Source organism: Arsenicicoccus sp. UBA6765 (assembly GCF_002453335.1).
Taxonomy (GTDB): domain Bacteria; phylum Actinomycetota; class Actinomycetes; order Actinomycetales; family Dermatophilaceae; genus Arsenicicoccus; species Arsenicicoccus bolidensis.
Map to the genome: position 1 here is coordinate 1 of NZ_DKGR01000041.1, position 57147 is coordinate 57147.

Annotated in this window: 49 protein-coding genes and 1 pseudogene; 36 read left to right on the forward strand and 14 right to left on the reverse strand. The window is 72.3% G+C overall.

Going from position 1 to position 57147, the window contains the following annotated elements; all coding sequences use genetic code 11:
- Positions 1-741: 741 nt before the first annotated feature.
- Positions 742-2496: a DUF2075 domain-containing protein gene (locus B4K29_RS11055; protein WP_286967306.1), complete on the reverse strand. Its 1755-nt coding sequence runs from the start codon at positions 2494-2496 to the stop codon at positions 742-744.
- Positions 2497-2588: 92 nt separating this feature from the next.
- On the opposite strand from B4K29_RS11055, the gene B4K29_RS11060 reads away from it, so the two are divergent.
- From B4K29_RS11060 to B4K29_RS11070, 3 genes are all read left to right on the forward strand, one after another.
- A complete protein-coding gene (locus tag B4K29_RS11060) occupies positions 2589-2927 on the forward strand; it encodes a nucleotide pyrophosphohydrolase (RefSeq protein ID WP_286967307.1) in 339 nt (112 codons plus the stop codon).
- Between the two features lie 87 nt (positions 2928-3014).
- Entirely contained in the window at positions 3015-3200 is a 186-nt protein-coding gene (locus tag B4K29_RS11065) for a hypothetical protein (protein WP_286967309.1), read from the forward strand.
- Positions 3201-3292: 92 nt separating this feature from the next.
- Complete coding sequence (locus B4K29_RS11070; RefSeq protein ID WP_286967310.1) at positions 3293-4636, forward strand: M20/M25/M40 family metallo-hydrolase; 1344 nt, start codon at positions 3293-3295, stop codon at positions 4634-4636.
- A 71-nt stretch (positions 4637-4707) separates the two neighbouring features.
- On the opposite strand, the gene B4K29_RS11075 is transcribed toward B4K29_RS11070, so the two are convergent.
- Entirely contained in the window at positions 4708-4893 is a 186-nt protein-coding gene (locus B4K29_RS11075) for a DUF5703 family protein (protein ID WP_239263838.1), read from the reverse strand.
- A 125-nt stretch (positions 4894-5018) separates the two neighbouring features.
- Between B4K29_RS11075 and B4K29_RS11080 the strand changes: the two genes are divergently transcribed.
- The gene (locus B4K29_RS11080; protein ID WP_286967312.1) at positions 5019-5360 is read left to right on the forward strand and encodes a primosomal protein; all 342 of its coding nucleotides are present in this window, start codon (positions 5019-5021) and stop codon (positions 5358-5360) included.
- Between the two features lie 187 nt (positions 5361-5547).
- Positions 5548-6405 carry an undecaprenyl-diphosphate phosphatase gene (locus tag B4K29_RS11085; RefSeq protein ID WP_286967313.1) on the forward strand — a complete coding sequence of 286 codons (858 nt, stop codon included), beginning with the start codon at positions 5548-5550 and terminating at the stop codon, positions 6403-6405.
- 225 nt (positions 6406-6630) lie between these two features.
- On the opposite strand, the gene corA is transcribed toward B4K29_RS11085, so the two are convergent.
- Positions 6631-7635 carry a magnesium/cobalt transporter CorA gene (corA, locus tag B4K29_RS11090; RefSeq protein ID WP_286967415.1) on the reverse strand — a complete coding sequence of 335 codons (1005 nt, stop codon included), beginning with the start codon at positions 7633-7635 and terminating at the stop codon, positions 6631-6633.
- Between the two features lie 63 nt (positions 7636-7698).
- On the opposite strand from corA, the gene B4K29_RS11095 reads away from it, so the two are divergent.
- From B4K29_RS11095 to B4K29_RS11115, 5 genes are all read left to right on the forward strand, one after another.
- On the forward strand, positions 7699-8427 hold the full coding sequence (locus B4K29_RS11095) for an MSMEG_4193 family putative phosphomutase (RefSeq protein WP_286959393.1): 729 nt from the start codon (positions 7699-7701) through the stop codon (positions 8425-8427).
- Between the two features lie 9 nt (positions 8428-8436).
- On the forward strand, positions 8437-8994 hold the full coding sequence (locus tag B4K29_RS11100) for a DUF3090 domain-containing protein (protein WP_286959394.1): 558 nt from the start codon (positions 8437-8439) through the stop codon (positions 8992-8994).
- 1 nt (position 8995) lies between these two features.
- A complete protein-coding gene (locus B4K29_RS11105; RefSeq protein ID WP_286967314.1) occupies positions 8996-9859 on the forward strand; it encodes an SCO1664 family protein in 864 nt (287 codons plus the stop codon).
- Positions 9860-9972: 113 nt separating this feature from the next.
- Entirely contained in the window at positions 9973-11232 is a 1260-nt protein-coding gene (mshC, locus tag B4K29_RS11110) for a cysteine--1-D-myo-inosityl 2-amino-2-deoxy-alpha-D-glucopyranoside ligase (RefSeq protein WP_286967316.1), read from the forward strand.
- A 204-nt stretch (positions 11233-11436) separates the two neighbouring features.
- Complete coding sequence (locus B4K29_RS11115; protein WP_286967318.1) at positions 11437-11898, forward strand: DUF2087 domain-containing protein; 462 nt, start codon at positions 11437-11439, stop codon at positions 11896-11898.
- Between the two features lie 518 nt (positions 11899-12416).
- Here the strand turns inward: B4K29_RS11115 and B4K29_RS11120 are convergent.
- Positions 12417-13319: a PAC2 family protein gene (locus B4K29_RS11120; RefSeq protein WP_286967319.1), complete on the reverse strand. Its 903-nt coding sequence runs from the start codon at positions 13317-13319 to the stop codon at positions 12417-12419.
- A 137-nt stretch (positions 13320-13456) separates the two neighbouring features.
- Here B4K29_RS11120 and metH point away from each other — a divergent pair, with 137 nt between their 5' ends.
- Together metH and B4K29_RS11130 are read left to right on the forward strand one after the other, a co-directional pair.
- Positions 13457-17020, forward strand: a complete 3564-nt coding sequence (gene metH, locus B4K29_RS11125; protein WP_286967320.1) for a methionine synthase — start codon at positions 13457-13459, stop codon at positions 17018-17020.
- An 85-nt stretch (positions 17021-17105) separates the two neighbouring features.
- Positions 17106-17768 carry an HAD family hydrolase gene (locus B4K29_RS11130; RefSeq protein WP_286967321.1) on the forward strand — a complete coding sequence of 221 codons (663 nt, stop codon included), beginning with the start codon at positions 17106-17108 and terminating at the stop codon, positions 17766-17768.
- A 708-nt stretch (positions 17769-18476) separates the two neighbouring features.
- Here B4K29_RS11130 and B4K29_RS11135 read toward each other — a convergent pair.
- Positions 18477-19781, reverse strand: coding sequence for a peptide synthetase (locus tag B4K29_RS11135; protein ID WP_286967322.1), 1305 nt, complete (start codon positions 19779-19781; stop codon positions 18477-18479).
- 233 nt (positions 19782-20014) lie between these two features.
- Between B4K29_RS11135 and B4K29_RS11140 the strand changes: the two genes are divergently transcribed.
- On the forward strand, positions 20015-20824 hold the full coding sequence (locus B4K29_RS11140) for an alpha/beta fold hydrolase (RefSeq protein ID WP_029212368.1): 810 nt from the start codon (positions 20015-20017) through the stop codon (positions 20822-20824).
- Here the strand turns inward: B4K29_RS11140 and B4K29_RS11145 are convergent.
- Together B4K29_RS11145 and B4K29_RS11150 are read right to left on the reverse strand one after the other, a co-directional pair.
- Positions 20799-21623: a hypothetical protein gene (locus B4K29_RS11145; RefSeq protein ID WP_029212369.1), complete on the reverse strand. Its 825-nt coding sequence runs from the start codon at positions 21621-21623 to the stop codon at positions 20799-20801. The two genes, B4K29_RS11140 and B4K29_RS11145, sit on opposite strands and share 26 nt — an antisense overlap.
- A 15-nt stretch (positions 21624-21638) precedes the next feature.
- Positions 21639-22511: a RecB family exonuclease gene (locus tag B4K29_RS11150; RefSeq protein WP_286959412.1), complete on the reverse strand. Its 873-nt coding sequence runs from the start codon at positions 22509-22511 to the stop codon at positions 21639-21641.
- 57 nt (positions 22512-22568) lie between these two features.
- On the opposite strand from B4K29_RS11150, the gene B4K29_RS11155 reads away from it, so the two are divergent.
- From B4K29_RS11155 to B4K29_RS11175, 5 genes are all read left to right on the forward strand, one after another.
- Entirely contained in the window at positions 22569-23756 is a 1188-nt protein-coding gene (locus B4K29_RS11155; protein WP_286967323.1) for a M50 family metallopeptidase, read from the forward strand.
- A gap of 103 nt (positions 23757-23859) precedes the next feature.
- On the forward strand, positions 23860-25011 hold the full coding sequence (locus tag B4K29_RS11160; RefSeq protein WP_286967325.1) for a tRNA (adenine-N1)-methyltransferase: 1152 nt from the start codon (positions 23860-23862) through the stop codon (positions 25009-25011).
- The gene (gene arc, locus B4K29_RS11165; protein ID WP_019284898.1) at positions 25008-26642 is read left to right on the forward strand and encodes a proteasome ATPase; all 1635 of its coding nucleotides are present in this window, start codon (positions 25008-25010) and stop codon (positions 26640-26642) included. The genes B4K29_RS11160 and arc overlap by 4 nt, the downstream gene beginning before the upstream one ends.
- 104 nt (positions 26643-26746) lie before the next feature.
- Positions 26747-26977: a FitA-like ribbon-helix-helix domain-containing protein gene (locus B4K29_RS11170; RefSeq protein ID WP_019284899.1), complete on the forward strand. Its 231-nt coding sequence runs from the start codon at positions 26747-26749 to the stop codon at positions 26975-26977.
- A gap of 16 nt (positions 26978-26993) precedes the next feature.
- The gene (locus B4K29_RS11175; RefSeq protein ID WP_286955959.1) at positions 26994-27365 is read left to right on the forward strand and encodes a type II toxin-antitoxin system VapC family toxin; all 372 of its coding nucleotides are present in this window, start codon (positions 26994-26996) and stop codon (positions 27363-27365) included.
- 199 nt (positions 27366-27564) lie between these two features.
- On the opposite strand, the gene B4K29_RS11180 is transcribed toward B4K29_RS11175, so the two are convergent.
- From B4K29_RS11180 to B4K29_RS11190, 3 genes are all read right to left on the reverse strand, one after another.
- Positions 27565-27924 (reverse strand): DUF3054 domain-containing protein, encoded by a 360-nt coding sequence (locus B4K29_RS11180; RefSeq protein ID WP_286955958.1) that lies wholly within the window; start codon positions 27922-27924, stop codon positions 27565-27567.
- A gap of 65 nt (positions 27925-27989) precedes the next feature.
- Positions 27990-28199: a hypothetical protein gene (locus B4K29_RS11185; RefSeq protein ID WP_286955956.1), complete on the reverse strand. Its 210-nt coding sequence runs from the start codon at positions 28197-28199 to the stop codon at positions 27990-27992.
- A 114-nt stretch (positions 28200-28313) separates the two neighbouring features.
- Positions 28314-29660, reverse strand: a complete 1347-nt coding sequence (locus B4K29_RS11190; RefSeq protein WP_286967326.1) for a M20/M25/M40 family metallo-hydrolase — start codon at positions 29658-29660, stop codon at positions 28314-28316.
- Positions 29661-29784: 124 nt separating this feature from the next.
- On the opposite strand from B4K29_RS11190, the gene B4K29_RS11195 reads away from it, so the two are divergent.
- From B4K29_RS11195 to B4K29_RS11210, 4 genes are all read left to right on the forward strand, one after another.
- Positions 29785-31833, forward strand: a complete 2049-nt coding sequence (locus B4K29_RS11195; protein ID WP_286967328.1) for an MFS transporter — start codon at positions 29785-29787, stop codon at positions 31831-31833.
- A 12-nt stretch (positions 31834-31845) separates the two neighbouring features.
- Complete coding sequence (locus B4K29_RS11200; protein WP_286967329.1) at positions 31846-32400, forward strand: TetR/AcrR family transcriptional regulator; 555 nt, start codon at positions 31846-31848, stop codon at positions 32398-32400.
- 10 nt (positions 32401-32410) lie between these two features.
- Positions 32411-33919, forward strand: a complete 1509-nt coding sequence (gene dop / locus B4K29_RS11205) for a depupylase/deamidase Dop (protein WP_286967330.1) — start codon at positions 32411-32413, stop codon at positions 33917-33919.
- A 70-nt stretch (positions 33920-33989) separates the two neighbouring features.
- On the forward strand, positions 33990-34184 hold the full coding sequence (locus B4K29_RS11210) for a ubiquitin-like protein Pup (RefSeq protein WP_019284907.1): 195 nt from the start codon (positions 33990-33992) through the stop codon (positions 34182-34184).
- A 25-nt stretch (positions 34185-34209) separates the two neighbouring features.
- Here B4K29_RS11210 and B4K29_RS11215 read toward each other — a convergent pair whose 3' ends face one another.
- The gene (locus B4K29_RS11215) at positions 34210-35307 is read right to left on the reverse strand and encodes an asparaginase (protein WP_286967331.1); all 1098 of its coding nucleotides are present in this window, start codon (positions 35305-35307) and stop codon (positions 34210-34212) included.
- Between the two features lie 7 nt (positions 35308-35314).
- Positions 35315-36370 (reverse strand): DUF917 domain-containing protein, encoded by a 1056-nt coding sequence (locus B4K29_RS11220; protein WP_313666762.1) that lies wholly within the window; start codon positions 36368-36370, stop codon positions 35315-35317.
- Here B4K29_RS11220 and B4K29_RS11225 point away from each other — a divergent pair.
- From B4K29_RS11225 to B4K29_RS11255, 8 genes and pseudogenes are all read left to right on the forward strand, one after another.
- The gene (locus tag B4K29_RS11225) at positions 36350-36544 is read left to right on the forward strand and encodes a helix-turn-helix domain-containing protein (protein WP_376786855.1); all 195 of its coding nucleotides are present in this window, start codon (positions 36350-36352) and stop codon (positions 36542-36544) included. The two genes, B4K29_RS11220 and B4K29_RS11225, sit on opposite strands and share 21 nt — an antisense overlap.
- A gap of 205 nt (positions 36545-36749) precedes the next feature.
- Positions 36750-37013 (forward strand): annotated as a pseudogene (locus B4K29_RS18460) (hypothetical protein); the annotation flags it as partial.
- A complete protein-coding gene (locus tag B4K29_RS11230; protein WP_349680248.1) occupies positions 36896-38506 on the forward strand; it encodes a diadenylate cyclase in 1611 nt (536 codons plus the stop codon). The pseudogene B4K29_RS18460 and the gene B4K29_RS11230, both read left to right, overlap by 118 nt.
- 98 nt (positions 38507-38604) lie before the next feature.
- Entirely contained in the window at positions 38605-38799 is a 195-nt protein-coding gene (locus B4K29_RS11235; RefSeq protein WP_029212384.1) for a hypothetical protein, read from the forward strand.
- Positions 38796-39032, forward strand: coding sequence for a hypothetical protein (locus B4K29_RS11240; RefSeq protein ID WP_286955942.1), 237 nt, complete (start codon positions 38796-38798; stop codon positions 39030-39032). Before B4K29_RS11235 ends, B4K29_RS11240 begins: the two co-directional genes overlap by 4 nt.
- Positions 39033-39091: 59 nt before the next feature.
- Complete coding sequence (pafA, locus tag B4K29_RS11245) at positions 39092-40495, forward strand: Pup--protein ligase (protein ID WP_029212386.1); 1404 nt, start codon at positions 39092-39094, stop codon at positions 40493-40495.
- A 94-nt stretch (positions 40496-40589) separates the two neighbouring features.
- Positions 40590-41609, forward strand: a complete 1020-nt coding sequence (locus tag B4K29_RS11250; RefSeq protein ID WP_286967337.1) for an FKBP-type peptidyl-prolyl cis-trans isomerase — start codon at positions 40590-40592, stop codon at positions 41607-41609.
- A gap of 51 nt (positions 41610-41660) precedes the next feature.
- On the forward strand, positions 41661-42047 hold the full coding sequence (locus B4K29_RS11255) for an FKBP-type peptidyl-prolyl cis-trans isomerase (protein ID WP_029212388.1): 387 nt from the start codon (positions 41661-41663) through the stop codon (positions 42045-42047).
- Positions 42048-42143: 96 nt separating this feature from the next.
- On the opposite strand, the gene B4K29_RS11260 is transcribed toward B4K29_RS11255, so the two are convergent.
- The gene (locus B4K29_RS11260) at positions 42144-47741 is read right to left on the reverse strand and encodes a carboxyl transferase domain-containing protein (RefSeq protein WP_286967338.1); all 5598 of its coding nucleotides are present in this window, start codon (positions 47739-47741) and stop codon (positions 42144-42146) included.
- Positions 47742-47814: 73 nt separating this feature from the next.
- A complete protein-coding gene (locus B4K29_RS11265) occupies positions 47815-48933 on the reverse strand; it encodes a DUF3866 family protein (protein ID WP_286967340.1) in 1119 nt (372 codons plus the stop codon).
- Between the two features lie 43 nt (positions 48934-48976).
- On the opposite strand from B4K29_RS11265, the gene B4K29_RS11270 reads away from it, so the two are divergent.
- The 6 genes from B4K29_RS11270 (at position 48977) to B4K29_RS11295 (ending at position 56514) form a co-directional block, all read left to right on the forward strand.
- On the forward strand, positions 48977-50008 hold the full coding sequence (locus B4K29_RS11270; protein ID WP_029212391.1) for a helix-turn-helix transcriptional regulator: 1032 nt from the start codon (positions 48977-48979) through the stop codon (positions 50006-50008).
- Entirely contained in the window at positions 50005-51030 is a 1026-nt protein-coding gene (locus B4K29_RS11275) for a helix-turn-helix transcriptional regulator (protein ID WP_205621890.1), read from the forward strand. Before B4K29_RS11270 ends, B4K29_RS11275 begins: the two co-directional genes overlap by 4 nt.
- 158 nt (positions 51031-51188) lie before the next feature.
- Positions 51189-51644, forward strand: coding sequence for a Sec-independent protein translocase subunit TatA (gene tatA, locus B4K29_RS11280; protein WP_286967342.1), 456 nt, complete (start codon positions 51189-51191; stop codon positions 51642-51644).
- A 20-nt stretch (positions 51645-51664) separates the two neighbouring features.
- A complete protein-coding gene (tatC, locus tag B4K29_RS11285) occupies positions 51665-52495 on the forward strand; it encodes a twin-arginine translocase subunit TatC (protein ID WP_240483997.1) in 831 nt (276 codons plus the stop codon).
- 54 nt (positions 52496-52549) lie between these two features.
- The gene (locus tag B4K29_RS11290; RefSeq protein WP_029212395.1) at positions 52550-55429 is read left to right on the forward strand and encodes a DEAD/DEAH box helicase; all 2880 of its coding nucleotides are present in this window, start codon (positions 52550-52552) and stop codon (positions 55427-55429) included.
- Positions 55430-55635: 206 nt separating this feature from the next.
- Positions 55636-56514 (forward strand): DUF3152 domain-containing protein, encoded by an 879-nt coding sequence (locus B4K29_RS11295; RefSeq protein WP_156911423.1) that lies wholly within the window; start codon positions 55636-55638, stop codon positions 56512-56514.
- The last annotated feature ends 633 nt before the right edge of the window (positions 56515-57147 follow it).

A 57147-nucleotide genomic window follows, 5' to 3' on the forward strand; every position in this document is an offset into this window, starting at 1 on the left:
CCACACTCAGGTCGGAAGAGCCTGTTAAGTGCAATAGCTCTACTGGCAGGTGCGCTTTGGTGTGGTCTGGCTATGTGGATATGCGCTCTTTTGCGGAGGTTGGTGATCCGATTCCTGCCCTTTGATCGCCCCATGCAGAAGTGGGGCAAAGTTGCTCGTGCTCTCAGTCCTGCGAGTTTGAATGAAATGGCGGGCCTTCAGCGGCGCTTCGAGGACACGCGCGAGTATGGAGATTTGCCGGATGCCGACAGAGCGATTGCATTCCGGTCACTCTTGAATGACACGTTTTCAAGCCCGGAGTCATGCGGCGCTGATGCGGGTAGTGGATCGGAGGTTCAGGAGCGGATGACTGATCTCCGAGCGACGGCCGGCGTGGCGATTTGGGTGCCAGTACTACTTTATGGAGTAGCGCTCAATCTCGACCCGCACTATATGGAAGGACTGCAGGGGGTTCTATTCTGGGGGGCCATATTTTCTGCGGTGATGCTGGCTTGTGGCGTAGTCACGGAATGTCGCCGGGCAACGAACGTACTATTGCGCGCTTGTCCCGACGCGACACTCATTGCACACGCAAGATGGGCGCTAGATGCGAGCCGCAGTCCCTCTGAGCACAGGTTAGCGGATAACGAAACACTTTAGTGCTTTACGCGTTCGAGGTCGGTGAGTCTAAGCCGAGTCACGTATACAGTGGCCGCATATTGGGCAATTCTGCCTGAGCCTCCTCGTTCGGCGCAGGCGCAGTCAATGGCGCTGGGCCGCCAGCAGTGCCTCGCGCAGCTCCGGGTCGACGGCATACAGGTAGAGCCCCCGGACACCGCGGGTGAGCAGAACGTTGAGCTCGTTGCGCAGCAAATCCTCGGCCACGGTTGCTTTAGAGCCGTCGGCGAGGGTGCGCCGCTGGGTGGCGCTGCGGTTGGCGCTGGCTGACGGGTCAAAGACGATGCGTCCGTCGCGATAGGTCACGGACGGTCCGATGATGACGCCGGCGTAGTCCAGGTCGAAGCCCTGGACGGTGAACGTGGACCCGATCTCGTCGATCGACCGAGGCCGCTCGGCCCACGACCGTCCCCGAAGGTCGCGTCGTTCAGCCGCGCTGTAGTCCAGCTGGAGGTTCCACGGCACGCGGAAGGTATCGATGACGACGTCCCACGTCCTCCCGTCGACCCGACGCTTCTCGACGAACTCCCAGTCGAAGGTCGCCGTGAGGCGAGACAGCCCATGGCCGTCGTCCTCGGCCTTCTTCCGGATCGCGGCGTACAGCTCATGGGGATCGTCGAAGACCTTGACGTCGTAGTTGGGGTCCTGGGGGATGTCGGACACCTGCCGCAGGTCCACGAGGTCCCGCACCCAGCGATAGGTCGCCTCCGAGGACGTCATACGCATCTGCTCGTCGAGCTCGATGACTTGGGAAGCGCTGTCGCGGAGCTGACGGAGCTGGTCGGGCTCCCAGTACTGGTTGGTGGCGACCATCTGCTGCGGGTCGAAGATCGCCACGACGACCCGGGCTCGGCTGCGTAGGTCGACGAGCTGGTTGGCCCCGCGATAGGACTGCTTGCCCTGCGTCCAGAGCAGGTGGGCCTCGTCGACGAGGACCACGTCGACCGGCTTCGCATCCTCGTCCCGGCTGTTGATGAACCTCGTCGGCTTGCTCACCCGGTCGCCAGCGCGCCGCGACAAGCCAAGCTTGAGCGCGATCTGCTCGTAGACGGTGAGCTGCTGGTCGTGGTTGACCAGCAACCAGGCGTCGAGGTTCTCCAAGCCCGCCATCACGTCGCGGGCCACGTCCTCCATGAAGAGGTCGTAGAACAGACTGCTGAGAAGGACCGTCTTGCCGGTGCCAGCAGATCCCTCGACGAGGATCAGCTGTCCTACGGCCTCGGAGGCGCGAGCCTCCACGATCGCATCGTGGATTCGTGCCTTCGCCGCGAGCTGCTGCGGGGTGAGCTTGTGGAAGGGCGAGGCCTTGAACAGCGCCGACTCGCGCACGATCTTCTCGGTGGGGAACAGGAAGTCGTCATGCCGACGCAGCTGGTTCCAGGTGTCGCGGAACGCCGCGTCGAGCAGATCCCGGGAGTAGTAGTCGTTCTGGGGATTGTGCTTCCGGTTGTGCAGCCGCACTACGGCGTCGGAGCCGTTGAGCCAGTGCATGAGACGGTTCTCCACGTCGAGTGTCATCGACTTGCTGAAGTGCTGGTGCCCGATCACATACATCTCGGCGTCCGTGGCCTTCGCGAGATCCGCCCAGTCCTCCCGGACAAGGATGTCGGCGCGCAGGTGCTGCACGGTCCGGCTGCGGATGTCCGAGGTCTCCCCGACGTACACCTCGTAACGTCCGGCGCCATCGCCCTTGTGCACGACGTAGACGGTCGGGAAGTCCAGCAGGTGTCGCGCCAGACGACGCTCCTCGTCGGTGCCCGCCCGCTGCAGCTCCTCGACCAGGTCGGTGAGGGCGCTCTCGTGGAAGGGGATGCGCCTCACGAACGCCTTACCTGCCACGGGGCCTCCGGATCCTCTGCGATGTCGGGAGCGCCAGCCTACGAGGTGGCCCCACGTGCTGTGGGGCGCAGCGCCGTGACAGGCTCAACCGTATGACGTCCAACGCCACCCTCTCGGACCTCGCCGCCCGCGCCGCCGCCTTCACCGCGGAGCGCGACTGGGCGCAGTTCCACGACCCCAAGTCGTTGATCCTGGCGCTGACCGGGGAGGTGGGCGAGCTGGCGGAGCTGTTCCAGTGGGCTGACCCGTCGGGTGAGGGCGTCTCCGCGTCCAGGGCGGGGGAGGAGATGGCGGACGTGCTGATCTACCTCCTGCACCTCGCCAACGCCCTCGACATCGACCTGGGCGCTGCCGTCACGGCCAAGATGGACGCGAACGAGGCGCGCTTCGCGGTGACGGACGTCAGGGGCACCGCACCTCGCAAGGCCTGACGCGGCGGCCTCGCAAGAGCCGAGGGGTCTGTCGGTGGTAGCGGCTAGCGTCGACCACGTAGCGAGAAGAACGATGGGGGGGCCGTCATGGGAGACGCGATCGTCGAAGAACTCACGCGCGAACAGGCGACGCAACAACTGCAGGACATCCAGGCCAAGCTCGGGCCGATCGGCGACGCCCTCGCCCGGTCCAAAGCGGGTCTCCTCACCACACAGGAGGAGGACCTGCTGCGGTGGGCCGAGTCGCTGCTCTGGCTCCTGGCCGGCCAGTGAAGACCGTGGACGGGAGGTGAGCGCCGGGCCTGAGGCCGTTGGTCTTGGCGGTGGCCGGGGGTGCGTCATACGGGAGAGATAGGGTCGGGGGCATGACCGACTCGAGCGCCCAGACGACCGTGACGGACCCGACGCAGGAGGTCGAGCGCATCTGCCGCGATCTCATCCGGATCGACTCCTCCAACTATGGGGACGGGTCGGGGCCGGGGGAGCGGGCGTGCGCCGAGTACGTCATGGAGCAGCTGACCGAGGTGGGGCTGGACCCCTTCTATGCCGAGTCCGAGGACAGGCGGGCCAACGTGTCGGTGCGCGTCGAGGGGACGGACTCCTCGCGGCCGGCGCTGATCCTGCACGGCCACCTCGACGTGGTGCCTGCCGACGCGAACGACTGGTCGGTGGACCCGTTCAGCGCCGAGGTCAAGGACGGCTGCATCTGGGGACGCGGCGCCGTCGACATGAAGGACATGGACGCCATGATCCTGGCCAACCTGCGCCACCTCGCCCGGACCGGCACCAAGCCGCCGCGCGACGTGGTCTTCACCTTCTTCGCCGACGAGGAGGCCGGCGGCGTCAAGGGGTCCAGCTGGATGGTCGACCACCACCCCGAGCTGTTCGAGGGCGCCAGCGAGGCGATCAGCGAGGTCGGCGGCTACTCCGTCACCATCCCGCGCAAGGACACGGGGGAGCAGGTGCGCGCCTACCTGCTGCAGACGGCCGAGAAGGGGATCGCCTGGCTGCGGCTCACCGCCCGCGGCCGCGCCGGCCACGGCTCGGTCCCCAACGACGACAACGCGATCGTGCACCTCGCCCAGGCGATCGAGCGCATCAACGCCCACAAGTGGCCGCGCACCTACATCGCCAGCGTCCGTGAGCTCCTCGACGGGCTCTCGTCCGTGACGGGGACCGGCTACACCGACGAGGACGCCAGCGAGCTGCTCGAGCACATCGGCGGCGCACGGGGATTCGTGCTCGGCACGCTGCAGGACACGAGCAGCTTCACCATGCTCGACAGCGGCTACAAGCACAACGTCATCCCGCAGACCGCCTCCGCGACCCTCGACTGCCGCTTCCTGCCCGGCCACGAGGAGGAGCTCATGGACACCGTCCGGGCCCTCGCCGGGGACCGGGTCGAGGTGTCGATCCACCACCGCGACACCGCGCTCGAGGCGCCGTTCTCCGGCGACCTCGTCGATCGGATGCGCGACGCCCTGCAGGCCGAGGACCCGGGCTCGCTGATCCTGCCCTACTGCCTGTCCGGCGGCACCGACAACAAGGCGCTGTCCCGCCTCGGGATCACGGGCTACGGGTTCGCCCCGCTGCGGCTGCCCGCCGAGCTCGACTTCGTCGGGATGTTCCACGGCATCGACGAGCGGATCCCGGTCGACTCGCTGGAGTTCGGGACGCGCGTGCTGCAGCGCCTCCTCGCGACCTGCTGAGCCGTATGCCGAGCAGCCCCCGCCCGGATCACGGCGACCCGCGCGACGGGCGGGGGCGGCGGCATACGGGCTCAGGCGGTGCGAGACACCCGGATGACGCGCCGCCGGATCTCGGCCCGCCGCACGCCTCCCCAGTAGAGCGACATCCTGGTCAGCTCCCAGTGGCCGTACTCCGCCTCGTCGGTCAACGCCTGCCGGATCTCGCCGCGGCTGGCGTCCCGACGGAAGGTCACGGTGCGGTACTCGTACTCCGGCATACGGCTCGGCTCCCTCCACGTCCATCAGGCCCGATCCTGGCTCCGACCAGGCCCGCAGCACCACCATGCCATGAACCCCCAGGTGCCATGGCCCCCGTCCGTGCCGACGGGGTAACGTCTGTCCCATGAGCACCGAGCCGCGCGCCGCCCTCGCCACCTTCATCTCCGCGATCGAACGTCACTTCGAGGCTGCGGCCTCGCGCCGTGGCGACGACGACCCCGCCGTGGTCAACGCCTACCAGGAGCTCGCCGACGCGTTCGAGGCCTACGACGAGGCCCTCGACGACGCCTTCGGCGAGGTCACGCCGCTCGGCATCTACACCGACGACGACGATGACGACGACGAGGACGGCCCCTACGTCGGTCTCGACGACGAGGAGTACGAGGACGACGACGACGATGACGAGGACGACGATGACGAGGACGACGAGGAGGAGGACGGCGACGATCGCCGCCCCCGCCGCTGAGGGCTTCTCGCCATACCGGCCGGTCGCCCACCACCGCACCGGCCACCCGCGCGCCTGACGACGCCGAGATCCACCCGGATCTCGGCGTTGTCAGCGTTCGTGGAGCCGAGACCCGTCACAATGGTCGACGGCGCCCATCGCGCGGCTCGTCGTCAGCCCCCACCTCACCACTGCGAAAGCGAACTACGTGTCTGCCCTGAGCTATCTGGACTCGATCATCCTCGGCATCGTCGAGGGCGTCACCGAGTACCTCCCCGTCTCCTCGACCGGCCACCTCACCATCGCCGAGAAGATGCTCGGACTCCCGATCGACGACCCGGCGATCACGTCGTTCACCGCCGTCATCCAGCTCGGGGCGATCCTCGCGACGCTCATCTACTTCTGGGACAAGATCAAGACGATGTTCCTCGCCTGGGTCGCCGGGCTGCGCGACCCCAAGGCCCGCGAGCACGAGAACTACTCGCTCGCCTGGGCCGTCATCGTCGGGTCGATCCCCGTGGTCGTCGCCGCCCTGCTCTTCAAGGACCTGATCAAGGGGCCGCTGCGCAGCCTGTGGGTCGTCGCCGGCGCGCTGGTCCTATGGAGCATCGTGATCTGGGCGGGGGAGCGCTATCACGCGCGGCTCGTCGCCGCCGGCCAGGACCGCCCCGAGGGCAGCCGCGTCGCCGTGAAGGACGGGGTGATCATCGGCCTCATGCAGTGCTTCTCGCTGGTCCCCGGCGTGTCGCGCTCCGGCACCACGATCACCGCCGGCCTGTTCCGCGGCCTCGACCGCGTCACCGCCACCGAGCTCTCCTTCTTCATGGCCATCCCCGCGCTCGTCGGCGCCGGCCTCTACGAGCTCAAGGACGTCAACACCTCCGTCGTCGGCCTCGGCCAGCTCGCGGTCGGCACGATCGTGTCCTTCATCGTCGCCTACGCCTCGATCGCGTGGCTGCTGAAGTTCGTCAAGAACAACAGCCTGATGTTCTTCGTGTCGTGGCGCGTGCTCGTCGGCGCGGCCGTGCTGGTCGCCCTCGCCGCCGGCTGGATGTCCGCCACCTGATCGCCGGGCCTCACGTCGTATGCCGGAAGCCGGTCACCTCACGACGAGGTGGCCGGCTTCCGGCATACGGCCTGGGCCCAGGTGCGGGCACGGTCCGCGCTCCGAGCGCGAAGGTGCAGCCAGACCGCAGTTTTGCCACGTGCGGGGGCCCCAGCGGCTGAAAGGTGCAGCCAGACCGCAGTTTTGCCACGTCGGGCGTGGAGGACCTCAGAGAGCGGGGGTGGGTCAGAGCCAGCCGGAGCGTTTGAACAGGCGGTAGAGGAAGGTGCAGCCGGCGACCATGAGCGCCATGACCACGAAGTAGCCGTAGTAGAACTCGCTGCCGCCGACATTGACGCTGGCCTTGAGCTCGGGCATGTACTCGAAGTTCTGGCCGTAGATGCCGGCGATCATCGTGGGGAGGACGCCCATCGCGGCCCACGCGGAGATCTTGCGCATGTCCTCGTTCTGCTTGACGCCGATCTGCGCGAGGTGCGCGTTGAGCACATCGGTGAGCAGCCGGTCGTAGGACTCGACGTGGTCGTTGACCTTGAGCAGGTGGTCCAGGACATCGGCGAAGAACGGGCGAGCCGCCTTGTGCACCACGGGGACCGACCGGTCCTTGGCGAGGCGGCGGACCGGCTCGGCGAGGGGGACGGAGGCGCGCTTGAACTCCAGCACCTCGCGCTTGAGCTCATAGATCTCGGAGGCGTAGTCGCCCTTGGTGCCGCCGAAGATGTTGCGCTCGATGCGGTCGAGGTCGTCCTCGAGCTCGGAATCGATCAGCACGTAGTTGTCGACGATGGAGTCGAGCACGGAGTAGAGGACCGACGCGGGGCCGTGCGCGAGCTGGTGGGGCGCGAGCTCGAGGCGGGCGCGGACGCCGGCGAGGGGGTTGGCGTCGCCGTTGCGGACGGTGAGGGCGAACTTGTCGCCGACGAAGAGCATGACCTCACCGGTCTCGACGTCGCTCGTGCGCTCCACGTAGCGCAGCGTCTTGACCACCATGAAGATCGTGTCGTCGTAGATGTCGAGCTTGGCGCGCTGCTCGCCGGTCAGGGCGTCCTCGACGGCGAGGGGGTGCAGGCCGAGCTCGTCGTTGACGAGGGCGAACTCCTCGTCGGTCGGGTCCTTGAGCCCGATCCACAGGAATCCGTCGTCGGCGCGGTCCCGCAGCGCGGCGAGCTCCTCGCTCAGATCCCCGCAGGGCATGCGGCGGCCGTGGCGGTAGAGAGCTTGGTCGACGATCACAACCAGCAAGCGTACGTCCTGGCGGGCGCGGCGCGCGGCGGGGGCGCGTGGCACAGTGGTGCGGTGCCCACGCTGCTGCTCGTCCGCCACGGACGCACCGACGCCAACGCGACCGGCCTGCTCGCCGGGTGGACCGAGGGGGTGGGGCTCGACGAGCAGGGACGGACCCAGGCCCGCGACCTCGCGACCCGCATCGCCGGGCTGCCCGTCCGGCTCGCGGCCGTCAGCCCGCTGCAGCGCTGCCAGGAGACCGCCGACGAGCTGTATGCCGCCGCGCAGGCGCACGACACCGGCTGGGGCGAGGCGCGCCGGGTGACCGTGGACGCGATCGGGGAGTGCCACTACGGCGCCTGGACCGGGCGCCCGCTGTCCGAGCTCGCCCAGGAAGACCTGTGGCGCACGGTGCAGGACCACCCGTCGCGGGCGCGCTTCCCCGCGTCGCCGGACCACGCGAGCGAGTCGATCGCCGACCTGCAGCACCGCGCCGTCGCGGCGGTCCGCGACCTGGACCGGCTCGTCGAGGCGGAGCACGGCCCCGACGCCCTGTGGCTGCTCGTCAGCCACGGCGACGTGATCAAGGCGATCCTGGCCGACGCCGCGGGCTCGCACCTCGACCTCTTCCAGCGCTTCGTGGTGGGGCCGGCGTCACTGTCGGTGATCCGCTACACGGAGCCGCGGCCTTTCGTCATACGGATCAACGACGGAGGCAACGACCTCTCGGGCCTGGCCCCCGCCCGGCCAAAGGACGAGACACCGCGCGGTGACGCGGCCGTGGGGGGCGGAACGGCTTAGGGTCAGGACATGCCGCAGCAGATCTTCGACCCGCCCGAGAGGTTCGTCTCCGGGACCGTCGGGCCGCCCGGGCAGCGCACGTTCTTCCTCCAGGCCGCGGGGAGCGGGCGGCTCACGAGCATGTCCCTGGAGAAGCAGCAGGTCGAGGTCCTCGCCGACCGCTGCAACGACCTGCTCGACGTGCACGCCCCCCTCACCGGCTCGGACGCCGCCGCCGCGCGCCTGGTCGACAACGAACCGCTGGGCACCCCCATCGAGGACGAGTTCCGCGTGCAGAGCATCGGGCTCGCGTATGACGACCGCCGCGACGTCGTGATCATCGACTGCTCCGACGGCGACCTGGAGGAGCAGCCCGACCCCGAGGACGTGGCTGCGCTGGGTCTCGAGGGCGCCGTGCCGACAGATCCGCAGGTCGTGCGCGTCGTCCTGACGCCGGCGGAGGCGCGTGCCTTCGCCCGGCGCTCGTTGGCGCTGGTGGCGGCGGGGCGCGCGCCGTGCCCCTTCTGCGGCGAGCCGCTCGACCCCGAGGGGCACATCTGTCCGCGCGCCAACGGCTACAAGCGGTGACGTGACCCCCGACGACGTCCCCGCCGAGCTGATGCTGCCCAACCCGGTGGTCGACCCCACGGACCGGCCTGCTGTCGAGGCGATGCTCGGCCGGCTGGCGGGGGAGGAGCTGCGCCTGGTCGGGCAGCTCGTGGAGGCGTCGAACGGCGTGTTCCTCGGGGTCCTGGGCGGCGACGAGCCCGTCCGCGTGATCTACAAGCCGACGCGCGGCGAACGGCCGCTGCACGACTTCCCGCCCGCGACGCTGGCGCAGCGCGAGACGGCGGCGTTCCTGGTGTCGCACGAGGGCGGGTATGCCGTCGTGCCGCCCACCGTCCTGCGCGAGGGGCCGCTCGGTCCCGGGTCGGTGCAGCTGTGGATCGACCACAACGAGGCCGCCGCTCCGATGGTCGACCTGGTGGCGCCCGACGCGATCGAGGAAGGCGTGATCCCGGTGTTCACGGGGGAGACCCCCACCGGCGAGCAGGTGGTCGTCGTCCACCGCGACACAGAGGCGGCGGCCCGGTTCGCGGCATACGACTGCGTGGTCAACAACGCCGACCGCAAGGGCTCCCACGTCCTGGTCGACCCGACCGGCCGCGAGTGGGGGATCGACCACGGGATCACCCTGCACGCCGAGCCCAAGCTGCGGACCGTGCTGTGGGGGTGGGTCGGGGACCCGCTGCCGGCGCCGGAGGTCGCGCGCCTGGCGCTGCTGGAGTCGCTGCTGGGCGATCCCGGGTCCGCGCTGGTGCAGGGGCTGGTGGGGCTGCTGAGCTCGGACGAGATCGAGGCCCTGACGGCGCGCGTGTCGGCGCTGCTGGCCGCCGGGACCTATCCGGAGCCGGACCCCGGCCACTACCCGATCCCCTGGCCCCCGCTCTGACCCGCCGCGGGTAGAGGCATCAGCCGCGCTTCGTTCCCCAGGCTGATGATCCCGCCGGGGGTAGGTCCTGGACGTGGACGGGGGTTGTCCGTGACCGCCGCTAGGCTCTGCGCGTGAAGTCCTGGCCCGCCCCCGCCGTCCCGTCCGTCCCCGGCAGCCCGCTGCCCGTGCGCATCCACGACACCGCGCGCGGCGAGGTCGTCGAGCTGTCACCCGGCCCGACGGCCCGCATCTACTGCTGCGGCATCACGCCCTACGACGCGACCCACATGGGGCACGCGGCGACCTACGTGACCTTCGACCTGCTCGGTCGCGCGCTGCGCCAGGCCGGTCACGAGGTGCACTACACGCAGAACATCACCGACGTCGACGACCCGCTGCTCGAGCGCGCCGCCCGCGACGGCGTCGACTGGACTGCCTTGGCCACCAAGGAGATCCAGCTCTTTCGCGACGACATGACCGCGCTGCGGGTGCTCCCGCCGGACCACTACGTCGGCGTCGTCGAGTCGGTCGAGGCGATCGCCGACCAGGTGGCCCAGCTCGTGCGGGCGGGCGCCGCCTATCCCGTGCCGGTGCCGGACGACGAGCACGACCTGGTGGCTGAGGGTGCCAAGGACTACTACCTGGACCTCGCGCAGCAGCCGACCTTCGGCGAGGTGTCGGGGTGGACCCGCGAGCAGATGCTGGACGTGTATGCCGACCGCGGCGGCGACCCCGACCGGGCCGGCAAGCGCGACCCCCTCGACCCGCTGCTGTGGCGCGCGGAGCGGCGCGGCGAGCCCGCCTGGGCCGGAGGCATCCTCGGCTGCGGCCGCCCGGGCTGGCACATCGAGTGCACGACGATCGCCCTCGACACCCTCGGCATGCGCTTCGACGTGCAGGGCGGCGGCACCGACCTGATCTTTCCCCACCACGAGATGTCCGCGGTGCAGGCCGTCGGGCTGACGGGGGAGCCCGAGTTCGCCACGGCCTACCTCCACCAGGCGATGGTCGGTCTCGACGGCGCCAAGATGAGCAAGTCCAAGGGCAACCTCGTGCTCGTGTCCCGGCTCCGCGAGAGCGGCGTCGACCCGATGGCCGTGCGGCTCGTGCTGCTCGACCAGCACTACCGCACCGACTGGGACTGGACCGACGACCTGCTGGCCCGCGCCCAGGACCGCCTCGACCGCTGGCGCGCCGCCGTGGCGCGAGCGGGTGCTCCGGCTGCGGGCGAGGTCGTCGCCCAGGTCCGCGCCGCCCTGTGCCAGGATCTCGACACCCCGGCCGCGCTGCGGGCCGTCGACGCCTGGGCCGCCGCGAGCGGGACGGATGCGGGAGCCGGTGGCGAGGTCGCGGCTGCGCTCGACGCGCTGCTCGGCGTCGACGTGCGCTGACCCCGCACAGCGGGTTGACGGTCGGCATACGGGTTGGGCAGGCTGGGCCCCAGCGGCGTCGCCCGACGCCCAGCCCGCGCATCGGTCCCCAGCCCGTGCAGCACCGGGCCAAGGGGAGCAGATCCTCGGGCGAGCATCCACCACATCGTCGGCGACCCCGCTGCGCTCGTGGGCTGGGGGCACGCGCAGCGTCGAGGACCCACGATGACCCAGGACGCAGACCTCAAGACCGTCATCCGCGCGCGCATGGAGCGCACCGGTGAGACCTACACCGCGGCGCAGGCGGCCGTGCTCGCCCTCCCGCCCCCCGAGGTGACCCGCGCCGTCGACGAGATCGCCCGGCTGGTGCGGCCGTTCGTCGACGGGGAGCGGATCGTGTCGATCCCCGTCAAGAGGCGCCGGCGGGTGGCCGTGCTGCTGCACCTGCTCAGCCGGTTCGAGATCGGGCGGTCGTATGCCGAGAGCGAGGTCACCGCGATCCTCGGCGCGGCGCACGAGGACCACGCCTGGCTGCGGCGCGAGCTGGTGAACTACCGCTACCTGCACCGGGACTCGGGGATCTATCGGGTCACGACGACCGTGCCCGAGCGCGACGCCACCGAGGCGCAGGAGATCCCGGTGGACGAGGCGGCGTTCCTGCGCAGCCTGCGCACCCACCGCGGGTAGGTGCAGGCGCCGGGGTCGCAGGCGGCGAAGCTGCGTCCAGCCAGCACCTTCAGCACGCCACGCGGGCCTGCACGTGACAAAGCTGCATCGAGCCAGCACCTTCAGCACGCCACGCGGCCTGCACGTGACAAAGCTGCGTCCAGCCAGCACCTTCAGCACGCCACGCGGCCTGCACGTGACAAAGCTGCGTCCAGCCAGCACCTTCGCCACGTGAGGGAGGCCTCGTGGTCGGGACGCTCGGCGCGGCGACGGCGACCACGCCTGCCGCGGGCCGCCTCCGGCATACGGCCACGCTCACCCCGCGCCATTGGTCACCAATGACGTTTTGGATCGTTCCAAAGGGGTGCGATCCGAACATTGGTGACCAATGGCGCCAGCAGGGCGCGCGAGCGGGTGCGCGAGCGGGTGCGCGAGCGGGTGCGCGAGCGGGGTGAACGAAGGCCGGTCGATGCCTTTACCGGGGGCGGATGCATCAGCCTGACGGACTAACCCGGGTCGATGTGACTACCTGAGGTAGGTCAGTGGCCGAGGTCCTTGCCGGGCGGGCCGCCGGGGCCGGGGCCAGGGCCAGGGCCGGGGCCGTCGGAGTCGCGGCGGCGCAGGAACTTCTCGAACTCGCGCGCGATCGCCTCGCCGCTCGCCTCCGGCAGCTCGGCCGTGTCCTGCGCCTCCTCGAGGGACGAGATGTACTCCGCGACGTCCTCGTCGCCCGACGCCAGCTCGTCGACGCCGTGCTGCCAGGCCACCGCGTCCTCGGGGAAGTCGCCCCGCGGGATCGTGATGTCCAGCAGCTCCTCGAGGCGTCCGAGCAGTGCCAGCGAGGCCTTGGGGGAGGGCGCCGACCCGGCGTAGTGCGGGATCGCGGCCCACGCGCTGACCGCCGGCATACCGATCTGCTCGGCCGCCAGCGCGATCACCCCGACGATCCCGGTCGGGCCCTCGTAGCTCGACGGCACGATGTCGAAGCGGTGCGCGAGCTCGGGGCTCTCGGACGAGACGTCGGTGCCGATCGGGCGGGTGTGGGGGATGGGCGCGAGGTAGGCGCCGAGCGTGATCAGCAGCTCCACGCCCGCCTGCTCGGCCAGGTCCAGCAGCTCCTCGGTGAACGCGCGCCACCGCACGGACGGCTCGATGCCCTCCACGAGGAGCACGTCGCGGTCCTCGCCGTGCAGCGTCGCGTGCAGGATCCGCGTGGTCGGCCAGGTCACGAGCCGCTCGCCGCCCTGGCTGACGACGCGCGGGCGGGTCACCTGGAAGTCGTAGTACTCCTCCGGGTCGATCGCCGCGACGGGCTCGGCGTTCCAGGCCTCGGACAGGTGGGACACGAGGTCGGTGGCGGCCTCGCCGGCGTCGTTCCACCCCTCGAAGGCGGCGATCATGACCGGTCGACGCAGGGGCGGAAGGTCGTCGAACTGGATCACGCGCACTCCTCGTGGGCTGACGGCTGGGTTGACGGCTGGGCGAACGGCTGGGCTGACGCACCCCGGACGCGTCCACGCCAGGGCTTCGACCCAGCCTAGACTTCGGCAGGTCCCCGACTGCAAAGGCAGGCCCACCCGTGAGCGCACGCTCGGACGAGCTCCGCACCGCACTGACCCGACGAGTCCTGGTCGCCGACGGCGCCATGGGCACGATGCTCCAGGCGGCCGACCCGAGCATGGACGACTTCCAGGGACACGAGGGCTGCAACGAGATCCTCAACGTGACCCGCCCCGACGTCGTCCGCTCGGTGCACGACGCCTACTTCGAGGCCGGCTCGGACCTCGTCGAGACCAACACCTTCGGCGCCAACCACGCCAACCTCGGCGAGTACGACATCGTCGACCGCATCTACGAGCTGGCCCGCGCGGGCGCCGAGATCGCCCGCCAGTCCGCCGACCACTGGTCGACGCCGGACAAGCCCCGCTATGTCATCGGCTCGATGGGCCCCGGCACCAAGCTGCCCTCCCTCGGGCACATCGACTACGCCACCCTGCGGGACGCGTATGCCGAGAACGCCCGCGGCCTCATCGACGGCGGCGCCGACGCGCTGCTGGTCGAGACCGTGCAGGACCTGCTGCAGGCCAAGGCCGCGGTGGTGGGCGCCAAGCGCGCGCTGACGGCGGCCGGCGAGACGCTGCCCGTCATCGTGCAGGTCACGGTCGAGACGACGGGCACGATGCTGCTCGGCTCCGAGATCGGCGCGGCGCTGACCGCCCTCGAGGCGCTCGGCATCGACGCGATCGGGCTCAACTGCGCGACCGGCCCCGCCGAGATGAGCGAGCACCTGCGGGTCCTGTCGCAGCAGTCGCGCATCCCGGTGACCTGCATGCCCAACGCCGGTCTGCCGCAGCTGGGCAAGGACGGCGCCACCTACCCGCTGCAGCCGGACGAGCTGGCCGCCGCCCACCGCACCTTCACCCAGGACTACGGCGTCGCCCTGGTCGGTGGCTGCTGCGGCACGACCCCCGAGCACCTGCGCGCCGTCGTCGAGGCGGTCGGCGGCCAGCCGATCGGCGAGCGCAACCCGACCCCCGAGCCCGGCGTCGCCTCGCTCTACGCCCCCGTCCCGTTCCGCCAGGACGCGTCCTTCCTGTCCATCGGCGAGCGCACCAACGCCAACGGCTCCAAGGCCTTCCGCGAGGCGATGCTGGCCGAGAAGTGGGACGACTGCGTCGAGATCGCCCGCGCCCAGACCCGCGACGGCGCCCACCTGCTGGACGTCTGCGTCGACTACGTCGGCCGCGACGGTGCCGCGGACATGTCCGAGGTCGTGGCCCGGTTCGCCACCGCGAGCACCCTGCCGCTGGTGCTGGACTCGACCGAGCCCGCCGTCATCCAGGCCGGGCTCGAGCGCCTCGGTGGCCGCGCGGTCATCAACTCGGTCAACTTCGAGGACGGCGACGGGCCCGACTCGCGCTACGCCAAGATGATGCGGCTCGTGGCCGAGCACGGCGCCGCCGTCGTGGCCCTGACCATCGACGAGCAGGGTCAGGCCCGCACCCGCGAGCACAAGGTCGCCGTCGGGTCGCGCCTGATCGAGGCGCTGACGGGCGAGCACGGCATGCACGTCGAGGACATCGTCGTGGACTGCCTGACCTTCCCGATCGCCACCGGTCAGGAGGAGACGCGCCGCGACGGCATCGAGACGATCGAGGCGATCCGCGAGCTCTCCACCCGCTACCCGGGCGTGCAGACCACCCTCGGCGTCTCCAACGTGTCCTTCGGCCTCAAGCCCGCTGCCCGCCAGGTCCTCAACTCGGTCTTCCTCGACGAGTGCGTCAAGGCCGGGCTGAGCAGCGCGATCGTCAACTCCGCCAAGATCGTCCCGATCTCGCGGATCCCCGAGGACCAGCTCAAGGTCGCCATGGACCTCGTGCACGACCGGCGCGAGTGGGCCGGCGAGCCGGGGGAGTCGGAGTGCACCTACGACCCGCTGTCCCGGATGCTCGAGCTCTTCGAGGGGGTCGACTCGACCTCGCTCAAGGAGGAGCGCGCCAACGCCCTGGCGTCCCTGCCGCTCGAGGAGCGCCTCGCCCAGCGCATCATCGACGGCGAGCGCAACGGCCTCGAGGCCGACCTCGACCTGGCGATGGACTCCGGGCACGACCCCCTGGCGATCATCAACGACATGCTCCTCGCGGGCATGAAGACCGTCGGCGAGCTCTTCGGCTCCGGCAAGATGCAGCTGCCCTTCGTGCTGCAGTCGGCCGAGACGATGAAGGCCGCCGTCGCGCACCTCGAGCCGCACATCGAGGCCGCCGCGGGCGGTGCCAAGCGCGAGGCCAAGGCCAAGGTCCTGCTCGCCACCGTCAAGGGCGACGTCCACGACATCGGCAAGAACCTCGTCGACATCATCTTGTCCAACAACGGCTTCGAGGTCGTCAACATCGGCATCAAGGTGCCGGTCAACGAGATCATCGACAAGGCCGAAGAGCACGCGGTCGACGCCATCGGCATGTCCGGCCTGCTCGTGAAGTCCACCGTGATCATGAAGGACAACCTGCTCGAGCTGAACTCCCGCTCCCTCGCGGACCGCTGGCCGGTCCTGCTCGGGGGCGCGGCCCTGACCCGGGCCTACGTCGAGCAGGACCTCGCCGAGCTGTATGACGGGCACGTGCGCTACGCGCGGGACGCGTTCGAGGGGCTGCGGCTCATGGACGCGGTGGCCAAGGCCAAGGCCGACCCCGCCGTGCAGCTGACCGACGCGCTGCCCCCGCTGCGCCAGCGTCGGGTCGCGGCCCGGCATACGGAACCGACCGAGCCCGTCGAGATCGACACCCGGCGGTCCGACGTCACCATGGACAACCGCATCCCGACCCCGCCGTTCTGGGGCACGCGCGTCGTCAAGGGCATCGCGACCAGCGACATCGCGGGCTACCTCGACGAGCGGGCGACCTTCCTCGGGCAGTGGGGGCTCAAGCCGTCCCGCGCCGACGACGGCCCGTCCTACGACGAGCTCGTCGAGCGCGAGGGCCGGCCGCGGCTGCGGATGTGGCTGGACCGCATCAAGACCCAGGACCTCGTGCAGCCCGCCGTGGTCTACGGCTACTTCCCGTGCTACAGCGAGGGCAACGACGTCGTCGTGCTCGAGCACACCGAGCGTCCCGACAGCACGATCGAGCTCGGCGGCGAGCGCGCCCGCTTCACCTTCCCCCGGCAGGGACGCGACCGGCGCCTGTGCCTGGCCGACTTCTGGCGGTCCAAGGAGGCCGTCGAGGCCGACGGGCAGCCCGACGTGATCACCTTCCAGCTGGTGACGATGGGCAACCGCGTGGCGCTGGCGACGGCGGAGCTGTTCGCGGACAACGCCTACCGCGACTACCTCGAGCTCCACGGCCTGTCCGTGCAGCTCACCGAGGCCCTCGCGGAGTACTGGCACGCCCGCGTCCGCGCCGAGCTCGGCCTGGCCGACGGCGACGCCGACGCGCTCGGCGACATCCTGCGGCAGAAGTACACCGGCGAGCGCTACTCCTTCGGCTACCCGGCCTGCCCGGAGCTCGAGGACCGCGCGACCCTGGTGGCGCTGCTCGAGCCCGAGCGGATCGGCGTGACCCTGTCCGAGGAGCTGCAGCTGCACCCCGAGCAGTCCACGGACGCCCTCGTCGCGCACCACCCCGAGGCGAGCTACTTCAAGGCATGACCGACCGCACCGAAGCGGTCTGCGCGGGCCGTCGCATCTCGGCGGCCCGCGCAGACCGCGCACGCCGACGAACCCGAGGAGCCCGATGACCGAGCGCGCCGCGCTGCCCGCCGCCGTCCTGTGGGACATGGACGGCACCCTGGTGGACTCCGAGCCCTACTGGATCGCCGAGGAGTACGCCCTCGTCGAGTCCTTCGGCGGGCAGTGGTCCGACGAGCACGCCCACCAGCTCGTCGGGCAGGCGCTGCTGTGGTCGGCGGACTACATCCGCGAGCACACGCCCGTGACGATGCCGCGCGAGGAGGTCGTGCAGACCCTCCTCGCCGGCGTCATCCGGCGGTTCCGCGAGCACATCCCGTGGCGGCCCGGCGCCCAGGCGCTGCTCGCCTCGACCCGTGAGCTCGGGGTGCCCTGCGCCCTGGTCACGATGTCGTATGCCGCCTTCGCCGACGTCATGGTCCAGGCGCTGCCCGCGGGGACCTTCGACGCGGTGGTGACCGGCGACGTCGTCAAGCAGGGCAAGCCGCACCCCGAGCCGTACCTCACCGCCGCGAGCCTGCTCGGCGTGGCGCCGGGGGACTGCCTCGCGGTCGAGGACTCCAACACGGGGCTGGCGTCCGCGCTGGCCGCCGGCGTCCCCACCATCGGGATCCCGCACATGGTGGACATCGCCGAGCAGGAGGGCCTGCGCATCGTCCCCACCATGACCGGCGCGTCGATCCCCGACCTGTGGCGGCTGTTCGCCTGACGCCGGCGAGGCTCGCGCGCGGCGTTCATGAGCTCCGAGCGCACCAACGTCCGCTCCGGCAGCTCCGATTCGCGCTTTCCTGAGCTGCGAGCCCACGAACGGCCGGCGCGGACGCCTCGGATCGCGCTTTCCTGAGCTCCCAGCGCACGAAGGCCGAGCGCAGGGTCCGGGGCGGCGCCGACGGGTGGGATCTGCGTCCGGAACGCACCTTTGGCACGTGCGGCGGTCCCGGGTGCGGCATACCTGCACCCCGCACGCACCTTTGGCACGTGTGGCCGGTGAGGACGCGGCGTTTATGAGCTGCGAGCGCACGAACGGCCGGCGAGGGCGCCTCGCATCGCGCTTTCGTGAGCTGCGAGCCCACGAACGGCCGGTGAGGGCGCCTCGCATCCCGCTTTCGTGAGCTCCGAGCCCACGAAGGCCGAGCGCAAGGTCCGAGGCTGCGCCGACGGGTGGGATCTGCGGCCCGCACGCACCTTTGGCACGTGTGGGGGACCCAGGTGCGACATACCTGCACCCCGCACGCACCTTTGACACGTGCGGCCGGCGCGGACGCGGCGTTTGTGAGCTGCGAGCGCACGAACGGCCGGTGAGGCGCCTCGAATCGCGCTTTCGTGAGCTGCGAGCGCACGAACGGCCGGTGAGGGCGCCTTGAACCGCGCTTTCGTGAGCTGCGAGCGCACGAAGGGGCAGGGTGGCGCGGGCGGGTCAGACCAGGGAGCGCAGACCCTCGACGACCGCGTCCACCCAGGCGCCGACGGAGGCCTGGGCCTGCGGCGTCGCGGGGGATCGCAGGCGCACGTGCAGGCCGGACCCGTCGGCGACGAACCACACCTGCACGCCCTGGGTCGGCGCGACCGCCGACACGTGCTGCGCCCGCCAGGCGGGGTCGAGCGCGACCGGGAGCCGGCGGTGGTCGAGCCACGACACCGCGAACATGCCTGGGGTGACAGGCATCCCGTCATACGGCGCCATGATCGGGGCGAGCGCGTGCGACCCGAGGCCCACCGCCTCGCGCACCGCAGCGCCGCACGCCTGGGGCGTCGGGTCCGCCGACTCCAGGACCGCGTTGGTGATGAACCAGCCGACCGATTGGCGCCAGCGCGACTGGTGGCGGCTGTGCACGGGAAGGACGGCTCGCAGCGGCGCGCCGGCCAGGGAGGCCGAGGCCCGCGTCATCACCGAGACGGCCATGGCGAGCGGCCCGACCCCTTCGAGGCTGGCCCGTGCCTCGAGCCGGGCGAGGCCGCGGGGGTCGAGCAGGTCGTGGGTCGAGACCACCTCGGGCCGGGGCGCGGACACGTCACCGAGCGGCAGCGGGAAGGTCGGCATCGCGCCGCCGCCCGCGTCGAGGATCTCGTGCCACCGGCGCAGCACGTGCTCGGGCGCCGGCGGCTGCGTTGCGAGCTCGGCGGTGTGCTCGGCGAAGGACCCGACCCGGGGCAGTCGTGAGGCGGGCGCCCGACCCGCGCGGTGGTCCTCGAGGCAGGACAGCAGGTCGCGCACGAGCAGGGGCAGGGACCAGGCGTCGACGTGGGCGTGGTCGGCGGCGATCACGACGACCGGGTCGCTGCCATAGGTCGGCTCCAGCAGCGCCAGCCGGTGCGAGGGGGACTCGAGCGGGGAGCAGGCGGCGTCGAGCAGGGTGCGCAGGGCGGCCCGGGTCGGGGCCGGCAGCGTCGGGTCGGTCGGGTGCTCGACCCAGCGTCCCGGCTCGTCAGCCAGCGCGAGGGGGTGCAGCCGCAGGCCCTCGTCGGTCTCGGCGAAGGCCGAGCGCAGCGTGCCGTGCCGCTCCACGACGGCGTGCCAGGAGGCGGCGAGCTCGTCCGGTCCCACGCCGCCGGGGACCCGCAGCGCCGCGGCCATCCACGAGCCGGGTCGTGCCCCGGCGCGCAGGTGCATGCCCTGGTCGAAGGACACCGGCAGCTCACCGGCGGCGCGGTGCAGCGGGAGCTCGAGGCTGCGCAGCCGCCCCTCGGGCAGGTCGACCTGGTCGGCGTTGGTCAGGCGCACGGGCGGCCTCCTGCGGGTACGGCGGGGCCTGCGGCCCGGCGGACGACCCGGGCGTCGGTGACCAGGACGGATGTCGGAGCCCCACTGTCGCCGCGCCATACGCGCAGGTCAAGGCGGGTCCACGGTGAGGGATGGCCGTGAACCGCCCTGGCTATGATGGCGACTCACGTGAGTCGCGCCGGGGCGTCACCCCCGGTCCGCGCGGGTGACCGCCTCGGCACCGAGGAGTGGTCATGAGCACGATCGACGTCGACGGAGCCAGCCTCGACGTGGAGGTCCACGGCAACGGCCCGTTCGTGGTGCAGCTGCACGGCCTGACGTCCAGCCGCCGCGCCAACGCCGACGCCGGCCTGGACCTCACCCGTCACCTGCACGAGCACACGGTCATCCGCTACGACGCGAGAGGGCACGGCGCGTCCACGGGTCGGCCGGAGCCTGGGGACTACGGGTGGGAGACGCTCGCCGACGACCTGCTCGCCGTGCTCGACCGGCTGGCCCCGGGCGAGGCGGTGCACGGCGTCGGGCCGTCGATGGGGACCGGGACGCTGCTGCACGCCGCGGTCCGGGACCCCGGCCGGTTCCGCAGCCTGACGCTGACCGTGCCGCCGACGGCGTGGGAGACGCGGGCGGCCCAGTCGGAGGCCTACCTCGACAGCGCGGAGCTGGTGGAGCGTCGCGGTGTGCAGGCGTTCATCCGGGTGGGGCGGGTCGCCGCCCGCCCGCCGGCGGTCGCGGACCAGGAGGTGCCGGTGCCCGACGTGCGCGAGGAGCTGCTGCCGTCGGTGTTTCGCGGCGCGTCGCAGACCGACCTGCCCGACCCGGACCGGCTGCGTGCGTTGTCGGTCCCGACCCTGCTGCTGGCCTGGCCCGGAGACCCCTCGCACCCGCTCAGCACGGCCCGCGCCCTGCACGACCTCCTGCCGCTGAGCGAGCTGCACCTGGCCCGGGACCCCGACGAGCTGTCGGGGTGGCCGCACGTGCTGGAGCGCTTCCTCACCCGGCAGCGCGCCGCCGGCGTCACCGCGAGGGAGGCCCGCCGATGAAGTCGACCACGGAGTTCCACCGCGCCTCGTGCCGGCGCTCCCGCTCCTCGGCGAGCAGGTCACGCGGGCTGCCCGGCTCATAGCGTCGGGCCCAGCGCGATCGCGGTCGCGCGAGACGCACCGCCCCGACCCAGGCGATCCCCGGCACGAACATCCCCACGACCGCGAGCCACGGCTTGCCCTTGAGCAGGCAGACCACCGCGGCGACGACGTTGACGACGAGGACCCCCGTCACGGCCCAGCGCACGGCCCCCGACCCGCGCGGGGTGGAGACCAGACCCAGCGGGTCGGTGCCGAGCAGGAGGGCCAGGGCGATGATCGCCGTGGTGATGAGGGCCGTCACGGAGGTGCGGCCCTGGGGCGACCAGTAGACGTCCTCGAGGTGCAGCCACAGCGCGAACTGGTCCAGCGTCAGCGCCGCCCCGACCCCGAACGCCGCGGCGGCCACGTCGGCCCACGCCCCGGACGGTCGGTAGGCCACCTGGAGCAGGCCGACGAGCAGGATCAGCAGGATCCCCCACACCTGGTGGTGGATGTGCACGCCGTTGATGAGGATGTCGCGGATCGGTCCGCTGGGCCGAGCACCCGCGGGGGCCCGGTCGGCCCGGTGCCGGATGTAGCGCGTGGCCGCCCGCGTCAGCACCGTCGTGACGACGAACGCCAGCAGCAGCCATAGCAGGGACACCCGCTCCGGCGTGGCGCCCGCCCGCGGCAGCACCTGCGGCAGCACCTGAGCAGCCCCGTCGACGACGAAGGCACACGCGGCAGCGCAGGCGGCGATCGTGAGGGCGGCAGTCATGGCGCCTCGATCATGTCAGGCCTCGAGCGGGTCGTCCTCGTCCTCGACGTCGTGGTCGACCGGGGCCGAGGCGGCCGGGTCCAGCGCGCGGGCGACCGCGCCCTCCGGGATGGGCGGGGGAGTGCCGCCCCACGCGGGGCAGATGTCGCGGTGCGCGCACCAGTCGCACAGCCGCGACTTGTTGGGACGCCAGTCGCCGGTCTCGGCGGCGCGGACGATGGCCTGCCAGAGCGCCTTGAGCTTGCGCTCGGTGGCCCGCAGGTCCGCCTCGTCGGGCTGGTAGCGCACGATCTCGGCGTTGCCGAGGTAGACCAGCTGCAGCATCGACGGCACCACGCCGCGCAGCCGCCACAGGACGAGCGCGTAGAACTTCATCTGGAAGAGCGCCTTGCCCTCGAAGAGCACCGAGGGGGAGCGCCCGGTCTTGTAGTCGACCACGCGCATCATGCCGTTAGGCGCGACGTCCAGGCGGTCGACATACCCCCTCAGCAGGAGCCCGTCGAGGTCGCACTCGAGGTAGAGCTCGCGCTCGGCGGGCTCGAGGTCGGTCGGGTCCTCCAGCCCGAACCACCGCTCGACCAGCGAGGTCGCCGAGGTCAGCCAGGCCGTGAGCTCGGTCGCCTCCTCGCCGTCGCCGATCAGCTCGGCCAGCTCCGGCCGCTCGGCCAGCAGCGCCTCCCACTGCGGACCCACGAGGGAGGCCGCGTGCTCCAGCGTGCGCTCGGGCGCCGGCACGTCGAACAACCGCTCCAGCACGGAGTGGACCAGCGTGCCTCGGGCCGCCGCGGAGGACGGCGGCTCGGGCAGCCGGTCGATGACGCGGAAGCGGTAGAGGAGCGGGCACTGCATGAAGTCGGCGGCTCGGCTCGGGGACAGGGCGGCAACCATGGGACCGACGATAGGACGTCGCACCGACATACCCCCTGCGCCACGTAGGCTCGCGCCATGTCCGACCCGCGTGGACCCCAGCCGACGCCGCCCGACCGCCCCGTCGAGCCGGCCGTCGCGGACGCCGACGTGCAGGCCCACCCGGGCTGGCGGATCGGCTCGCTGCGCGGCACCCCCATCTATCTCGGCCGCACCTGGCCGATCCTCGTGCTGGTGATCCTCGCGACCTTCGGTCCGTCCCTGTCGCGGTCGCGGCCCGACCTCGGGGCGGGCGCGTACGCCGTCGCGTTCGCCTACGCGCTCCTGCTGCTCGTGTCGGTCCTCGCGCACGAGGCGGCGCACGCGCTGACCGCGCAGGCGTTCGGGCACCGGGTGCACCGGATCGTCGCCGACCTGATGGGCGGGCACACGTCATACCAGTCCGACAGCAACACCCCCGGCCGCAGCGCGATGGTGGCCCTCGCGGGGCCGCTCGCCAACGCGGCCCTGGCCCTGGTGGCCTGGCAGCTCCTCGCCGTCACCCCCGCCGGGGTGCCCCGGCTGCTCATGGGCGCCATGGCCTACTCCAACGCGTTCGTCGCCGTCTTCAACCTGCTGCCGGGCCTGCCCCTGGACGGCGGGTTCGTGCTCGACGCTCTCGTATGGCGGATCACCGGTCGCCGCACCACCGGGCTGCTGGTCGCGGGGTGGAGCGGACGCGTGCTGGCGGCGCTCGTCGCCCTGTGGTTCATCGGGCGGCCGCTGCTGTCCGGTCGTGCACCGGACTTCTTCTCCATCGCGTGGGGCGCGCTCATCGGCAGCTTCCTGTGGGCCGGGGCGGGCGGGGCCATCCGCTCCGCGCGCGCCCGCGCCCTGCTCGACCAGGTCCGGCTCGGCGACCTGCTGCACCCCACGGCCCTGGTGCCCGCAGGCTCGTCGGTGGCGGACTCCGTGCGGCTCTACGGCGTCCACGGGGCGCAGGTCGTCGCCGTGCAGGACGCGCAGGGGGTCCCCACCGCGGTCGTCGACCCCCGCGCGGTGCAGTCGGTGCCCGTGGACCAGCAGGCCGTCACCCCCGTCCTCGCCGTGGCCCACCAGCAGCCGGCCGGGTGGGTCATCGACCTCGCGCCGGACGTCCCCGTCACCGACGCCGTCGAGCGCATGGCCCAGCTCGAGGTCGGCGTGATCCTGGTGCGCCTGCCGGGCGGCGGGCACGGCCTGCTGGACGCCGGCGAGGTCGAGGACGCGGCGAGCCGCCGAGCCTGACGCCTGACACCTGACGCCCAAGCCTTGCGCCAAAGCCTTGCGCCCGGGCCCCCGCCGGACGCGGTCGAGGTCTGTCGGTGCGGCTCACTACAGTGGAGGGACCATGACGACACAGCCCGACGCCACCGCGCCCCTCGCCCCACCGCAGCCCACCGGCGCGGCCGGACGCCGAGGCCCCTTCCAGCCCGGCGAGCGGGTGCAGCTGACCGACGCGCGCGGCCGCATGCACACGATCACGCTGGCGGTCGGCGGCGAGTTCCACACCCACCGCGGCCGCATCCTGCACGACGTCGTCATCGGCCTGCCCGACGGGTCCACGCTCACCAACACGGCCGGCGAGGAGTTCCTCGCGCTGCGCCCGCTGTTGTCCGACTACGTCATGTCCATGCCCCGCGGCGCCGCCGTCGTCTATCCCAAGGACGCGGGCCAGATCGTGCAGTATGCCGACATCTTCCCCGGCGCCACCGTGGTCGAGGCCGGCGTGGGGTCCGGGGCGCTGTCCATGTCGCTGCTGCGCGCCATCGGCGACCAGGGGCGGCTGCTGTCCTTCGAGCGCCGGGCCGACTTCGCCGAGATCGCCCGCGGCAACGCCCGCACCTTCTTCGGCACCGACCACCCCGCCTGGACCGTGACGGTCGGCGACCTGGCCGAGACCCTGCCCGAGGTGTGCGAGCCCGGCACGGTCGACCGCGTCGTCCTCGACATGCTCGCGCCGTGGGAGTGCCTCGAGGCCGTCGCCGACGCGCTCGTGCCCGGCGGCCTGCTGATCTGCTACGTCGCCACCGCCACCCAGCTGTCCCGCGTCGCCGAGGGCGCCAAGGAGCACGGCGGCTTCACCGAGCCCCACGCCTGGGAGACGATCGAGCGCGACTGGCACCTCGAGGGGCTCGCCGTCCGTCCGGTCCACCGCATGCACGGCCACACCGGCTTCCTCATCACCACGCGTCGCCTGGCCCCCGGGGTGACGCCGCCCCTGCGCAAGCGCCGCCCCGCCAAGGGCCCGGACGACCCCGAGGAGCAGCCCTTCGGCGTCGAGGTCGACCGCGCGTGGTCGCCCGAGGACGTCGGCGAGCGGGTCGTCTCCGACAAGCGGCTGCGCAAGATCCGCCGCACCGTCACCGGCGAGGCCCCGCCGCCCGACATGCCGCCCAAGCGCCGCGACGAGGACCCCGCGCCTGACGGCGACCCGGGAGAGACGCCAGCGGAGCGGCATACGGCCCAGGACGACGCGAGCACCCCGGAGGTGGACCAGTGACCTATGACCCGACGAGCGAGGCGCACGCCGCCCGCATCCGTGATCTGACCACGCAGCTGTCCGCGCTGCGCACCGCCAACGGCGCGCTCGGTCAGGCCAACGAGCGACTCACCACGACCCTCAAGGCGGCTCGCGACCAGATCACGGGCCTGCGCGAGGAGATCGACCGGATCGCCGCGCCGCCGTCGACCTACGGGGTCGTGCAGCGCACGTATGACGACGGCACCGCCGACATCACCAGCGCCGGGCGCAAGATGCGGGTCGCCGTGTCGATGGACCTGCCCCTCGCCGACATCCGGCCCGGGCGCGAGGTGCGGCTCAACGAGGCGCTGGTGGTCGTGGCGCTGGCCGACTACGAGCAGGCCGGCGAGATCGTCATCGTCAAGGAGCGCCTCGACGACCACCGGGTGATCGTGCTGCTGCGCAACGACGAGGAGCGCGTCGTCCGCGTCGCGGGGTCGCTGGACGGGGTGCGGCTGCGCCCGGGCGACGCGGTGCTGCTCGACGCCCGCAGCAGCTTCGTGCTCGAGACGGTGCCGCACGCCGAGGTGTCCGAGCTGCTGCTCGAGGAGGTGCCCGACATCTCCTACTCCGACATCGGCGGGCTGACGCCGCAGATCGACCAGATCCGCGACGCCGTCGAGATGCCCTTCCTGCACCCGGAGCTCTATCGGGAGCACCACCTGCGCCCGCCCAAGGGGGTCCTGCTCTACGGCCCTCCCGGCTGCGGCAAGACGCTCATCGCCAAGGCCGTCGCCGCATCTCTCGCGCGCAAGGTTGCGGAGCGCAACGGCCAGACCGGCGAGGACGCGCCCAAGAGCTACTTCCTCAACATCAAGGGCCCCGAGCTGCTCAACAAGTACGTCGGCGAGACCGAGCGGCACATCCGCCTGATCTTCGAGCGGGCCCGGGAGAAGTCCGACGAGGGGACACCCGTCGTGGTGTTCTTCGACGAGATGGACTCGCTGTTCCGCACGCGCGGGTCGGGCGTGTCCTCCGACGTCGAGACGACGATCGTGCCGCAGCTGCTCGCCGAGATCGACGGCGTGGAGCGCCTCGACAACGTCATCGTCATCGGCGCCTCCAACCGCGAGGACATGATCGACCCGGCGATCCTGCGGCCGGGCCGCCTCGACGTCAAGATCAAGATCGAGCGGCCCGACGAGCAGGGGGCGCGCGAGATCTTCGCGAAGTACCTCACCACCGAGGTGCCCCTGCACGCCGACGAGCTCGACGACCACGACGGCGACCCCGCCGCGACGGTCGAGGACCTGATCGACGCCGTGATGGAGCGGATGTTCGCCACCACCGAGGACAACCGCTTCCTCGAGGTGACCTACCTGTCCGGCGCCAAGGAGGTCCTCTACTTCCGCGACTTCGCGTCCGGCGCGATGATCCAGAACATCGTCGACCGGGCCAAGACCGCCGCCATCAAGGCGCTGATCACGACCGGCGAGCGCGGGCTGCGGCTCGAGCACCTGATGGAGGCCTACGTCGCGGAGTTCCGCGAGAACGAGGACCTGCCCAACACCACCAACCCCGACGACTGGGCCCGCATCTCGGGCAAGCGCGGCGAGCGGATCGTCAACATCCACACGCTGGTCGGCGGCAAGGACCTCAAGGTCGACTGAGCACGCCCCACGCGACGGGGTTCACGCGGGCACCGACGGCGATCATTGCGACCGTCGTGAGTGGGGTGCTTGCACAGTGGCGCCGATGGCGCCACACTGGCGCCATGCCCAGCGTGCAGATCAAGGACGTGCCCGAGCAGACGCACGCCGTCTTGCGACGTCGGGCCGCGGAGGCACACCAGTCCCTGCAGGAGTACCTCCTGGGCCGGCTGGTGGACGAGGCGTCCCGGCCGACGCTCGACGAGGTTCTCGATCGCGCCGGCTCTCGGGCAGGCGGAGCGGTGACCCTCACCGAGGCCAGCGATCTGATTCGCTTCGACCGTGATCGTCGTTGACGCGAGTGTCCTGACCGTGGCGCTCGTCGACGACGGTGTCGACGGTGACCGTGCCCGGTCCCGCCTGCGCGGGGAGCGCCTCGCAGCGCCCGAGCTCGTGGATCTTGAGGTGCTGTCCGTCCTGCGAGGGCTGGTGCGGTCCGGGCAGGTGCTGCCGCGGAGGGCCTCACTGGCGATCGATGACCTCCGGGCCATGCCCATCGAACGCGTCCCGCATCGTCGGCTTCTCGAGCGGTGCTGGGAGCTGCGGGACAACATCACACCGTACGACGCTGCCTACGTGGCGCTGGCCGAGGCGCTCGAGGTATCCCTGGTGACAGGTGACGCACGTCTGGCGCGGTCCACGGGACCGCGCTGCCGGATAGAGGTCTTGACGGTGTCCGGCTGAGCACGGCGCAGTGGTGAGGCACCACGACCGGAGCCAGCGTGCACAGTCCGCGCTCCCAGCGCGAGACTCGCACACCCCAAGGCCGTCTCACGTGCCGGCTCCGCGCTCCCAGCGCGAGATCCGCACGCCTGCGGGGCGCCCAGCGTGCCAACTCCGCGCTCCCAGCGCGAGATCGGCACATAGGCGTGGGCTGGGGGCGTCAGGCGTCGGCGCGGCGACCCGAGCGCTGGGCGACGAGGCGGGGGAGCAGCAGGAAGAGCGCGAGGGCCGTGGTCGCGACCAGGACGAAGCTGAACGCGGTTCCGGCGCCGGTGACGGCCCGCAGCAGCATGCCCACCGCCACGGTGCACAGCCAGATCGGGAGGCCGCCGCGCAGCGTGGTGGGGGACAGGCGGGCCGCGATCGCCACGCCCCAGCCGACGAGGGCGCCCACGAGGAAGGGCCACGCCGTGCCGAGGACGGCGAGCAGCGCGCCCTCCTCGGCGTGCGACCGGCGACCGATCACGGCGAAGACGACGACGAGGACGAGATCCAGAGCGAGGAAGGCCGGGGCACGCATGGCCCCGAGCCTACCCGTGAGGTATGCCGCCCCCTGGCCCGGCATACCTCACGGGAGCACAGGGGTCAGGACGTCTGCCGACCGGCCGGAGGCTGCGGGACCTCGTCCTCGCGGCGGTGCTGGGGGAGCCAGCCGCCGGCGATGGCGAGGACCGCGATGGCGATGCCGGTGGGGCCGTACTCGACGCCGCGGTTCTCGTGGAGCCAGTAGCCGAGGTAGCCGAGCACCAGGCACAGGATGGGGAAGACGATGGCGTAGTAGCGGTTGCGCGTCATGGCTCCATGGTTGTCGGGCGGGCGCTGACGGCATACGCACAGCAGTCAGGGGTGGGGCGTGACAGCTGTCATGCCCCACCCCTGACCGCCCCCTGACTAGCAGGGACCACGACCTCAGCGGCGAGAGCCCAGCTCGCTGAGGAACCGGATCTGCGCGAGCATGATGCGCTCGATCTCGGCCGGGTCCACCGACTCGTCGGGCCCGTGGATCTTGGCCTTCTCCTCGTCCTCGGGACCCCACAGGATCGCCTCGGCGCCGGGGGAGGCGTGCAGCAGCTCGGTCACCAGGGGGATCGAGCCGCCGGAGCCGACCTGGGCCGGGGTCCGGCCGTAGACCTCCTTCAGCGCCGCGAGCGCGGTCGCCGTGATCGGGCCGGACGTGTCGCCGAGGAACGGCGAGCCGGCCTTGTCGTCCGAGAACTCCAGCGTGGCGCCGTACGGCGCGTGGGACCGAAGGTGCTCCTTGACCGTCTCGAGCTCGCGGGCCATGTCGGCGCCGGGGGCGATGCGCACCGAGACCCGCGCCCGCACCGAGGGGACCAGCGCGTTGGAGCACTGGTCGACGGGCACCATGTCGAGCCCGATGACCGTCGCCGACGGGTGCGACCACAGGCGTGAGGCGAGCGCCCCGGTGCCCTGCAGGCCGACGCCGTCCTTGACGCCGGCGGACGCCGCGAACTCGGCCTCGTCGACCTCGGCCCCCTCCCAGTCGAAGGAGTGCAGCCCCTCGATGACCGTGTTGCCGTCCTTGTCGTGCATCGTCGACAGCAGCTGGATCATGCCGACCAGGGCGTCGGGCGCCGCGCCGCCGAACAGGCCCGAGTGGACCGCGTTGTCGAGGGTGGTCAGCGTGACGGTGAAGGCGACGTCGCCGCGCAGGCCGGAGGTGATGGACGGCTCGCCCACCTTGGCGGGGCCGGAGTCGCAGATGATGAACGCGTCGCTGCGCACCATGTCGGGGTTGGCGGCCACCCAGTCCTCGATGTGGCTGAAGGTCTCCTCCTCGCCCTCGAGCAGCAGGCGGACCGTGCACGGCGGCGTGCCGTCGAAGGCCCCCATGGTGCCGAGGATCGCGACGACGCCGGCCTTGCAGTCGGCGGTGCCGCGGCCGTAGATGCGCCCGTCGTCCTTGCGCGTGGCGACCCACGGGTCCGAGTGCCACTGCTGGGACTCGGGGCAGGGCTGCACGTCGTAGTGCGCGTACATCGTGACCGTGGGGGAGCCCTCGGGGCCGGGCACCACGGCGTGGATCGCGGGGTAGCCGCCCGGGATGTCGAGCAGCTCGACGTCGGGGACGCCGTTGCGGCGGAACATCTCGAGCAGGTCCTGCGCGATGGCGTCCATGGGCTCCCGGGGGTAGCCGGGGAAGGCGACGGACGGGTGGCCCACCAGGGTGGCGTGGTCCTCGAGCAGTCGGGGCATGGCCTCGCGGGCGTAGTCGCGGGCGGCGGAAAGGTCCATCTGTGCTCCTCGATGAGTGTCGATGCAGCCACCCTATCCACCACCGGGGCTGCGCTATCCTGGACCCAGGTGAACGGATGTTCACCTCGCGATCTACCACTCCTTCCCCGCACGAGAGGCACGCGTGACCGCCGCCCCCACCACCCGGGCAGCGCTGCACCGCAGACGCGCCAACCCCACCCTCGTCACCACCGTGCTCGCCCTGACCGGCACGATCGTGGCGCTGCAGCAGACCCTGATGGTCCCGCTGCTGCCGGAGTTCCCGACCCTGCTGCACACGACCGCCGAGGACGCGTCCTGGCTCGTCACGGCCACCCTGCTGACCAGCGCCGTCGCGACCCCCGTCGTCAGCCGGCTCGCCGACATGCACGGCAAGCGCCGGATGATGCTGGTCTGCCTCGTGCTCCAGATCCTGGGGTCGGTGCTCGGTGCCCTCGGGGGGACGCTGGCCGTGGTCGTCGCCGGACGAGCCCTGCAGGGCTTCGCGGCGGCGCTCATCCCGGTCGGCATCTCGATCATGCGCGACGAGCTGCCCCGCGAGCGGGTCGGCGGGGCGGTCGCCCTGATGTCCGCCACCCTCGGCATCGGGTCCGCCGCGGGCCTGCCGCTGGCCGGCCTGATCTCGGCGCACACGAGCTGGCACGCGTTGTTCTGGGTCTCCGCGGCGATGGCGGCGGCCATGCTGGTCGCCATACCGCTCGTCGTCCCGGAGTCCACCCTCCAGACCCCCGGGTCCTTCGACGGGGTCGGCGCGGTCCTGCTGTCGCTGGCGCTCGTGGCCTTCCTGCTGCCGGTGACCAAGGGCAGCCACTGGGGCTGGACCAGCGAGACCACCCTCGTCCTGGCCGTGGCCTCCGTCGTGCTCCTCGCGATCTGGGTGCCGTGGGAGCTGCGCGCCAGGACGCCGATGGTCGACCTGCGCACCGCGGCGCGCAAGCCGGTGCTGCTGACCAACCTGGCGTCCGTGCTGGTCGGTTTCTCGATGTACGGCAACATGCTGTCGACCACCCAGCTCCTCCAGCTGCCCGAGCGGACGGGGTTCGGCTTCGGCCTCGACGTGCTGCAGGCCGGCCTCGCCATGGTCCCCGGCGGCCTGATGATGGTGCTGCTGTCGCCCGCCTCGGCCGCCATCACCCGCCGCTGGGGCGGACGCACCACGCTGGTCACGGGGGCGCTGGTGCTGGCCGGCGGCTACGTCCTGCGCGTCTTCCTCGTCGACCACCTGTGGCAGATCGTCCTCGGGGCGATGCTCGTCTCGGCCGGCACGGCGATCGCGTATGCCGCCATGCCCACCCTCATCATGGCCGCCGTCCCGATCACCGAGACCGCCTCGGCCAACGGCCTCAACTCGCTGCTGCGCGCCGTCGGCACCTCCTCGGCGAGCGCCGTCGTCGCGATGATCCTCACCACCACCGTGACCCGCGTCGGGGGCGTGGCGCTGCCGACGCTGGACGCGTTCAGGCACATCTTCTGGGTGTGCGCGCTGGCGGCCCTGGTGTCGGCGCTCGTGGCGGCGTTCCTGCCGTCCGCGCGTCCGGCGCCCGCCGTGTCGCCAGGCCGGGCGCGTGCCGACGACGCGGACGAGATCGTCGTGGCCGGCCGGGTCACCGCCACGGGCGTCCGGCCGGTCCGGTCCGCCGTCGTCACCGTGATCGACCTCGAGGGCGACCAGGTGGACTGGGCCCGCGTCGAGCCGGACGGCAGCTACGCGATCGTCCTGCCCGGCCCCGGGGACTACGTGACCGTGACCGCGGCCGACGGCTGGGAGCCGCACAGCGAGGTCGTCCACGTGAGCGGCACGCACGCCCAGGACATCGACCTGGGGGACCGGCTGCAGCTGGCGGGCCAGGTCACCGCCGACGGACGCCCCGTCCCTGGCGCGCTCGTGACCATGACGGCGCTCACCGGTCAGGTCTCGGGCGCGACGCGGACCGGAGCGGACGGGGGCTATGTGCTGCCGCTGTCCACCCATGGGCGCCACGTGGTGACCGCCGCCGACCCGAGCACCGGCCGCACCGGCTCGGTCGGCGTCACCCTCACGGGGGTCGAGCGCCGGGTGGACCTCGACCTCGGCCCCGCTCCCCGCCATACGCAGCCCGATCAGCAGCCGACCGACCAGCAGCCGACCGACCAGCACGCCGCGGCGGTGCTCGCCGCGAGGGCGACCACCTGAGAGGATCACCGGGTGAGCCAGAGCCGAGAGCTGATCGTCCGAGCCGCGCGGCGCCTGTTCGCCGAGCGCGGCTACTCGTCGGTGTCGGTGCGCGACGTCGCCGCGGAGGCGGGGGTGTCCGCGTCCCTCGTGATGAAGCTCGTGGGCAGCAAGGCCGAGCTGTTCAGCTCCTCCGTCGAGTTCGCCCCCGACGAGGAGGACCTGTCCCACCCCGTCGACCAGCTCGGCCGCACCCTGGTCCGCAGCGTCGTCGGTCGGCTCGGCTCGGACGGGCCCGAGCCCCTGGCGCGAGCCGTCGTCCTTGCCCTGCCCGCGCCGGACATCGAGCAGGTGCGGACCCGGTTCCACGCCGCGTATGCCGTCCCGCTCGCCGCCCGCCTCGGGGGTGACGACACGGCCGAGCAGACCGCCGAGATGGTCGTCGCGACCCTCGTCGGCCTCGCCGTCTCAGCGCGGGTGCTGGGGCTGCTCGGGGACCGGACCCACGACGAGGACCTGATCGAGCGCTACGGCGCCGCCGTCCAGCTGATCATCGACCGAGGCGGGTCTGTCGGACGCGCGCACTAGGGTGGAGCGCATGACCGTACGCCGAGTGATGGGCATCGAGACGGAGTACGGCATCTCCGTCCCGGGGGAGCCGCACGCCAACCCGATCGTGCTGTCCGGGCAGATCGTCAACGCCTACGCCACACGTCCTGAGATCACCGTCTCGCGCACCCGCTGGGACTACGAGACCGAGGCGCCGCTCGCCGACCAGTTCGGCCACGAGATGCCGCGTGCCGTGGCCGACTCCAGCCAGCTCACCGACGAGGACGACGAGATCGCCGCCAACGTCGTGCTCACCAACGGCGCCCGGCTCTACGTCGACCACGCCCACCCGGAGTACTCCTCGCCCGAGGTCACCTCGCCGCACGACGCCGTCGTCTGGGACCGCGCCGGGGAGCTCGTCATGGCCGAGGCCGTGCAGCGCCAGGCCGAGCTGAGCGGTCGGCAGATCAACCTCTACAAGAACAACACCGACGGCAAGGGCAGCTCCTACGGCACCCACGAGAACTACCTGCTGGCCCGGGACGTCGAGTTCGCCACTGTCGCACGGCAGCTCATGCCGTTCTTCGTGGCGCGACAGGTGATCTGCGGCGCCGGCCGCGTCGGGATCGGCCCCGAGTCGCACCAGGCGGGGTTCCAGATCAGCCAGCGCGCGGACTTCTTCGAGCGCCAGGTGGGGCTCGAGACCACGATCCGCCGCCCGATCGTCAACACGCGCGACGAGCCGCACGCCGACCCCACGCGATACCGCCGCCTGCACGTCATCATCGGCGACGCCAACCAGGCCGAGACCGCCACCCTGCTCAAGCTCGGCTCCACCAGCCTGGTGCTGCGCCTCATCGAGCACGGCGACGTCACGCGCGCCCTCATGCCGGCGGACCCGGTGGCCGCGCTGCGGCAGATCTCGCACGACCCGACGCTGCGCACCACCGTGGAGCTCACCGACGGCCGGCGCATGACCGGCCTCGACATCCTCTGGGCCTACTACGAGATGGTCGACGAGCACCTGTCGCGTCACTACGGCCACGACCTGGACGAGGAGACGCAGGAGATCATGACCCGGTGGGACCACCTCATGGTCATGCTCGGCGACGACGTCCTGTCAGCGGCCCACAGCGTCGACTGGGTGGCCAAGCTCGCGCTCTTCGAGCAGTACCGCTCCCGCGACGGGCTGGGCTGGGACGACGCCCGCCTGCGCGCCATGGACATCCAGTGGAGCGACGTGCGCCCCGACAAGGGGCTGCACCACAAGCTCGAGGCCGCCGGACGGATCGACCGCCTCACCTCGCCGGAGCAGGTGCGGGCCGCCGTCACCGCGCCCCCCGACGACACCCGGGCGTGGCTGCGCGGCACGATGGTCGAGCGCTATCCGCACGAGCTGCTCGCCGCGTCGTGGGACTCCGTGATCGTGCGGCGTGCGCCGGGAGAGCCGCCGAGTCGCCTGTCGCTGCCCGAGCCCGAGCGCTGCACCCGGGCCCACCTCGAGAGCATCGTCGACGCCAGCCCTACCATGGCCGACCTGCTCGACCGGATCGTCTGACCCCGTCAGCACCAGCACGCACCGACCTGAACGCCCTGACCAGAACGCCCTGACCAGCAGGAGGCACCCCATGTCCCAGGAGCAGATCCAGCCCCAGCGCCGCGAGCCGGACCCCGCGGACGTCCCGGCACCCGTGCCGACGGCCCCGGTCACCACCTCCGTCGACGACGCCGGCCTCGACTCCGTGCTGGACGAGATCGACCTGGTGCTCGAGTCCAACGCCGAGGAGTTCGTCAAGGGCTTCGTGCAGAAGGGCGGGCAGTGACCCGCTGAGGGATGCGGACGGCCCGTCAGTGCGTGTCGAACATGTCCTGGATGCGCGCCGTGTCGTCCGTCACCGTGAGCGCAAGGGCCAGCAGCACGCGCGCCTTGTAGGGCCCCAGGTCACCGCCGGCGACGTAGTCGTGCCCCTGGTCGTCATACGCATCCCCCCGGGCCACCGTGCCCCGGGCCACCCGGCTCGACCGGACGACCACCACCCCGGTGGCGCGGGCCCGGTCCAGGGCCTCGGCGACGCGGTCGGGGACGTTGCCGGCTCCCGGGCCCACGTGGACGATGCCGCGGGCGCCGGTCGCGACGACCGCGTCCACCAGGGCGCTGGGCATCCCGGCGCGCGTGACGAGAACCTCCACCGGGGGCAGGTCGTCGAGCCCTTCGAGAGCTTCGAGGTCGTATGCCGACGCGGCCCCGTGCAACTGGCGAGGCATGTGCGCGTAGCGGGGCACACCCCCGGCCACCTCGCCGAGCGGCCCGTGCGGCGAGCCGAAGGCCTCCACGCGTGACGTGTGCTCCTTGCGGACCTCACGAGCCGAGTGGATCTCCTCGCCCACGACGACCAGGGTCCCCAGACCACGGGACGACGGGTGGGCCGCCACGCGGACGGCGTTGAGCAGGTTGCTCGGCCCGTCCGCACCGGGGGCATCGGCCGGGCGCATGGCGCCGACCACCACGACCGGCTTGTCCGTGGGCACGAGCAGGTGCAGCAGGTAGGCCGACTCCTCCAGCGTGTCGGTGCCATGGGTGACGAGGACGGCGTCGACGTCGTCACGGGCCGCGAGCTCGGCGACGCGCCGGGCGAGCGTGAGCTGCAGCGGCAGGTCCATCTCGACCGAGTCGATCTGGCACAGCTGCTCGCAGGTGATGGTGGCCAGGGAAGCGAGCTGCGGGACCGCCCCCAGCAGGTCCTCGACCGTCAGGACGCCCGCCTGGTAGTGCTTGGCCGTCGTCGCCGCGGACGACCCGGCGATCGTGCCGCCGGTGCCGACGACGACGACGCGGGGGAGCCGGCCGTCGAGTGCAGGAGCATCAGCAGGTGCCGGTGAGCCAGCAGGTGCAAGAGAGTCAGCAGGAGCAGCGGAGGTGGCGACGTCGGCTACGGCATCAGGCATGCGCCCATCATGCCGTGGGCGCCGAAGGGGTCGTGGACGTCGATGCCGCCGATGCCGCCGAGGCAGGAGTCCAGTCGAGGTCGTAGCCGAACGAACGGGGTCCCAGCAGCTCGAGACCACGGGCCGTCCGCCACGGAGCGGGGGCCGGCAGGACGAGCACGCTGTGCCGCCGGCCGACCTCGACGTCGGGGTTGAGCGCCGGCAGGCCGGACTCGTCGACGAGGACGATCAGGTCGGGGACGCAGGCGTCGAGCGCGCCGTCGCGCCGGGCGAGGATGAACTCGTTCTGCACGTCGATGGCGTAGCGCGAGCCCGCGTCGTCCCGCAGGACGACCTTGCCGCGGCTGAAACCCCCTGCCAGGGCACAGCCGTAGTCGGTCACGACTCCCCGGAACGCCACGTGCCCTCCCGCGTGGGCCGCGATCACGTCGGCGAGCTCCTCGCCGGACGCGCCGGACTCGCGGGCCTCGCGACAGGTCCGCCCGAGCCGGCCGGCCGCGCTGATCGTGCCGGGGATGAGCGCCCCCCGAGCTCTGAGATCTCGGCCCCGCAGGGGGTGATCGGCCACCCCGACGGAGTGGCCGCTGGCCGCGGAGACCGCTCGCACGAGGTCCTCGGCCCGCTGCTCGGACGCGACGTGGGGGACGACGAGCGTGTCCCCCTGACGGGTCGAGAGGGCCAGCGGGGCGATGGGCAGCCCGACGAGGTGGTAGGTGCTGTGGGGCAGCTCGGGCACGGCACGCCCCGCCAGGTCCGCGTCGAGCAGCGGTCGGCCGAGGGCGGCGGCCGCTGACATCGCGTCGGCGGTGTTCTCGGCGCCGAGCTCGGTCGCGACGATCGCCCCGACCGGCTCGCCCAGGTGCTGCTCGAGGGCCAGCAGCGCGCCCAGCGCCTCGGGCGGCACGCCCGGAGCCAGCGGCGGGAGCTCTCCTCCCGGGGGCAGGGCGCCGGGGACGTACGGGCAGGCGGTCCAGGTGTCGTCGGGCAGCTCGGACAGGTCCAGCGCGACACGGCCCGTCGCGACGCGGCGCTGCTGCCCACCGTGCAGGCCTACCTCCGGCACGGCCGCAGCGTCCCGGCGACGGCTCGGGCCTGCTTCGTGCACCACAACACGGTGCGCTACCGGCTGGGCGTGGCCCGCGACCTGCTGCGCGGACGGACCGCGAGCGCCGACCCGCTCGACGACGTCGCCGTCGCCCTGCTCGCCGACGCCGTGCTGAACCCGTCGGCGGACTGACGACGTCGAGCGCCGGCCCCTGCTGCCCGGACGACGGGCATCCGGGTGCGATCTGGTCCGAATCGGCCGAACGCGGGTCAGGTCGGACATATCCTGGCCCGGGCCGTCCGGGTCCGTGGTGGAGGGGACCGGCCGGGGCCCGTCATACCTCCGCAAGGCACCCCGAAGGCAGCACGTGACCGTCAACCCCACCCCCCACCACCTCATGTGGGAGCTCCAGGAGCAGTTCCGCCTCTCCCTGGACCGCGCCACCGACCGCGCGACCGACCAGATCGGGGCCATCGTCTCGGCCGACGCGCTGCTCGTCGGCTTCCTCGCCGACGACGTCACGGTGCCCGGCGCACCCGACGTGTGCATCGCCCCGGCGGACCGCGGCTTCAGCATCCAGGACCTCGAGGGCATCCGCGCGGACGCGCAGCGCCGGTTCGAGGCCCACCCGGCGCACGACGAGACCTACGAGTCGGCCGCGGTCCAGCAGGCCGGCTCGACCACTTCCTCGACGAGACCCGCCGCGAGGCCGTCGCCGCGGCCCTCGACAGCGGTCGGGCCGGCCGCGGGCGCACCTTCTTCATCGGCAGCGGCGCCCGGGTCGGGGACTACGTCGTGCACCCCGCCATCAGCGTGGACAGCAGCGCGTATGCCGAGCTCAACGCCCTCCCGTACGACGAGATCGACGGGGTCCCGCTCACGACCTCGCTCGCGCACGGCATCGTCGTCGAGCTGCTGCGCATCGCCACCCACGCCCTCCTCGCGGCCCGGCCGCCGCGCTCGATCTCGCCGATCGACGACGACGTCCCCAACGACGCGATCCGGCGGTCGGCCAACCACCTCGTCTACTCCGCCGCCCTCATCGCGGGGGAGCGGCTCGGGCAGGGGCTGTTCGACGCGTTCGAGGGCCTGTCGTCCACGCCCTACGAGGGTCGCGTCGGCTCCGGCACCGTCGTCATGGCCCGCGAGGGGCACCCCCGCATCTCCGTCGACGTCCAGCTGCGCTCGGCGGTGTCCGTGCGCGAGCGGCGGCAGTTCCGCAAGCTCCTGGAGATGACCCGCCCCGGGCTGCACCTGCTGATCGACGGCCAGCGCATCTACGGCCTCGGGTCGGTCCAGCCGCTCGCCCACGACGAGCCCGACGACTCCGACAACGACATCTTCCGGTTCACGCTGCTCGAGCAGGGCTCCTGGCAGATGGCCTACAACCGCAACCCGCTCCTGCGGGTGTCCAGCGGCCACCCGCAGCTGCCCCGCCCGCGGATGTCGACCAGCCTGTTCATCGACGCCATGCGGCGCGTGTTCGACGAGGTGTCCGACCACGACATACGAGGCATCTGGATGCTGGCCCAGAGCGCGGCGCAGCAGGCCCGCGGCGCCCTGCTCGTCGTCACGACCGCGGCGGCCGAGGAGGCCAGGCGCCTCGCACCCCAGGCCCTCTCGATCCGGCCGCAGCAGCTCAGCCCGGACGTGCTGGACGCGGTCACGCGCATCGACGGCGCGGTCCTGCTCACCCCCGACGGGGTCTGCCACGCGGTCGGCGTCATCCTCGACGGCGTCGCCACCGGGGCCGGCGACCCGAGCCGCGGGTCCCGCTACAACTCGGCCGTGCGCTACACCGTGGCCTCGACGGCGCCCTGCCTCACGGTCATCGTCTCCGAGGACGGGATGATCGATGTCTATCCCGAGCTGGCCCCCCGGGTCCGGCCCGAGGACGGCGAGCAGGCCCTCGCGGACCTCGAGGCCGCCGGCAGCCTGGACGTCGACGAGGCCCGGGACGTCGACCTCGAGGCGTTCTACGCCCTGCACAAGCGCCTGCGCCGGTTCGCGTTCTACCTCTCCGAGAGCCAGTGCGAGCGCGCCTACGCGGTGTGCCTCGCCATCGAGGACCTGCGCTGGGAGCGCTCGCGGACCCGGGTGCGCACCGTGCCGTTCCGCACCGACCCCCGCATGAACGCCTCCTTCTTCGCCTGATCTCGGCCTGAGTTTCACCTGACCTCGTGACACCTGTCAGGGGCGATGGGCGTGATGCGACCCCTAATTTCGGAGAGACCGAGATCGAGGGGGATCCGATGGACCTGCGCACCGGGGCGAGCATCGTGGGGCTGCTCGCCGTCATCTACGGCTTCGCGGTGGCGTTCGGGCCACGCGCGCACCAGGACGCCGGCTTCTGGCACCGCTTCACCGTCGTGGGGGCGCTCCTGCTGCTGGTCGCCGTCGTCGTGCTGGTCGGCGTCCCGTTCTACCGAGAGGGAGGTCTGTCATGACCCAGGCTCCATCAGCGCGCTACGGCCGCAACCCCGGCTGGGGCGTCACCGCCGTCCTCGCGATCGTCTACGGGATGCTCGTGGCCTTCGGCGACCTCCTGCACGACGACCGGGTGTTCTGGGACGCCTTCACGATCTGGGCCGGGCTGCCGGTCCTGGCCGTCTTCGTCATCTGCATGGTGATCCCGTTCATCCGGTGGCTCACCTCCTCGCGACAGACCTACCGGCGGTAGGTGCATCAGCCTGGCGGACGAAGGCCGGTCGACGTGACTGCCGCCGGTAGGGTCGTGCCATGGATCGACGCATCTTCGGGATCGAGACCGAGTATGGCGTGACCGCCACCTCCGAGGGCCAGCGGCGACTGACCCCCGACGAGGTGTCGCGCTACATGTTCCGTTCCGTCGTCGCCTGGAGCCGCAGCTCCAACGCCTTCCTCGCCAACGGCTCACGGCTCTACCTCGACGTCGGCTCGCACCCGGAGTACGCCACGGCCGAGTGCGACTCGCTGCTCGACCTCGTCGCCCAGGACAAGGCCGGCGAGCGCATCGTCCAGGGCCTCGCCGACGACGCCCAGCTGCGCATGGCCCAGGACGAGATCGTCGGCGACGTCTACGTCTTCAAGAACAACGTCGACTCCTCCGGCAGCTCCTACGGCTGCCACGAGAACTTCCTCGTGCACCGGTCCACCGACCTGCGCACCGTCACCGACACCCTCGTGCCCTTCCTCGTCAGCCGCCAGATCACCTGTGGCGCAGGCAAGCTCGTCGTCGACCCCCAGGGACGGCCGACCTACTGCGTCAGCCAGCGCGCCGACCACATGTGGGAGGGCGTGTCCTCCGCCACCACGCGCTCGCGGCCCATCATCAACTCCCGCGACGAGCCCCACGCCGACGCCGAGAAGTTCCGCCGCCTGCACGTCATCGTCGGGGACTCGACGATGTCGGAGACGACGATGCTGCTCAAGGTCGGGTCCGCCGACCTCGTGCTGCGGATGATCGAGGAGGGCGTCCCGCTGCCCCACCTCACCCTCGCGAGCACCACGGCCGCCATACGCACCATGAGCACCGACCCGACCGGCCGCGCCGAGGTCGCCCTGCAGCGCGGCGGGACCACGAGCGCCCTGGCGGTGCAGAGCGCCTACCTCGAGGCCGCGCGACGCTTCGTCGACGAGGGCGGCAGCGACGACCCGGTGCACGAACGCGTCCTGGACCTGTGGGAGCGGGTGCTGTCGGCCGTCGACTCCGGGCGGCTGCAGGAGGTCGGCACCGAGATCGACTGGGTGATCAAGCGGCGCCTCATCGAGCACTACTCCAGCCGCAACGGCCTGCCGCTCGAGCACCCGCGGCTGCAGCAGATCGACCTCGCCTACCACGACCTGCACCCGCGCCGGGGTCTGTTCAACCTGCTGCAGGCCAGGGGGCTCGCCGCGCGGGTCACCACCGACGAGCAGATCGAGCACGCGGTGACGGCGCCCCCGCAGACGACCCGGGCCAAGCTGCGCGGGGACTTCATCGCCGCGGCGCGGGCGGCTCGGCGGGACTACTCCGTCGACTGGGTGCACCTCAAGCTCAACGACGGCAACCAGCGCACCATCTTGTGCAAGGACCCGCTCGCCTACGAGGACCCGCGGGTCGAGCGGCTCGTCGCGAGCCTCGGCGAGCACCCCGCCCCGGCCGGCACCTGGCCCGGCACCTGAGCCAGGGAGCCGGACGCCGACAGCCCCGCCACAGGATCGCCCGCTAGGGTGGCACGAGCTCAAACGACCCACATCCGAGCGAAGGACCCCTCTTTTGCGCCTGCGCACCAGCTCTGCCCTCGCCCTCGCGGCCGTCCCGGCCATCGCGCTCAGCGCGTGCGGGAGCGGCGGGGCCTCCACCACCACCTCGACGACCACGACCCCCGCGCCGAGCCCCTCGGCACCGGCGACCCCCGCGTCCGCGACGCCCCCGCCGATCACCCCGGCCGCCAAGGGCGACCTCGCGGGCATCACCGTCGGCGGCACGCCCGCCAAGCCGTCGCTCAAGGTCGACAAGGCGCCCTTCACGACCAAGGAGACGACCACCAAGGTCGTCACCGAGGGCACCGGCCAGGTCGTCAAGAAGACCGACATGGTGGTCGCCAACGCGCTGTTCGTCTCCGGCAAGACCGGCAAGACGCTCGAGGACACCTTCGCCGCCAACCAGCCCCAGCAGATCCCCGTCAACCAGTGGATCCCCGGCGTCGCCAAGGGCATGCTCGGCCAGAAGGTCGGCAGCCGCATGCTGATCGCCATGGCTCCCGCCGACGCAGCGACCCTCATCGCCCAGGGCAACCCCCAGTCCGGCCTCGCCGCCGACGAGACGCTGGTGGCCTACGTCGAGATCCAGAAGGTCGGCTTCAAGGGCGAGGCCTGCAAGGTCGTCACCAGCAAGGAGGGCCTGCCCGAGGTCACCGCCGCCGACGGCAAGGCAGCCACCATGAAGCCCACCACGGCCGCCGCGCCCAAGCAGGCCACGGCCTACGTCCTCAAGGAGGGCACCGGCCCGGTCGTCAATGCCGGCCAGACGCTGTCCTCGCACTACACCGGCATGCTCTGGACCAACGGCACCAAGTTCGACTCGAGCTATGACCACGGCGCCGAGCCCACGCCGTTCCCGATCGGCGTCGGCCAGGTCATCCCCGCCTGGGACAAGTGCCTCACCGGTCAGAAGGTCGGCAGCCGCGTCCTCGTCGTCGCCCCGCCGGCCGAGGCCTACGGCGCCAAGGCCCAGGACAAGATCCCGGCCAACTCGACGCTCGTCTTCGTCGTCGAGCTCGTCAAGGCCCAGTAGCCGGACCAGCACCACCCGTCATCGCGTCCCCCCGAGCCACCAGGAGGCACCATGCCGTTCGACCCCACCACCACCAAGCCCGAGATCGACTTCCCGGGCGACCAGCCGCCCGCCGACCTCGTCATCGAGGAGGTCTGGGAGGGTGACGGCGCCGAGGCCAAGCCCGGCAACGTCGTCAGCACCCACTACGTCGGCGTGGCCTACTCCACCGGCGAGGAGTTCGACGCCTCGTGGAACCGCGGCGCGCCCCTGGACTTCCAGGTCGGCGTCGGCCAGGTCATCCAGGGCTGGGACCAGGGCCTGCTCGGGATGCGTGAGGGTGGCCGGCGCAAGCTGACCATCCCGTCGCACCTCGCGTATGGCGACCGCGGCGCCGGCGGCGTCATCAAGCCCGGCGAGAGCCTGATCTTCGTCGTGGACCTCGTCGCCGTCCGCTAGGTCTCGCTGCACCCCAAGATCGTGAGGGTTTGGTCCAAGAATCGGACCAAACCCTCACGATCTTCGTGGTTGGGGGTTGGGGAGGGGCCGGGAGGCTCAGGCCTGGGAGGCCCAGCCCTGCAGGGCGGCGATGATCCGCGGGCGCAGGTCGGCCGGGGCCACGACCTCGTCGACCGAGCCGACCTCGACGGCGCGGTGGATGCTGTGGACCGCGTCGAACTCCGAGGCGACCTCCCCGAGCTTCTCGGCGCGGACGTCGCGTCGCGTCTCGACGAGCTGGGCGGCCAGGTCGGCGTGCTCCTCGCCGGTGGCGGCCGACAACCGCTGCTCGAGCTCGGCCACCCGCGGGTCCTTGGCCGCGCGCGCGTCCACGTCGCGGCTGAACACCACGGCGGCGGCCGGCGCGCCACCGAGCACCGAGGCGTAGGACCCCTCGACGGCCAGCACCCGCATCTGCGGGTTGAGGGCCTTGGAGAACACGACGAACGCCCCGCCGTGGTAGCGCGAGATGACGCAGAACACGATCGGCCCGTCGAAGTTGACGATGGCGCGGCCGATCTCGGCGCCGTACTCGAGCTGCAGGTTGCGCAGCGACTCCGGCGAGCCGTCGAAGCCCGACAGGTTGGCCAGGACGACGACCGGGCGGTTGCCGCTGGCGCCGTTGATCGCCCGGGCGACCTTCTTGGACGACCGGGGGAACAACGTGCCGGCGGTGTAGGTGTCGGGGCCGTCGGTGGGAGGGAAGCCGCGGCGCGGGACGGCCTTGGACTCGATGCCCACCAGGCAGACCGGGATGCCGCCGAGGCGCGCGTCGTAGACCACGGAGGTCTCGGCGTCCGCCATCCCGGCCCAGCGCTCGAGCGTCGCGTGGTCCTGGTCGGCCACGGCCGCCATCACCGTGCGGATGTCGAACGGCTTCTTGCGGTCCGGGTTGGTGGCGGGGGAGAAGATGTCGCCGACCGTCGTGAACCCGGAGTCGATCGGGTCGTGCGGATAGGTCGTGACGTCGCGGTCGACCGGGTCGGTGGTCGCGGCGACGCGCGGACCGCTCTCGCCGGGGGCGACGTAGGCGTGGTCGTAGTGCGTCATGAGGATGCCGAGCGCGCCGGCGAGGTCGGGCGCCCAGTACTGCGCCTGGCCGTTGGGGCCCATGATCCGGTCGTAGCCGCCGATGCCGTAGTTGTCCTCGGCCGAGACGCCGCCGGAGAAGTCCAGGGACTGCTTGCCGGTCAGCACCATCGCGCTGTCCGGGGTCATGACGAGGATGCCCTTGGTGTGCATCAGCATCGTCGCCTCGGCGTTCCAGTACGGCTGCGCGCCGACGTTGATGCCGGCGACGACGACGTTGATCTCGCCGCCCGCCTGGGTGAACTCGACGATGCGCTTGAGCGCGCGGGCCACCCAGTCCATGTTCTCCGTGCCGGAGTCCATCGAGATGCGGGCGCCGGCGGACAGGGCGAACCACTCGACGGGCACCCCCATCGACTCGGCCAGGTCGAGCGCCGCGATGATGCGCGTGCACTCCGCCTCGGAGACCGCACCGAGGGCCCGCAGCGGGTCGCCGCACAGCAGGACCCGCTTGACCCCCTCGGGGTGGCGCGTGGTGGGGGTCGAGATGACGCCGACGATGATGCCCGCGCGGTTGAGGCCGTACGGACGGTCGACCGGCACCAGCGCACCGGAGTCGTCGAGGTCGTGCTCGGTCGCGGTGCCGCCGGGCCCCGCGATCAGCGACTGCAGCTCGTAGGGGTAGGCCATGCCCCGACGGCGTGCGGTGACGACCTTACGGGAGTAGTCGTCCAGCGGCTTGAGCCGCTCCTCGGGCGGCCCCTCGATGGAGGTGACGACCCCGGACCCCGGCTGGTAGTGGAAGCGCGCGGCCATCGGCATGGTCTCGCCGCCACCACCGGGCAGCGCCACGGTGCCGTCCAGGAGCACCTCCTCGACGCCGGCGCCGGCCGTCATCGGGGCGATCGTCCGCTTGAGGGTCGTCAGCTCCTCGACGTCACCCTCGATCGTCGGCCAGACGTGGACCCACACGTGGTTCATGTCGAGCCGGGTCCCGGCGGGGCCGCTGCTCGCGCGGGCCCGGCGGATCGCGTCCAGGCAGCCGGCGATGGCCCGCTCGACGTGCGGCAGCCCGGTGACCCGGCCCTGCTCGTCCCGGACCACGGCGAGCTGTCGCACCTGCGCCATGGCCACGAGGCGCACGTCGGTGTCGTTGCCCCTCGGGACGCAGCGATAGAGCAGGACGTCCTCGGGCGCCTCGAGGCGGGTCACGTCGAACTCCGTGAGGCGCCACAGGTTGAGCCGTCGCCCGACCATCGGGTGCACGCCGCGGACGAGCTCGTCCTCGACGACCGACCCGGCTGAGCCATCCGTGACGGCGGCGCCGGCAGGATCGTTGTCGGCGGGACGGAAGGTCAGGTAGCGGACCGGCTCCTCGCCGTCGCTGCACACGCCGACCGCGACGCGACGAACCCCGCGGCCGAGGTCGAGCCCGGAGAGCCGCTGCACGAGCTCGGCCGAGAGCTCGTCGAGCGAGGCCGGCGCGTCGTCCCAGCGCAGGTAGAGGTCGACGACGCTCTGCTGACCGGCACCGGCCTCGGCGACCTCGGAGGCGATGTCCTGGACCAGGTCCGAGCCGGGACGCAGGTCGTCGACCCGCCCGATCGTGGAGACCAGGTGGGTCGGCCGGTCGTCGATGGTGTAGTCCGCGACGACCAGCGGACGCCCGTCGATGCGGATCTCGCGGAAGTCGCGCATGTCGTGGCCGCGGTAGTGGCGCTGGGCCAGCACCGTGAGCATCGGCTCGGAGGACGGCAGCTCGGGGCCGGACAGCCGCTGGGCGAGGAAGCGGGCGATCCGCTCGGGGATGCGCACCAGCGCATCGATGTGCTCGTCACGCTCCGGGCCCTCCGGGAGCTCGGCGATGCGGGCGATCTCGTCGGCCACGCCCCCGAGCACGCCCTGGCGCTCGGCGTCCACCAGGGGCTGGTCGAACCACCGGAAGCGCACGCTGCGGGCCAGGTCCCCGACGACGGGGATGCGCAGCTGGGTGGCGCGCACGAGGTGGTCGAGGGCCGCGCGGGCACGGGTGTCCCCGGGCGACTCGGGCACGGGATCGGTGAGCCACCGCCGCAGCAGCGCGGTCACGACCTGCAGGTCGGGGGTCGACCGCTGCTGCGCGACGAAGACGCGGAAGACGGCCTGCTCGAGCTCGTCCCCGTGCTCCAGGTCGGTGACGCCGTAGCGACGCAGGACGGCCCCGAGGCGCTCCTGGAAGTCCTCGGGCAGGCCGGCCCGGACCGGGTCCAGGCTCTGCAGATAGGTGTGGAAGTGCTCGCGGGGGCTGTGGATGCGGTTCTCGAGGTGCAGGTCGTCGCCCGCGGGGCGGTTGCGGGACAGCTCGGCCAGGTCGGCGAAGGCCTCGAGCAGCTCGACCTCCGCGGCCACCGGGCTCTCGCCCCGGGTCGCCTCCTCGTCGCGGACCGCGAGGTATGACGCCAGCACCCGCCCCTCGTCGCGGGCGTCCACGTCGTAGCCGAGGATCAGCGCGAGCAGGTCGCCGCGCAGCCGGGTCGCGCGACGGTGCGGGTCGGCACCGCCACTGGCACTCGCGTCGACCGTGCTGCTGTCGATGTCACCGTCGGGCAGGTCCAGGTCCACGCCCGGCAGCTCCTCCGCGGCGGCCTCGTCGCCGTCGCCGACGGGCTCGAGGCGCACGAGCGGGGTGCCGGTCTCGACCTGGCTGCCGGCGGACACGAGCAGCTCCCTGACCCGGGCGGCGAACGGCGCGGGCAGGACGGTCTCCATCTTCATCGACTCGAGCACCAGCACGGGCGCGCCCGCGGCGACCTCGTCGCCCACCGACACCGGGGTGGCGACGACCAGCGCCGGGGTGGGGGAGCGCAGCACGCCGCCCTCGTCGAGGCTGATCCGGTGGGTGACCCCGTCGACCTCGACGAGCTGGATGGTGCCGTGCGAGGCGGTGATCAGCCGGTGCTCGCGGCCGCTGACGGTGATGCGGGCGGCGTAGTCGTCGATGCGGTCGAGCTCGGCCTCGACGGCGTGCTCGCCGGCGGGGGAGGTGACGGTGACGCGGAACCGGTGCGGCGCCACGCGCGACACGGTCAGCGTGTAGGCCGTGCCGCGCAGCGTGAGCTCGACCTTGCGCCCCGGGGCGTGCTGCAGCTGGGGGCGGCCGCCGCGCGCCGTCTCGAGCAGGCGAGCGCGGGCGATCGCCTCGTCGGCCTCGTAGGCCTGGATCCCGGCCGCCACCAGGGCGACCCCGGCGTGACGGTGGCTGCTGAGCCGGCCCTCGCCGCGGACCCGGTCGATCCAGCCGGTGTCGGCGCTGCCGTCGATCACCTCGGGGGCGTCGAGCAGCTCGAGGACGAAGCTCTTGTTGGTGGCGCCGCCCTCGATGACGACGGTGGTCTCCTGCATGGCGCGGCGCAGGCGGGCGAGAGCCTCGTCCCGGTCGCGGCCGGAGGCGATGATCTTGGCGATCATCGAGTCGAAGTCGGCGGGGATCGTGTCGCCCTCGGCGACACCCGTGTCGACGCGGATGCCGGGGCCCGCCGGCAGCTCGAGCAGGGCGATGCGGCCCGGTGACGGCGCGAAGTCGCGGTCGGGGTCCTCGGCGTTGAGGCGGGCCTCGACGGCGTGGCCGCTCTCGACGGGCCGCTCGCCCTCGAGCCGACCGCCGGACGCGACGTGGATCTGCAGGCGCACCAGGTCGGTCGCGGTGGTGACCTCGGTGATGGAGTGCTCGACCTGCAGGCGGGTGTTGACCTCGAGGAAGGCGAAGAAGCGCTCGGTGGGGTGGTAGAGGAACTCGACGGTCCCGGCGCCGCAGTAGCCGACCGCGACGGCGAGGCGCTCGGCGCTGGCCTTGAGCTCGGCGACCTCGTCGGGGGAGAGGACGGGGGAGGCCGACTCCTCGATGACCTTCTGGTTGCGGCGCTGCACCGAGCAGTCGCGGACGCCGAGCGCCCAGGCCGTGCCGTGCGAGTCGGCGATGACCTGCACCTCGACGTGCCGCGCGCCGGTGACGAGCCGCTCCAGGAAGACGACGCCGGAGCCGAACGCGCGGGCCGCCTCGTCGCGGGTGCGCTCGTAGGCATCGGCCAGCTCGGCGTCGGAGGAGACCTTGCGGATGCCGCGCCCACCACCGCCGGCGGTGGCCTTGAGCATGAGGGGGTAGCCGATCTCCTGGGCGGCGGCCACGGCGTCCTCGAGGGTGTCGACGCCGCCGCGGCTCCACGCCGCGACCGGCACGCCGACCTGCTCGGCGATGAGCTTGGAGCCGATCTTGTCGCCGAGCTGACGCATGGCCTCGGGGTTCGGCCCGATGAAGGTCACCCCGATCCGCGCGCACAGGTCGGCGAAGGCCGGGTCCTCGGCGACGAAGCCCCACCCGACCCAGGCGGCGTCCGCGCCCGTCTCCAGCAGGGCGCGCTCGAGCACCGCGTGGTCGAGATAGGGCCGGTCGGCGGCGGGTCCGAGGTCGTAGGACCGGTCCGCCTCCCGCACGAACATCGCCCGGCGCTCGCCCGTCGTGTGCAGGGCCACCGTCTCGATCCTCGGCTCGGCGGACCCGGGTCCGCGGGACGCGTTGAGGTCGCGGACCGCATGGATGAGGCGCATGGCGGCCTCGCCACGGTTGACGATGGCGATGCGGGTGAACATCAGACGGCTACCTCCGAGCGGCACGGTGTGGCACAGGCCACGCATTCTCCCGGAGGCTAGTCACTGTGGGGGGTTACTCGCGCGTCGGGATGCGCGTGGCGGCGTGGCGACCTGCGACCGCGGCGGCCAGGAAGGACGCCCGGTCGTCCTGCAGACCGCGCCCCATGGTGCTCAGCCGGACGGGTGACGTGGCCAGGGCGGCGTCGAGCCGGTCGGTCGGGACGTCGACCGGCGTGAGCCGCCCGCCCGAGCCCGCGCACAGCTCGTGCGCCTGGCGGCGCACCTCGCGACCGGTCTCGGTGTCCTCCTGGGGGATCGGCACTTCCGCGGGCACCAGGGCGACCCGGCCGTATGCCGTCACGCTGTGATGGCTGACGCCGCGATGCCGCGGGCGCGGGTCGGCCTCGGACACCCGCAGCGAGGCCACCGCGACGCCGCCGAGCGTGTGGGCGGCGTTGACCGCCTCGCCCGCGCTGGTCCCCGAGAAGCCCCAGCGGGTGCCGGTGCCGAGGTTGCCCGGGCCCTGCGCGACCACGGCGACGTCGGCACAGACCACGAGCCGCGCGGCGAGCAGCCCGGTGTGGACGTTGACGGCCTCCAGGTCCCCGCCGTAGGCCTGGCCCACCGTGATGCAGGACGCCAGCCAACCCGCCTCGCGCAGCCCCGCGACCGTCCGGCTGAACCGTGCGGGCAGGGCGCCGCCGTCCGTCATGACATAGGCGACGACCGCGTCCGGCTGCTCGGCCCGCAGGCCGGCCAGGACGGCGGGCACCGCGGAGTGCAGGTCGGCCGTGACCACCGGCATCCCGTCGATCGAGTCGGCGTCCGCGAGCAGCGCGTGGTGCGGGCTCTCCTGCTCGTCGACGCCGAGCACCATGGCCTGCAGCGGCGTGTAGCGGGCCTTGACGACGTGCCCGGGCCCCGGGGGCGGGTCTGCCGGCATACGGTCCGGGTCGGCGACCACGAGGGCCAGGCCGCCGGTGCCGAGGCCGCGCTCGAGCGCGGAGACGTTGAGCAGGACGGTGTCGCCCACCTGCGGGCGGCCCACGAGGTCGACGTAGGCGAGGGCCCGACACGCGGTGCCGGAGGCGGCGTCCCCAGCCCCCTCCTCGAACACAGTTACGGCATACTCGACTGCGCCGGGCCACTCGGCCCGGACGGCGTCGACTCGGGCGCTGCGCCAGCGGATCACGGCGCCAGACTAGTGGCCGGACCATCGAAGGGAGGGGCACGACGTGGCTCCTGCGCGGACCCCCATCAGCTCCGCCAAGACCGAGCGGCTGCTCAACCTGGTCATCTGCCTGCTCTACACGCGACGGGCGCTGCCCAAGTCCAAGATCCGCGAGGCCGTCCCGCAGTACGGCGCGGCGCTGTCCGAGGACGCCTTCAACCGGATGTTCGAGCGCGACAAGGACGAGCTGCGCGAGCTCGGCATCCCGCTCGTGACCGAGGACATCGACCCCCTCTTCGACAACGAGGAGGGCTACCGCATCGACCGGCGCGAGTACGCCCTGCCCGAGGTCGCCTTCGAGCCCGACGAGATCGCGGTGCTCGGGCTCGCCAGCCGCACCTGGGCGCAGGCGTCGCTGGCCGGGCCCGCCGCCCGCGCGCTGCGCAAGCTCGAGGCGGCCGGCGTGGAGCGCGACGACTCCTCGGTGATCGGGCTCGAGCCGCGCGTCCGCACCGCCGAGCCCGCCTTCGCCCGCGCCAAGGACGCCGTCCTGCAGCGACGCCCGATCCGCTTCGACTACCGGCGCTCGGGGACCGGCGCGCTCACCACCCGCCACGTCCAGCCGTGGGGGATCGCGGCGTGGCACGGCCGGTGGTACCTCACGGGCTTCGACACCGACCGCGACGCACCCCGCGTGTTCCGCCTCGGGCGGGTCGAGGGACCCATCGCCTGGGCCGGCAAGGCCGGGTCGTATGCCGTGCCCGCCGACCACGACCCGCTGGGGTCCATCCGGGCCCAGGCCTCCGAGCGCCCCGCGGTCACGGCGACGCTGCGCGTCCGCCAGGGCGCGGGGCACGCGCTGCGCCGCCGCGCCGGGCAGACCGGCCCGAGTAGTGGTGCCGGTGGTGCTGGTGGTGGCGAGGCCGGGACCGGCATGACTGGCGGGTGGGACGAGATCGAGCTGCCGTGCACCGACACGGAGCGGCTCGCCGACGAGCTCGCGGGCTATGCGGCGGACGTCGAGGCGCTGGCGCCCGCCGAGCTCCGCGAGGCCGTCATACGCAGACTGACCGGGGCGCTGGAGGCGAGCCGATGAGCGCCAGGGATCCCCGCGGCAGCGTGGACATGAACGAGTCGGCGACGGCGCGGCTCAGCCGCCTGCTCACGATGGTGCCGTGGCTGCTGACCCATCAGGGCGTCGAGATCGACGTCGCCGCAGCGGAGTTCGGCGTGTCCGAGGCCCAGATCGAGGCCGACCTGGCCCTGCTGTTCCTCTGCGGCACGCCCGGCGGCTACCACGACGACCTGATCGACGCGCAGTGGGAGGACGGGCAGGTCTACGTCTCCAACGCCGACACGATCGCCCGCCCGCTGCGGCTCGGGGTCGACGAGGCGCTGTCGCTGATGGTGGGGCTGCGCGCCCTGGCGGCGGTGCCGGGGCTGGGGGAGCGCGACGCCGTCGACCGCGCCCTGGCCAAGCTCGAGGCCGCCACCAGCGAGGTGTCCGGCGTCGCCGCGCAGGCCGCCCAGATCAGCGTCGACATGCGCGTCGAGGCCGAGGGCGGCGGCGCGGAGGGCGAGCGTCTCGAGGGGCGGCTGTCGGCGCTGCGGCAGGCGCTCGCCGGGCGTCGCCGCGTCCACCTCAACTATGTCGTGCCGAGCCGCGACGAGACCACCGAGCGCGACGTCGACCCCATGCGCCTGGTCAACGTCGACGGGCCGTGGTACCTCGAGGCCTGGTGCCACCGGGCGCAGGACGTCCGGCTCTTCCGCCTCGACCGGATCGCCGAGCTGGAGGTCCTCGACGTCGACGGCACCCCGCCGGCCGACGCGCGCCCGCGCGACCTCGACAACGGGATCTTCCGCCCCGACGAGCTGTCGTTGCGCGTCGTCCTCGACCTCGACCAGCAGGCGCGGTGGGTGCGCGACTACTACCCGTGCGAGTCGGCGCAGGAGCGTGACGGCGGTGGGCTGCGCGTGACGATCGCGACGAGCGACACCGCCTGGCTGCGGCGGCTCCTGCTGCGGCTCGGCGGCGCAGCACGCGTCGTCTCGCCGGACGAGCTGCGGGCCGAGGTGCGGGAGGGCGCCGAGGCGGCGCTCGCGCTCTATCGCTGAACCGTGCCCTGCCGGTGAGCGGTCGCCATCCCGGTGACGCCCTGCCGTTGCCGCATGTTCACCGGCGTTGGTCGTCCTCGGGGTTGACACCCGTAGGATGACGGACCAGGACCTCTCGTCCCTCGTAGGCAGACCCACTGGAAGGCTGGTCGACCCCGATGATCCGCAACGCGTTCGAGCCCTGGCACCTGATCATCCTCGTGCTGGTGATCGTCATCGTCTTCGGGTGGAAGCGGCTGCCGGACGCCGCCCGCAGCCTGGGCCGGTCGATGCGCATCTTCAAGTCCGAGGTGTCCGAGATGAAGAACGACGGCGAGCGCGACAGGTCGAGCACCACGGTCGACGACGAGCTGGCCGAGCCGCACCGCACCACCACGACGACGAGCACCACCACCCGGCCCACGTCCGGAGGGGTCGACGCGACCCAGGCGACGCAGGAGACCCGGACCACGCGCGTCACGCAGACCTCCCAGCCGGCTCAGCCCGTGCCCCCGGCCCAGCCGGTGCACGGCGCCGCGTCCGGCGCCTCGTCCGCCACGTCCGGCGACGAGTTCGTGGTCATCGACGGCGTGCGCTACCGCCGCGAGCCCGGCGACACCGCACCCCGCGCCTGAGCCGGGCGGTCGCCCAGCGCATGGCCCGCGAGCAGTCGACGCGTCCCGGCATCCGCCGCCGGGGACGCAACCCCGAGGGGCGGATGTCCCTCGGTGACCACCTGCGCGAGTTCCGCAACCGCATCCTCATCGCCGCCCTGGCGGTCGTGCTGGCCTCGATCATCGGCTGGATCTACTACGACCCCCTGGTGTTCCGCCTGCAGGAGCCCCTGCGGATCAGCGCCGCCGCACGGCGCGCCAACGTCATCCTGTCCTTCCCCGACATCACCGGCGCCTTCTCGCTCAAGCTCAAGGTCGCGGTGTTCGTCGGCACGATCGTCGCCAGCCCGGTGTGGTTGTGGCAGATCTGGGCGTTCATCGTCCCGGGGCTGCACAAGCGCGAGAAGCGCACGGCCCTGGCCTTCATCACCGCCGCCGTCCCGCTCTTCCTGCTCGGCTGCTGGGGCGCGCTCTACGCCCTGCCCAAGGCGATCGAGGTGCTGCTCGACTTCACCCCGATCGGCGCGTCCAACATCCTGCAGGCGGACTACTACCTCACCTGGGTCACGCGGTTCATCCTGAGCTTCGGCCTGGCCTTCCTGCTGCCGGTGCTCCTGGTCGCGCTCAACGTCATCCACGTCCTGCCCGCGCACATCATGCTCAAGGGTTGGCGGATCGCGGTCGTCCTCATCTTCACCTTCGCCGCCATGATGACGCCGACCCCGGACCCGTGGACGATGTTCGCGCTGGCCCTGCCCCTGTGCGGTCTCTACTTCGCGGCCTACGGGGTGGCGAGGATCATCGACGGCCGGCGCGCGCGGCGCGAGCCCGACTACAGCGACCTCGCCGACGACGAGGCCAGCCGGCTGTGACGCCGGGCGCCGTCATACGAGGGCCTGTCGGTCCTGTCGCGTAGCCTGCTGGACATGGCGCAGCACCCACATCTGGACACCTTCACCGCGAGCTTCCCGTTCGAGCTCGACGCGTTCCAGCTCGAGGCGTGCGCGGCGGTCGAGGACGGGCACGGGGTCCTGGTGGCCGCCCCCACTGGGGCCGGCAAGACGATCGTGGGGGAGTTCGGCGTCCACCTGGCGCTGGCCACGGGGCGCAAGGCGTTCTACACCACGCCCATCAAGGCGCTGTCCAACCAGAAGTACCACGACCTCGTCGCCCGGCACGGCGCCGACCAGGTCGGGCTGCTCACCGGGGACTCGTCCGTCAACGGCGAGGCCCCCGTGGTCGTCATGACCACCGAGGTCCTGCGCAACATGCTGTATGCCGGGAGCTCGTCGCTGCACGGCCTCGGCGTCGTCGTCATGGACGAGGTCCACTACCTCGCCGACCGGTTCCGCGGCGCCGTGTGGGAGGAGGTCATCATCCACCTGCCCCAGGCGGTGCAGGTGGTCTCGCTGTCGGCGACCGTCTCCAACGCCGAGGAGTTCGGCGCCTGGCTGGGGACCGTGCGCGGGGACACCGCGGTCGTCGTGTCCGAGCACCGGCCGGTGCCGCTGTGGCAGCACATGATGGTCGGGCGCGAGCTGTTCGACCTGTTCGTCGACGACGGCGGCGCCATCCTCGGCAAGGACCGCGACTCCCACAACCGGATCACGGACGAGATCGTCAAGGTCAACCCCGACCTGGTGCAGCGGCTTCAGTCGCTGGAGCGGTCGTCCTACGCCGCCGGGCGCGGCATGCGCAGCACGAGCCGGGCCAACGACCCGTGGGGCTCGCGCGGGCGCGGTCGCGGTCGGGGTGGGCCCGACTCGGAGCGCCCTCGCGGCGGTGGGCCGGGCGGTCAGTACTCAGGTGCGGGCGGGGGTTCCGGTGGCGGCGGGGCGCGGGGCAGCCGACCGGGCGGCGCGGCCTCGCGGGCCGAGGTCATCGCGCGGCTCGACCGCGGCGGGCTGCTGCCGGCCATCACCTTCATCTTCAGCCGGGCGGGCTGCGAGGGCGCGGTCGCCCAGCTGCTCGCCCAGGACGTCCGGCTCGTGCCGCCCGAGGAGGGGCGCCGCATCCGGCGCACGGTCGAGGAGCGGATCGCCGGGGTGGCCGACGAGGACCTCGGCATCCTCGGCTACCACGACTTCGTCGAGGCCCTGAGCCGGGGCTACGCCGCGCACCACGCGGGGATGCTGCCGACCTTCCGCGAGATCGTGGAGGAGCTGTTCACCGCCGGGCGGATCCGCGCGGTGTTCGCCACCGAGACGCTCGCGCTCGGCATCAACATGCCCGCCCGCACCGTCGTGCTGGAGAAGCTCGTCAAGTTCAACGGCGACGCGCACGTCGAGCTCTCCCCGGCGGAGTACACCCAGCTCACGGGCCGCGCCGGGCGCCGCGGGATCGACATCGAGGGGCACGCCGTCGTCGTGTGGTCCCGCGGCATCGACCCGCTGGCCGTGGGCGGCCTCGCCTCCACGCGCACCTACCCGCTCAACTCGTCCTTCCGACCGACCTACAACATGGCCGTCAACCTGGTCGAGCGGGTCGGCCGCAGCGAGGCCCGCGACATCCTCGAGACCTCGTTCGCGCAGTTCCAGGCCGACCGGGCCGTGGTCGGTCTCGCGACCCAGGTGCGGCGCAACGAGGAGGCCCTCGAGGGCTACCACGAGGCGATGACCTGCCACCTCGGCGACTTCGAGGAGTACTCCGCGCTGCGCGAGCAGATCCGCCAGCTCGAGAAGTCCATGGCCCGCGAGCGGTCCTCGTCGCGGCGCGCCGAGATCGAGCAGTCGCTCGAGGACCTGCAGCCCGGGGACGTCATCTCGCTGCGCGAAGGCCGCCACACCGGCATGGCGATCGTCGTCAACGCCAACACCGCGGGGCGCAACAACCCGCCGACCCCGCTCGTGATCAACGCCGACGGCCGGGCGCGACGCCTGACGGTCCACGACGTCGACGCGCCCGTGCGCCCGGTCACGACCCTGCAGCTGCCGCGCAACTTCAACGCCCGCAACACCAAGATGCGCAAGGACCTCGCCTCGACGGTCCGGGCCAAGGTGCCCTACGAGCCACCGCCGCGCGGCAAGGGCCGGCGCCCGGGGTCCGACGGCGAGGGGGGATCGTCCGCGGGGGAGCAGGCGGTCGCCTCGCTGCGCCAGCGGATGAAGTCCCACCCCTGCCACCAGTGCCCCGAGCGCGAGGACCACGCCCGCTGGGCCGAGCGCTACCACCGGCTCGCCCGCGAGACGCACGGGCTGCGCCGCAAGGTCTCCGGCCGCACCAACTCCGTGGCCCGGCAGTTCGACCAGATCTGCGACCTGCTGTCCGAGCTCGGCTACCTCGACCCGGCGGGGGAGTCGGTCACGCCGAGCGGGCAGATGCTGCGACGCCTCTACTCCGAGAAGGACCTCCTGGCCGCCGAGTGCCTCGCGCACGGCGTGTGGCAGCGGCTCGACGGTCCCTCGCTGGCGGCCACCGTGTCGGCCCTCGTCTACGAGCCCCGCCGGGACGAGACCGACCCCAAGCCGCGCACCCCCAACGCCGACGTGGCCGAGGCCTACCAGCAGATGGTGCGGCTGTGGTCGACGATCGCCGACCGCGAGGCCGCCGGCCACCTGCCCGAGACCGGCCAGCCGGACGGGGGCATGCTCTGGTCCGTCCACCGCTGGGCCTCCGGCCAGGCGCTCGAGGTGTGCCTGCGCGACTCCGACATGGCGGCGGGCGACTTCGTGCGGCGGTGCAAGCAGGTCGTGGACCTGCTCGGCCAGATCGCGACCTGCGCCCCGCAGCCCGCCCTCGCCGCCACGGCCCGCGCCGCGATCGACCAGGTGATGCGCGGCGTGGTCGCCGCCGACCGCCTCGACTGACCCGCCGCGGGCAGAGGCATCGACCGGCCTTCGTTCAGCGGGCTGATGGGACGGAGGCCGGCTGATCCGCCTGCCCGACCCGTATGACGCGAGCCCGGTCCGTATGACGCGAGCCCCGCCGGATGGCGCGAGCCCGACCGGATGGTCCGGCACCTCGGGCGGCGTGGCACGGGGCCCGACCCGACCGACCTGCCTAGGCTGAGCGAGTGACAGCCCCGCAGTCGCCCACACCCCGCAGGCCGGCGCTCCGCCTCACCCCGCGTGGCCGGGTCGTCCTCGTGGTCCTCGGCCTCGTGGTCGTGCTCGCGCTGAGCCTGCTCGTCCGCAGCTGCACCGCGAAGCCTGCTGGCACAACGACATCCACCGCAGCCGCCACCGCAGCGGCGGCCGGGACCGCAGCACCCTCCGCGGCGGCCGGCTCGTCCTCGTCGCCTGGGGATAGCCCGTCCTCATCACGTAGGGCCAGCACGTCGACGCCGACGACCACCTCGACCAGCAGCGCCGCCACGACCGGGCCGACGAAGGCCGCGGGCGGCGGCATACGACGCTCGGGAGTCAAGGGCGACGGCACCTGGACGGCGGCACCGACCGCGGTCAAGCCCGCACGTCAGACACCCAGCGTCCACCGGTATGCCGTCAAGGTCGAGGGCGGCACCGGCATCGACGCGGGCGCCGCGGCGCGCGAGATCGCCGGTGTGCTCAACGACCCGCGCGGGTGGATCGGCTACCGGGGCGCGTCCTTCGAGCTGGTGCCGGACGCGACGCAGGCGGAGTTCACGATCTATGTGGCCTCACCGCCGACGACCGACCGCATGTGCCTGCCGCTGCAGACCCTGGGGCGGTGGAGCTGCCGGCACGGCGACGACGTGATCCTCAACTCCGACCGCTGGACCCTGCAGACGCCGACCTTCACCGACGTCGCGACCTACCGCGCGTACATGGTCAACCACGAGGTGGGGCACTTCCTCGGTCACGGGCACCGGCAGTGCGGCGGCAAGGGCGAGGTCGCGCCCGTCATGATGCAGCAGAGCAAGGGTCTGGCCGGCTGCCAGCCCAACGCCTGGCCCACCGCCGGCGAACGCTAGCTCCCGCAGACCGCGCTGGTGGGACCGGCGGGATCCGGGACTCGTGAGTGGGCGCGTATGGCGCCCTCCCGGCAGTCCGAGCAACCAGTTCCGCCCTCCCACCGGAATCGCCCACTCGCGTGCGTGGCGCCCACCAGCACCGGTGGCGCCCACCAGCACCGGTGGCCTGCTGCAGCGCGCCACCAGGCAGCGCCGTCACCACCCAGACCGGAACCCGCCACCGGGACCAGATCCCACCAACGGCCCGTGGTCGGCAGCTCGTGAGAGGGCAGCTATGGCGCCCTCCCGGCAGTCCGAGCAACCAGTTCCGCCCTCCCACCGGAATCGCCCACTCGCGTGCGTGGCGCCCACCAGCACCGGTGGCGCCCACCAGCACCGGTGGCCTGCTGCAGCGCGCCACCAGGGAGCGCCGTCACCACCCAGACCGGAACCCGCACCTCAGACCTGAGCCCGCCACCGGGACCAGATCCCACCAACGGCCCGTGGTCGGCAGCTCGTGAGAGGGCAGGTATGGCGCCCTCCCGGCGGTCCGAGCAACCAGTTCCGCCCTCTCACCGGAATCGCCCACTCGCGTGCGTGGCGCCCACCAGCACCGGTGGCGCCCTCCGACGCCGGTGGCGCCCACCAGCACCG

Bases quoted from the DNA above. Each gene is read 5' to 3' on its own strand.
- dop (WP_286967330.1), top strand. From the start codon at position 32,411: ATGACCGTACGCCGAGTGATGGGCATCGAGACGGAGTACGGCATCTCC.
- B4K29_RS11140 (WP_029212368.1), top strand. From the start codon at position 20,015: ATGAGCACGATCGACGTCGACGGAGCCAGCCTCGACGTGGAGGTCCAC.
- B4K29_RS11255 (WP_029212388.1), top strand. From the start codon at position 41,661: ATGCCGTTCGACCCCACCACCACCAAGCCCGAGATCGACTTCCCGGGC.
- B4K29_RS11170 (WP_019284899.1), top strand. From the start codon at position 26,747: ATGCCCAGCGTGCAGATCAAGGACGTGCCCGAGCAGACGCACGCCGTC.
- B4K29_RS11080 (WP_286967312.1), top strand. From the start codon at position 5,019: ATGAGCACCGAGCCGCGCGCCGCCCTCGCCACCTTCATCTCCGCGATC.
- B4K29_RS11210 (WP_019284907.1), top strand. From the start codon at position 33,990: ATGTCCCAGGAGCAGATCCAGCCCCAGCGCCGCGAGCCGGACCCCGCG.
- B4K29_RS11185 (WP_286955956.1), bottom strand. From the start codon at position 28,199: ATGACGCGCAACCGCTACTACGCCATCGTCTTCCCCATCCTGTGCCTG.
- B4K29_RS11145 (WP_029212369.1), bottom strand. From the start codon at position 21,623: ATGACTGCCGCCCTCACGATCGCCGCCTGCGCTGCCGCGTGTGCCTTC.
- B4K29_RS11070 (WP_286967310.1), top strand. From the start codon at position 3,293: ATGACCGACTCGAGCGCCCAGACGACCGTGACGGACCCGACGCAGGAG.
- B4K29_RS11100 (WP_286959394.1), top strand. From the start codon at position 8,437: ATGCCGCAGCAGATCTTCGACCCGCCCGAGAGGTTCGTCTCCGGGACC.
- B4K29_RS11240 (WP_286955942.1), top strand. From the start codon at position 38,796: ATGACCCAGGCTCCATCAGCGCGCTACGGCCGCAACCCCGGCTGGGGC.
- B4K29_RS11130 (WP_286967321.1), top strand. From the start codon at position 17,106: ATGACCGAGCGCGCCGCGCTGCCCGCCGCCGTCCTGTGGGACATGGAC.
- B4K29_RS11160 (WP_286967325.1), top strand. From the start codon at position 23,860: ATGACGACACAGCCCGACGCCACCGCGCCCCTCGCCCCACCGCAGCCC.
- B4K29_RS11260 (WP_286967338.1), bottom strand. From the start codon at position 47,741: ATGTTCACCCGCATCGCCATCGTCAACCGTGGCGAGGCCGCCATGCGC.
- B4K29_RS11180 (WP_286955958.1), bottom strand. From the start codon at position 27,924: ATGCGTGCCCCGGCCTTCCTCGCTCTGGATCTCGTCCTCGTCGTCGTC.
- pafA (WP_029212386.1), top strand. From the start codon at position 39,092: ATGGATCGACGCATCTTCGGGATCGAGACCGAGTATGGCGTGACCGCC.
- B4K29_RS11115 (WP_286967318.1), top strand. From the start codon at position 11,437: ATGACCCAGGACGCAGACCTCAAGACCGTCATCCGCGCGCGCATGGAG.
- B4K29_RS11215 (WP_286967331.1), bottom strand. From the start codon at position 35,307: ATGCCTGATGCCGTAGCCGACGTCGCCACCTCCGCTGCTCCTGCTGAC.
- B4K29_RS11275 (WP_205621890.1), top strand. From the start codon at position 50,005: ATGAGCGCCAGGGATCCCCGCGGCAGCGTGGACATGAACGAGTCGGCG.
- tatC (WP_240483997.1), top strand. From the start codon at position 51,665: ATGGCCCGCGAGCAGTCGACGCGTCCCGGCATCCGCCGCCGGGGACGC.
- B4K29_RS11065 (WP_286967309.1), top strand. From the start codon at position 3,015: ATGGGAGACGCGATCGTCGAAGAACTCACGCGCGAACAGGCGACGCAA.
- B4K29_RS11150 (WP_286959412.1), bottom strand. From the start codon at position 22,511: ATGGTTGCCGCCCTGTCCCCGAGCCGAGCCGCCGACTTCATGCAGTGC.
- B4K29_RS11060 (WP_286967307.1), top strand. From the start codon at position 2,589: ATGACGTCCAACGCCACCCTCTCGGACCTCGCCGCCCGCGCCGCCGCC.
- B4K29_RS11155 (WP_286967323.1), top strand. From the start codon at position 22,569: ATGTCCGACCCGCGTGGACCCCAGCCGACGCCGCCCGACCGCCCCGTC.
- B4K29_RS11075 (WP_239263838.1), bottom strand. From the start codon at position 4,893: ATGCCGGAGTACGAGTACCGCACCGTGACCTTCCGTCGGGACGCCAGC.
- B4K29_RS11235 (WP_029212384.1), top strand. From the start codon at position 38,605: ATGGACCTGCGCACCGGGGCGAGCATCGTGGGGCTGCTCGCCGTCATC.
- B4K29_RS11290 (WP_029212395.1), top strand. From the start codon at position 52,550: ATGGCGCAGCACCCACATCTGGACACCTTCACCGCGAGCTTCCCGTTC.
- B4K29_RS11190 (WP_286967326.1), bottom strand. From the start codon at position 29,660: ATGGACCTTTCCGCCGCCCGCGACTACGCCCGCGAGGCCATGCCCCGA.
- tatA (WP_286967342.1), top strand. From the start codon at position 51,189: ATGATCCGCAACGCGTTCGAGCCCTGGCACCTGATCATCCTCGTGCTG.